Here is a 49572-nt window from a genome sequence, read left to right as displayed (position 1 = left end):
GGGTAGGCGGGGGTGGAGAAGCGGGGCTATCCGGGTTTCTTCCCACGCGCGAGGGGCGCGTGGATTGGGAGGTGTTTGCGATTCTGTGTGCGGAAACTGAACAGTTGCTGTGGGAGGCTTTGCCGCATGCCGTCGGATGACACGCAGATATCGTTGTGCGGTACCGCCTATGCTGCGTCCGAAGGCTCGGCGCGCTGATGCGCCGAGACGGACGTTCGCTCTTCATGCTTCTCGGGAGCGGCAGTTACCGAACTGAAGCGGACGCCGAAAGCCTCGCCATATCGACGACAGCTATCAAAGGTACAACCGCCATCCGTCCTGAGAGGCGGCTGACACCTTCGCGACCTGAGGCAGCCACTCGGCATCCAAAATATCAAGAGAAAGTCGGCGGTCGCACTGTCGCGTTGTCCATCAGGTGAGTACGCAGATGATAGCTACGCCATAAGCTCTTGCGCTCGCGCAACAAGCAGTTCTACACGAGCATTGATAAACTCATCGTAGCTCTTATTCTCCGTATCAGCGGGACAGTACGCGCTCGCAAGATACTCCGACTTTTTCTCCGGATCGAGCCGTGCCAAATACTCCGACGGGGCTTTCGCACGAATTGTATTGTTGTCGGCGCGCGTAAGGAAGCAAATGTTGGCCAAAACATTTATGCTTCGCTCGTCAGCACCCAATGTCTGCAAATATTTTTGCGGGAAAATATGGTGGAATTCGTGTTTGCTGGCTTTTTTTAAGACCTTATCTGGATCAACTTTAGCACCACTCAGAAACGAATACGCATTATCAGAACTCAACAGCAGAATTAAAACGCGCGAGTTTGCGTTGGCCGTCGAAAAAGTATCCTTGGCAAAATCTATTTTAAGCTCAGTTCGCGGCAATTTGAATCTGTGATCCTCGTCATCCGCAAGTTTTTTCATTTCCACAATATCCAGCGCCTGGCGTTCATTGACGTCAGCAGAAAAGCGCCGACTGAAAAGAGATCGCCAAAACCATCGAAGTAGCATATGCTTCTGCTTTTCCGTATAATTAAGACCTTCAACCTTTTCGGTCGCAAAGAAAACGCTTAACGGAACTAAGATGCCGGGAAACGGGAGCATCTTATAATGCTTCACGTTTGCCTCTCTACTCAAAAAATCCAGCGCGCCCAAAATCCCTCGCTCGATGATCGGAAACTTTGCTCGGATCTCTTCGCCGTTCAGTTCCAGAATTCGCTTTGGAGTGGTCTCTCCGCTGATGACTCCGGCACAGATTCTGAGCTGTAGATCACGGTCATCGCCGAGGTCATCAAATCCGTGGTCCGCAATAGCATCTTGAAGAGTGGAGAATTTTTCTACAAGATCGAATTCTTCAGACCAACTCCATGCAGAAAGTAGTTCGAAAACGTTAAGATCAGTTCCCGCGCGATTGATTCGTTCGAAAACGATCGCAACCTTGTTTCGATCGTCTGATTCGAATACTTCGTTTGGAACCAAATACTCTTTAAATCGCGCCTGCAAATCATCCAGACGTTCAAGCTTTTCATCTGAAAACGTACTTGTAGCCTTCCGGTATGCTACGGTGTCAAACAATGTCTTGACAGGAAAATGTCGATTGGCATCGACCTCTGCCGTTTCAAGCGCAACGAACAGTGATTCTTGCACTGTCTCTTGTGCAAGCATATCGAAATAAACGTCAACCCATTCGTCACTTTCTGGCTCTAAATCAGTCTGGAAAACGCTAAAAAGACTCGTTAATCGTTGCTGGCCATCAAGAACGTAGTTGACCGGATAATCTTTCTGCGGCTCGGGTAACGTGAAGTAACCCATGCGTTTTTCGGCCTTCAGGCGCGTATCTGTTTTCCACAAAATAATGGTGCCAATTGGAAATCCCTTATAAATGCTATCCAACAAGAAAGCAACTTGATCCGGCTCCCACACAAAATTTCTTTGGAATGCAGGTATGCGAATATCGCCAGACGAAATTCGATCTATCAGCTTTCTAATTGTGAGTGCATCACTCATAAGGTTCACCTTTCCCGAAAATTCGACGAATTATGCGTTATGTCCGGCGTCCGCGGCCCAGCGCGACAAGCTGGGGCACTGAATTCGCTACATCATAAACGCTTGTAAGCTTTTCCGTAAATCTTTCCGCTTCCACTTCCGTTTCCGCTTCCGCTTCCGGTTCGGCGGCGGCAATTCTTGCGTCGTTGGCAACAACCCTACAGGAAGGACCGGTTATCAATGATGGTCCAGGACCGACCTACATGGTCAGCTTGCGAAAGTCCGCTGTGTAGGCCAAGGCGACATTTGACCGTCCGCGTGAGAGCAGACGGCCGTAGATGGCGGATAGCTGCCGTCGACATTCTGATGAACAATCAAGATCGGCGACGGAGACCAATACCTGCCTTTCCACTTCCTTTCCGTCGTTCTCGGAAACCGAAGAAACCGAACGCCGGCGCGTCCCGCGCCACCGCTTTCTCCTCAGGAAAACCCTGACCGACTCCGGCCAGCCGCCGATTTCAGCCAATTTTCCCGCTGCAGAAAGCAACCGCGTCGCACCCCAGCCCACGCAATATCCCGCACCCGCCCGACCACGCTCCAGCAACCCTCCCAGCCCGCATATCTAGCTAAATCAGGTATGGTGCGACGCAATATTCCCCATCATGATCCAGATTTCCATACCCACCAGGTATCAAAAATCCCGACCAAAAGTATTGGACGCTCCATTTCCCCGCCGCGTATAAATCCCTCCCATGAACTCCCCCCACGCAGCGCACCCCATGTCCTCCGCCACCATCGAACGCATCGAAACCCGCCTCGTCGACCTGCCGACGATCCGCCCGCACAAGCTGTCGGTGGCCACCATGCACGGCCAGACGCTGATGCTCGTGAAGGTGTTCTGCAGCGACGGCGTGGCCGGTATCGGCGAAGGGACGACGATCGCCGGGATGGCCTACGGCCCGGAAAGCCCGGAAGCGATGAAGCTCGCGATCGACGCGTACCTCGCACCCGCGATCGTCGGCAAGGATGCGACGCGCGTCCAGACGCTCATGGCGTTCGTCGGCAAGCTCGCGAAGGTCAACCACTTCGCGAAGAGCGCGCTCGAAACCGCGCTGCTCGACGCGCACGGCAAGCGGCTCGGTGTGCCCGTCAGTGAACTGCTCGGCGGGCGCCGCCGGGATCGCCTGCCGGTTGCATGGACGCTCGCGTCGGGCGATACGTCCAGCGACATCGCGGAAGCCGAGCGGATGCTCGACCTGCGCCGCCACAACGTATTCAAGCTGAAGATCGGCGCGAAGGCGCCGAAAACGGATATCCGCCACGTGGCCGAGATCAAGAAGGCGCTCGGCGATCGCGCGTCGGTGCGCGTCGACGTGAACATGGCGTGGAGCGAAACGCAGGCCGCCCGCGCGATTCCGGCGCTGGCCGATGCGGGCTGCGAGCTGGTCGAGCAGCCGGTGGCTTCCGCCGCGGCGCTGGCGCGCCTGATGCGCCGCTTCCCCGTCGCGCTGATGGCCGATGAAATCCTGCAGGGCCCCGACAGCGCATTCGACATCGCGAAGCATCACGGCGCGGACGTGTTCGCGATCAAGATCGAACAGAGCGGCGGACTCTTCGCCGCGCAGCGCGTGGCCGCGATCGCGGACGCGGCCGGCATCGAACTGTACGGCGGCACGATGCTCGAAGGTGCGTTCAGCACGGTGGCGTCCGCGCACCTGTTCGCGAGTGTCGCGAACCTGCAGTGGGGCACCGAGCTGTTCGGGCCACTGCTGATCACCGAGGAAATCCTGACGCAGCCGCTGGATTACAGCGACTTCGAACTGACCGTGCCGGACGGCCCCGGTCTCGGCATCGCGCTCGACGAGGACAAGGTCAGGCGCTTCACCCGCGACGGGCTGACGAAAGTCGTGCGGTAATCGAGTCAGGCAAAGACCGTCATTCCCCCAAATACACGTGGAGACAGCATCATGAGCGTCAAAGTTTTCGATACCAAGGAAGTGCAGGACCTGCTGAAGGCCGCGTCGAACGCGGGCGCGAACGGCACGAAGGGCGACGCACGTACGCAGCAGATCGTGCTGCGCCTGCTCGGCGACCTGTTCAAGGCGATCGACGATCTCGACATCACGCCCGACGAAGTGTGGGCCGGCGTGAACTACCTGAACAAGCTTGGTCAGGATGGCGAAGCGGCGCTGCTCGCCGCCGGCCTCGGTCTCGAGAAATATCTCGACATCCGGATGGACGCCGAGGACGAAGCGATCGGCCTGAACGGCGGCACGCCGCGCACGATCGAAGGGCCGCTGTACGTGGCCGGCGCACCGGTGCGCGAAGGCGTCGCGAAGATCGACCTCGACGCGGACGACGGCGCGGGCCCGCTCGTGATCCACGGCACGGTCACGGGCCTCGACGGCAAGCCGGTGGCCGGCGCGCTGGTCGAGTGCTGGCACGCGAACTCGCACGGTTTCTACTCGCACTTCGACCCGACCGGCGCGCAGAGCGATTTCAATCTGCGCGGCGCGGTGAGGACGGGCGCGGACGGCAAATACGAATTCCGCACGCTGATGCCGGTCGGCTACGGCTGCCCGCCGCAGGGCGCGACGCAGCAACTGCTGAACCGCCTCGGCCGTCACGGCAACCGTCCCGCGCACGTGCACTTCTTCGTCGACGGTCCCGATCACCGCAAGCTGACGACGCAGTTCAACATCGACGGCGATCCGCTGATCTGGGACGACTTCGCGTATGCGACGCGCGAGGAGCTGATTCCACCCGTGGTCGCCAGGACCGGTGGCACGGCGCTCGGCATGAAGGCCGACGCGTACCAGGACATCGAGTTCAACGTCGTGCTGACGCCGCTGGTGCAAGGCCAGGACAACCAGATCGTCGAACGCCCGCGGGCTACCGCCGCGGCATAACCGCCGGCGGCACGGCGACGCGCCTGCGCCGCCGCTGCCGGCCGGTCCCCCGAGATTCAACCGATACCGATGCGAGCGTGCTTGCAGGACGCGGCACGCGCATGGGAGGAGCCATCATGTCCGCCACGATCGACCACACCGACACACTGGATCACCTGCTCGACACCGCCGTGCAGGATGACAAGGAGGCCGGCATCTTCCGCTGCCGCCGCGACATCTTCACGAACGCGGAACTGTACGAGCTCGAGATGAAGCACATCTTCGAGGGCAACTGGGTGTACCTGGCGCACGAAAGCCAGATTCCGGACAACAACGATTACTACACGACGTGGATCGGCCGCCAGCCGATCGTCATCACGCGCGACAAGACCGGCGAGCTGCATGCGGTCATCAACGCATGTGCGCACAAGGGCGCGATGCTGTGCCGCCGCAAGCACGGCAACAAGGGCAGCTTCACGTGCCCGTTCCACGGCTGGACCTTCTCGAACACCGGCAAGCTGCTGAAGGTGAAGGACGAGAAGACGACCGAGTACCCGGTGCAGTTCAACACGCACGGCTCGCACGACCTGAAGCAGGTCGCGCGCTTCGCGAACTATCGCGGCTTCCTGTTCGGTAGCCTCAACGCCGACGTGCTGCCGCTCGAGGACTACCTCGGCGAAGCGCGCGTGATCATCGACCAGATCGTCGACCAGGCGCCGAACGGGCTCGAAGTGCTGCGCGGCAACTCGTCCTACATCTACGAAGGCAACTGGAAGATGCAGATGGAGAATGGCTGCGACGGCTATCACGTCAGCACGGTGCACTGGAACTATGCGGCGACGATGGGCCGCCGCAAGGAAGACGGCACCAAGGCGGTCGACGCGAACAGCTGGAGCAAGTCGGTCGCGGGCGTGTACGGCTTCGATCACGGCCACATCCTGCTGTGGACCCGCACGATGAATCCGGAAGTGCGGCCCGTGTACCAGCACCGCGACGAAATCCGTGCGCGCGTCGGCGACGTGCAGGCCGACTTCATCGTGAACCAGACGCGCAATCTGTGCGTGTACCCGAACGTGTTCCTGATGGACCAGTTCAGCACGCAGATTCGCGTGGTGCGGCCGCTCGGCGTCGACAGGACCGAGGTCACGATCTTCTGTTTCGCGCCGAAGGGCGAGAGTGAAGCGGATCGCACGACACGGATTCGCCAGTACGAGGATTTCTTCAACGTGACCGGCATGGGCACGGCCGACGATCTCGAGGAGTTCCGCGCGTGCCAGGCCGGCTATGCGGGCATCACGGCGATGTGGAACGACCTGTCGCGCGGCGCGCCGCTGTGGATCGACGGGCCGGACGAGAACGCGAGAAAGATGGGGCTGAATCCGCGTATTTCGGGTGAGCGCAGCGAGGACGAAGGGCTGTTCGTGTGCCAGCACGAACACTGGGTGCACGTGATGCGCGATGCGCTGAAGAAGGAACGCGGGGAGGTGGCGGCATGAGCTTCGATTACCGGACGATTTGCGCGACGCTGTATCGCGAAGCGCGCCTGCTCGACGATCGCGAGTGGGACGAATGGCTGACCTGCTACACCGAGGACGTCACGTACTGGATGCCCGCGTGGGACGACGACGACCGTCCGACCGACGACCCGGCCAGCCAGATCTCGCTGATGTACTACGCGGATCGCGGCGGCCTCGAGGATCGCGTGTTCCGGATCAAGACCGAGCGCAGCGGCGCGTCGACGCCCGAGCCGCGCACCTGCCACAACGTGACGAACGTCGAGGTGCTGGCCGAACGCGACGGCGAGGTGGACGTGCGCTACAACTTTCACACGCTGAACCACCGTTACCGCGTGACCGATCACTTCTTCGGCACGATGTTCGTCACGTTGCGCAAGGTGAACGACGCGCTGCTGATCTCGCACAAGAAGATCGTGCTGAAGAACGATTACATCCGGCAGGTGCTCGACGTGTATCACGTCTGACGCCGATTGTTTCGACAGGAAGGAAAGGGAGGCGACGCCATGTCCACCTACAACATTGCACTGAATTTCGATGACGGGGTGACCCGCTTCATCGATTGCAAGGCCGGCGAGAAGGTGCTCGACGCGGCCTTTCGCGCGAAGATCAACCTTCCGATGGATTGTTCCGACGGCGTGTGCGGCACCTGCAAGTGCCGCGCCGAAAGCGGCCGCTACGACCTCGGCGACGATTACATCGGCGACGCGCTCACCGAGGACGAAAAGGCGGGCGGCCTCGTACTGACGTGCCAGATGGTGCCGCAAAGCGATTGCGTGATCGCGGTGCCGACGTCGTCGGTCGCCTGCAAGACCGGGCAGAGCAGCTTTGCCGCGACGGTCACGAAGGTCCAGCAGCACAACGATGCGGCCGTCGTGCTCGAACTCGACGTCGGCGCGGGTGCGCCGGTGTTCCTGCCGGGCCAGTACGTGAACATCGACGTGCCGGGCAGCGGTCAGCACCGCTCGTATTCGTTCTCGTCCGCGCCGGGCGACGCGAAGGTCGGCTTCCTGATCAAGAAGATTCCCGGCGGCGTGATGAGCACGTGGCTCGAATCGGCGCGGCCGGGCGACACGCTCGACCTGCACGGGCCGCTCGGCAGCTTCTACCTGCGCGACGTCGCGCGGCCGCTGCTGTTCCTCGCTGGCGGCACGGGTCTCGCGCCGTTCCTGTCGATGCTCGACGTGCTCGCGCGCAGCGGGTCGCGGCAGAAGGTGCACCTGGTATACGGCGTCACGCGCGATCTCGATCTCGTGCTGGTCGACGCGATCGAAGCGCTTGCGGCGAAACTGCCGAACTTCAGCTTCGCGACGGTCGTCGCGGACGCCGCGTCGAGCCATCCGCGCAAGGGCTGGGTCACGCAGCACATCCCGGCCGACGCGCTGAACGATGGCGACGTCGACGTGTATCTGTGCGGGCCGCCGCCGATGGTCGATGCGGTGCGCCAGTACTTCGACGACGCAGGCGTGAAGCCGAACAGCTTCCACTACGAGAAGTTCACCCCCAACGTCACGGCAAAGGCGGCATGACCATGCAACGATTCTCCGGCAAGGTCGTCGTCGTCACCGGCGCGGCGCAGGGCATCGGCCGCGGTGTCGCGCTGCGCGCGGCGGCCGAGGGCGGCAAGGTGCTGTTCGTCGATCGCGCGGAGTTCGTGGCCGAGGTGGCCGCGCAAGCGCCGGGCGGCGACACGGCGGGCTTCGTCGCTGATCTCGAGACGTACGACGGCGCGCATGCGGCGATCGCGTGCGCGGTGCAGGCCTTCGGCGGCATCGACATCCTGATCAACGGCGTCGGCGGCGCGATCCGCATGCGGCCGTTCGCCGAGTTCGAGCCGGCGCAGATCGACGCGGAAATCCGCCGCTCGCTGATGCCGACGCTCTATACGTGTCATGCCGTGCTGCCGCACCTGATCGCACGCGGCGGCGGCACGATCGTCAACATCTCGTCGAACGCGACGCGCGGCATTCGCCGCGTGCCGTACTCCGCGGCGAAGGGCGGCGTGAACGCGTTGACGTCGGCGCTCGCGATGGAATACGCGGAACACAACATCCGCGTCGTCGCCACCGCGCCGGGGGGCACCAGCGCGCCGCCGCGCCGCGTGCCGCGCAATGCGGCCGGCGATACCGAGCAGGAGCAGGCGTGGATGGGCGAGGCCGTGCGGCAGGTGACCGAATCGACGTACTTCAAGCGCTACGGCAGCCTCGACGAACAGATCGCGCCGATCCTGTTCCTCGCGTCGGACGAGGCGAGCTATATCACCGGTACGGTGCTGCCGGTCGCGGGTGGGGATACGGGTTGACGGGCGCGCCTGCCGATTTGCTTGCTGCACAGGTGCACGCGCCGCGGCCGGGCGCACGGCGACCATCACATAACCGGCCGGCGCGGCAAGCGCGGCCACGGAGACACTCATGAGCAAACGCGAAGCGATCATCCCGGCCGGCATGGAAGTCGTGTACGAAAAAATCGGCTATGCGCCGGCGATCAAGGTCGGCGATACCGTTTACGTGTCCGGCCAGATCGGCCGCGACGCGGCGATGCAGCTGGTCGAGGACCGCGAAGCCCAGATCGTGCAGGCGTTCGAGAACCTCAGGCGCGTGCTGGAGGCCGGCGGCGCGTCGCTCGACGACGTGGTCGACCTCACGACCTTCCATACCGACATGCGCGACCTGCCGTTGTTCATGCAGGTGCGCGACCGCTATTTCCATGCGCATCCGCGGCCGGCGTGGACCGCGATCGGCGCGCACATGCTCGGCGGCTCGCCCGGCTATATCGTGGAGATCAAGGCGGTGGCGGTGCTGCGGGCCTAGTCGCGGCGGCACGACGCCCGCGCCGGGGTAAAACCGGGTCGGCGGCCAGCCCGTATGCATGTATCCGATGAAGGCCGCGTACAACGGCTCGGGGTCGATCAGGGACGCGGCGAACTATTCGTGCAAGTGACGGCCGGGGCGCGCTGCGGCGTGTCGCGATGGCCGGTGCACGTCGATGACGGGCGGCCTCGGCACGGGCCGCTCGCGCCGCATCAAGCGAGCCGGAATTTCTTGCGCAGGCTCGAATCGACGGGCCCGGCCGGCATGAAGCGCCGCAGCTTGCTCAGGAGCGAGGCTTCGCCCCGCGGCGTGCGCCGCATGCGCCACGCGCCGAGCGCGGCTTCGACGATGGTATCGGCCACGCCGCCGGGGGGCGGGGCAGCTTTGACGCTGTCGACGACGGCGCGTGCGGCGAGCGCGCGTTCGCGGCCGTAATCGTCGATTCGTGCGCCGGTCTGCGGCGCATTGACGTCGAGGTTGGTCCGCGTAAACGACGGTTCGACCAGCGTCGCACGAATGCCGAACTGGCGCACCTCGTGATCCAGCGTTTCGGTCAATCCCTCGAGCGCATGCTTGGACGCCGCATAGAGGCCCATGTACGGCGCCGGCAGGAATCCGAGCACCGAGCTGACGTTGACGATGCGTCCGCCGCGTCGTGCGCGCATGTGCGGCAGCACCGCTTGCGCCGTGCGCAGGATGCTGAACACGTTGGTGTCGAACAAAGCGGCCGCTTCGATCACCGACGTTTCCTCCACCGCGCCGATCAGGCTCGTTCCCGCATTGTTGACGAGCACGTCGATCCGTGCGGCGCGATCGATGATCGTTTGGATTCCGGATCGAACGGACGCATCGTCACGCACGTCCATCTCGATCAACTCGACGCCGGCGACGGGTGCGGTGCCGGCAATGCTGCGTACGGTGCCGAACACCCGGCACCCGCGCCGGGCAAACTGCTCCGCGCTCGCGCACCCGATACCCGACGACACGCCGGTCACGACGACGACGGTGGAATTCGACATGGCTGCTTCCTTCGATACGGTGAATGGGGGAGTGTCAATCGCGGGCATCGAGCGCGGGCTGAAGCGCGCGCTCGCCCGGCGATGCCGGTTCATGCCGGCCGTGATGCGAGCCGGCGGCATGGCCCGGCCTGATCCTGAACCAGATCGCGTACATGGCCGGCAGGAACACCAGCGTCAGCACCGTGCCGGCGAACGTGCCGCCGATCAGCGTGTACGCGAGCGTTCCCCAGAACACCGAATGGGTCAGCGGAATGAACGCGAGCACCGCCGCCATGGCCGTCAGGATCACCGGGCGCGCACGCTGCACGGTCGCTTCGACGACCGCATGGAACGGATCCAGTCCCGCCTGTTCGTTCTGGTGAATCTGCCCGATCAGGATCAGCGTGTTGCGCATCAGGATGCCGGACAGTGCAACGAGCCCGACCAACGCGTTGATGCCGAACGGTTGCCGGAACAGAATCAGTGTCGGCACCACGCCGATCAATCCCAACGGGCTCGTCAGAAACACCATCACCATCGCGGAAATCGAGCGCACCTGGAAGATGATGATGATCAGCGTCACCGCCAGCATGATCGGGAACAGCGGCGCCATGGCCGTCGTCGCCTTGGCCGATTCCTCGATCGAGCCCGCCTGTTCGATGCGGTAGCCGCCCGGCAGCGTGTCCATGATCGGCTGAAGCTGCCTGGTGATGGCCGTCGAGACGTCCGGCGGCTGCAAGCCGTCGGCGATGTCGCCCTGTACCGTGATCGTCGGCACGCGGTCGCGCCAGCGCATGATCGGCTCCTCCATCCGCACGTCGACCTTGCCGACCTGCGATAGCGGAACCCGCTGCCCGTTCGCGCCGGCCAGCGTGAAGTCGCCGAGCCGCGCCGGATCGAGCCGCGCATCGCCGCCCGAACGCGCGATCACCTGCACGGTGCGGATATCCTCGCGCACCTCGGTCACGGGTACGCCGGTGAGCAGGAACTGCAGTTGCTGTGCGACGGCGCTCGAGGTCAGCCCCACCGCCTGCAGTCGGTCCTGCTGCAACGTGAAGTGCAGCGTCGGCGCGCGCGTGCCCCAGTCGGCGTTGACCGTGCGCATCATCGGGCTGCGGTTCATCACGCGTTCGATGGCGGCCGCGATGCCGCGCAGCTTGTCCGGATCGGGGCCCGTGATCCGATAGGCCACCGGGAACGGCGAGTACGGGCCGAACACGAGTTGCGTCACGCGCACGCGCGCTTCGGGCGCCAGGCCGTCCGCGATCGCGCGCCGCAGTCGTGCCTTCAGCGCATCGCGTGCGTCCTGGCTGTCCGTGCGAATCACGATCTTCGCGAACGACGGATCGGGCAGCTCGGGCCCCATCGCCAGATAGAAACGCGGCGCGCCTTGCCCGACGTACGCGGTGACGATCTCGGCCTCCTTCTGTTTGGCGAGCCACGCTTCCACCTTTTTCGTCGCGGCGCTCGTTTGCGAGATGGAGGTGCCATACGGCATCTGCACCTCGACGAGCACTTCGGGGCGATCGGAGATCGGAAAGAACTGTTTCTTGACGATCGCCATGCCGAGAATGGCGAGCACGAACAGGCCGACGACCGACCCGGCAACCAGCCATTTACGTGCGATCACGCGCGTCAGCAACCGACGGAAGCGGTTGTAGCGGGGCGTGTCGTAGATCGCGTCGTGCCCGCCTTCGACCTTCCTGAAGTCGGGCAGCATCTTCACGCCGAGATAGGGCGTGAAGACCACCGCGACGACCCACGATGCGATCAGCGCGATCCCGACGATCCAGAACATGTTGCTGGTGTATTCGCCGGCACTGGATCGCGCGAAACCGTTGGGCATGAAACCGACCGCGGTCACCAGCGTGCCGGCCAGCATCGGCGCGGCCGTATGGCTCCACGCATAGGCCGACGCCGCCACGCGGCCGTAGCCTTCCTCCATCTTCACGACCATCATTTCGATCGCGATGATCGCGTCGTCGACCAGCAGCCCGAGCGCGAGGATCAGCGAGCCGAGCGTGATGCGGTCGAAGTTCTTGCCCGTGGCGGCCATGACCACGAACACGATGGCCAGCGTCAGCGGCACGGCCGCGGCGACGACGAGGCCGACGCGCCAGCCCATGCTGACGAAGCTCACCAGCATCACCACCAGCAGCGCGGCGAAGAACTTGATCATGAATTCGTCGACCGCGGAGCTGATGTTGACCGCCTGATCGGTGACCTTGGTCAGACTCATGCCGAGCGGCAGCTCGCGATTGATCGCGCCGACTTCGCCGTCCAGTGCCCGACCGAGGTCGAGCCCGTTCCAGCCGTCGCGCATCACGACGCCGAGCAGCAGCGCCGGTTCGCCGTTGTTGCGGATCATGAAGGTCGCCGGATCTTCATAGCCGCGCTCGACGGTGGCGATGTCGGACAGCTTCAGCGTGCGGCCCTGCACGACGATCGGCGTGTCGCGAATCGTCTGCAGCTTGTCGAACGCGCCGTCCAGGCGGATGAAGATCTCCGGCCCGCGGGTCTCGACGGAGCCGGCCGGCGTCAGCGCGTTCTGGCCGTTGAGTGCCGCGAATACTTCCTGCGGGCTCACGCCGAGCGTCGCGAGCCGGTCGTGCGACAGCTGCACGTAGATGCGCTCGGCCTGCTCGCCGATGATGTTGATCTTCTTCACGCCCGCCACGTGCAGCAGCCGCTGGCGCAGCGTTTCGGCATCGCGCACCAGCAGCCGCTGCGGTTCGCCCTTGGCCTTCAACGCGAAGAGCGCGAAGGTGACGTCCGCGTATTCGTCGTTGACCATCGGCCCGATCACGCCCGACGGAAGATTGTTCGCCTCGTCGCCGATCTTTTTCCGTGCCTGATAGAACTGCTCCTGCACTTCCGACGGCGGGGTGCCGTCGAGCAGCGTCAACGTCGTGAACGCGAGGCCGGGCCGCGTATAGGTTTCGCTCCGGTCGTACCAGCGCAGCTCCTGCAGGCGCTTTTCGATCTTTTCGGCGACCTGGTCGTGCACTTCCTGCGCGGTGGCGCCCGGCCATGCGGTGACGATGGTCATCACCTTGACCGTGAATGCCGGGTCTTCCGCGCGGCCCAGCTTGAAGAACGACACGAGCCCGGCCAGCGAGATCAGGCAGATCAGGAACAGCGTGATCGCGCGCTCGCGCACGGCGAGCGCCGACAGATTGAATCGGCCTTCGCTCACGATCGTGCTCCTTCGCTCGCGATCTTGGCGGCCTGCGCCGATACACGGACCGGCTGGCCGTCGTGCAGCAATTGCGCGCCCAGCGCGACGACGCGCTCGCCCGGCTTCAGTGTGCCGGACACGCGCGCGCTGTCGTCGTCGAGATGCTCGACCTTGACGGGCCGCCACGCCACCTTGGCCGGTTCGCCGGCGACGACCCAGACACCGGGCCCGTTGCCCGCGTCCAGCAGCGCGCCGATCGGCACCTGCATGCCGCCTTGCGGCGCCGCGTGCGCGTCGTCCAGTATGCGGATCGTGACGGTCGCGCCCAGCGGGGCATCGGCCAGCGCGCCCTGCAGCACGTAGCGCGCTTCGAAGGTCCGCGTCCTGGCGTCGGCGGTGTCGGAAAGCTGGCGCAGCGTCGCGGGGACGCTGACGTCCGGCTTGCCGAACAGCCCGGCCTGCGCGACCGAGCCGAGCGTCGGGCGCAGGGTTTCGGGCAACGCGATCACGGCCTCGCGGCTGCCGGCGTGCGCGAGCCGCACCACGGGCTGGCCCGCGCTGACGACCTGACCGGGCTCCGCGAGCGTTTCCATCACCACGCCGTCGCCGTCCGCGACGAGTTGCGCATAGCCGGTCGCATTGCGCGCGACGTCGGCGTCGGCTTCGGCGGCGCTGAGCTGGGCTTTCGCGGCATCGGCGGCCGCCTTGACCTGGTCGTAGGCGGATGCCGATATCGCGCCGCTGCCGCGCAGGTCGCGGTAGCGGGCTTCGTCCTCGGCGGTCTGTCGCGCCCGGGCCCGTGCGGCGGCGACTGCCTCGTCGCGCGCGCGCGCCGCGAGCTTCAGGTCGATCGGGTCGAGCCGCATCAGCGGTTGGCCGCGCCGGACCGTTTGCCCGGTATCGACGAGCCGCTCCAGCACCTTGCCGGATACCCGGAACCCGAGATCGCTCTGCACGCGCGCGGCGACGGTTCCGGTGAACGAGCGCGACGCGGGAGCGGCCGTCTGCACGAGGGCGGTACGCACGAGCGGCGCCTCCGTGCGCGGATCCGAAGGCGTTTTTCCGCTGCAGGCGGCTAACGCGAGGGGCAGTGCGCAAGTGACTGCGAAGAAAGCGAGGCGATGCCGAACCATGAAAGACCCAGTGACGAAGTGATCGGGGCTTTCATTGTGTATCTAGTGACCAATATAGTCAATAGTCACAAACGGTGACGCATCACGGCGCGAGGCTGCGGAGGACGAGGCTGGACAGTTGGGCGGGCGCGGCGTCGGTCGTGTCGAGGTTGTATTGCAGCAGCAGCGGATTCAGGTACGGCCGCATCACGAGATAGATGGCCGTCGCGGTTTCGTCCAGCGGCGTCTTGCGCTCGAACTCGCCGCTTTGCCGGCCTTCCTGCAGCACCTCCTGCAGCAGCTTCTGCACGCGTGCCTCGTAGGCCTGCACCGACCGCCAGTTTTCGGTGGCGGCCGACGCCGCGATGTCGTACAGCTTGCGGTCGCGGAAGAAGAGCCGCAGGCTCGCTTCGGTAAAGACCCTGAACATCCGCCGCAGCTTTTCGGTGGGCAGTTCGGCCTCGGCGACGGCCGCGCGGACGTCCGTTTCGATCTCGTGCAGGCAGTTCGCGCAGATCATTTCGCCGATCGCCTGTTTCGACTCGAAGAACTTGTAGATATAGGCCTTCGAGAAGCCGATCGCCTTCGCGAGGTCCGACACGGTCGTCTTTTCATAGCCGTACCGGCTGAAGTGCTCGGTGGCGGCGGCCACGATCTGATCCCGGACGTCGTGGTCGGCCGGGCCGCGTGCGGGTGCTGCGGAAGGGAGGGTTTTTTTCATGGGCGACAGCGGACAGGAATGGACAACGAGTGACTATTTGGTATTATAGTCACTATCGGATTCTTGCTAAAGCCCTCATGCTACCCAAACCCATCATTGCCGCGGCGCTGGCCGCCACCTTGTCGGCGGGATGTGCCGTCGGTCCCGACTATGTGCGGCCGGACGTGGCGATGCCGCGGCAGTTCGAGGGCCAGCATGCCGTGGACCAGCGCCACGCGGCGGCCGCCGCCGAACTCGCGACGTGGTGGACGGGCTTCGGCGATCCGCAACTGACGCGATTCGTCACGCTGGCGCTCGCGCAGAATCTCGATCTTGCGCAGGCCGCGGCGCGCGTCGCGCAAGCGCGCGCAGGCCTCGGTGCGGCGAATGCGGCGCTGCTGCCGTCCGGCAATGTGACCGGTCAGGCGGCGCGCGTCTACCAGTCGGTCGAAACGCCGCTGGGGCGCGTGTTGAATTCGACGCCGGGTTTCGATCGACATGGCAGCGACTACGAGGCCGATTTCAACGCGAGCTGGGAGCTGGACGTATTCGGCGGATTGCGCCGCGGCCGCGAAGCGGCGCTCGCCGACTATCAGGCATCCGAAGCGGCGGCGGTCGCGACGCGGCTCGCCGTCGCCGCGCAAACCGCGGATACCTACATCACAATTCGCGGGTTGCAGGGCCGGCTCGACGTCGCTCGGCGCCAGGTGCGGACCGAGCAGGATTTGCTGTCGACCCTCAACCTGCTCTATGGAAAGGGCCTCGCGGCGGAGCTTCAGGTGAGGCAGGCCGAAGGCGCGCTCGCGCAGGTGCGCGCCACGGTGCCGGTGCTCGAAGCGGCGCTGGACGCGGCGATGAATGCGCTCGACGTGATGCTCGGCTCGCAGCCCGGCACGCACCGCGCGGAATTGCTCGCCGGCGGCGAGGTTCCGGCGGCGCCGCGGATCGCGGCGACGGGCACGCCCGGCGAACTGCTCCGGCGCCGGCCCGACCTGATCGTCGCCGAGCGGCGCGTGGCGGCGTCGAACGCGCGCATCGGCATGGCCATCGCCGAGTATTACCCGAAGTTCTCGTTGAGCGGGCTGATCGGCAGCGCGACGACGATGGGCGCGGGCAACCTGTTTGCCGGCGGCGCGAACCAGGCTGCGGGCGTGCTCGGCCTGCGCTGGCGCCTGTTCGACTTCGGCCGGATCAATGCGCAGATCGCGCAGGCCAAAGGGCAGGATGCCGAAATGCTGGCCGCGTATCGGCTCGCGGCGCTGCACGCCACCGAGGACGTCGAAAACGCGTTCTCGGCGCTCGTCAAGCGTGACGAGCAGGCGGCCATTCTGGGCGACGGCGTGAATTCGCTCGGCCGCGCGCGCGCGGCATCGTTCGCGGCCTACCAGAAAGGGGTGGTCAGCCTGATCGAGGTGTTGCAGGCCGACGAAAGCCTGTTGCGCGCATCGGATGAACGCGTGCAGGCACGAACCGAATCGGCGCGCGCGGCAGTGGCTGCGTTCAAGGCGCTTGGCGGTGGCTGGCAGGCGCCGCAAGCGCAGGCCGTCGCGAGCCGGTAGCGGTATCGTCGAAACCTGATCGGTCGGGCCGGACAAGCGCCGACCGATCGCGGTTCCGGGGGCCGTGAGCCGGGCGCGTTCACGGTGCCTACGGATCTGACGCACAACGCGTCCGCGGAAAGACGATCGTCGTGGTGTTGTGTGGCGGCGACGAGTCGACGCAGAACGGCCTGCATCGTCCGGGAAGCCCCGCGCGCAGCACGCCGCTACCGATGTATCGCCGCCCGCAACCGCCTCACGTCCTGCTCCGACACCGGCGCGGCCCGATTCCCCCACGCGCCGCGCACGTAGCTGACCACCGCGGCGATCTCGGCGCTCGTCAGCGCGCCGCGCATCGCCGGCATCCGCTGCACCGGCCCTGGCGTCCCGGGCGCGGGCCGCGCGCCTTCGACCACGATCCGGATCGCGCTGGTCGGATCGGCCGCCACGACGATCGAACTGCCCGCGAGCGGCGGCCCGTGGTCGCGCACGCCCGTCCCGTCCGCGCCGTGGCAACGCGCGCAGAACCCCGCGAACACGCCGGCTCCCGGCGCCTGCTGGCCGCCTTCCGGGCGAGGGCCGGCGGCCGTCAGCCGCGGGACGCCGACCCCCAGCGGATTCGTCGCGGCGGTCGGTTGCGCCGGCAACGACTTCAGGTACACGGCGATCGCATGGCGGTCGGCGTCCGTCAGCAACGCGGTGCTTTCGCCGACGACCGGCGCCATCGCGCCGAACACCGCGCCGCGCGCCGCATGGCCGCTGCGCAGGAACGTCGCGATGTCGTCGGCCGACCAGCGGCCGAGGCCGTCCGGGTCCGCGCCGGTCAGGTTCGGCGCGAACCAGTGATCGTTGATGCCGCCGGTGAGGAACGCAGGGCTGCGCTCGTTGTAACCGCGTTCGTTGTAGGCCGGCCCGCGCGGCGTATGACATGCGCCGCAATGGCCGAGCCCCTGCACGAGATATGCGCCGCGATTCCAGTCCGCCGATTGCGACGGCTGCGGCGTGAACCGGTCGCGGTTCGCGAATGCGAGGCTCCACAGCCCGAGCGCCCAGCGCTGGTTGAACGGAAACGGCAATTGCGTGAGCTTCGCCGCGTTCGGGGAAGGCGCGACGCCGCGCATGAAATACGCATACAACGCGCGCACGTCGTCGTCGCTCAGGTGCGCGAGCGACGGGTACGGCATGGCCGGATACAACCGGCTGCCGTCCGCGCGCACGCCGCGCCGCAATGCATCGTCGAACTGGTGCAGCGTGTAATGGCCGATCCCGTGCGTCGGGTCCGGTGTGATGTTCGGCGCATAGATCGGCCCGAATGGCGAATTCACCGGCTGGCCGCCCGCGTACGGCGTATGGTCGGCCGCGTCGTGGCACGCGGCGCAATCGCCCGCGAGCGCGAGGTAGCGGCCGCGCGCGAGCGTCGCGGCGTCGGCGCTCGCGGCCGCCGCGGCGATCACCGGGCGCCGGGCGGTCGACGCGGAAGCCGCATGGGGCGGCGGGGCGGCCGCGCTCGATGCGCCGGAATCCGCTGCGCTCGCATCCCGCGATCGGGAAAGCCGCGGATCGTCTCTCGCGCGAGCGGACATCGACGCGCCGGCATCGGCCGCCGACGTGCGGATCCGCACGAACCGCCAGCCCGACGCGGGCTCGGGCGCTTGCGCCGCCGATGCGGCGCCGGCCGTGTCGCTGGCGGCGGCCGCGTCGTCGTCGCGCTGCATGTCGCACGCGCAGAGCGCGGTGCATACCGCGAGCGCGATACCCGCGCGGCGGCCCGGTACGAAGCACGAAGCGAACGAGATCAGCGCCATGGGCTGCAAGGCCCCACGAAAGCGGTGACGATCCCCGTAAACACCAGACCGATCACGAAGCCGAGCGCGGCGAGCATGCCGCAGCGCGCGAGAAAGCGCGTACTGTCGTCGCGCGTCGCGGCCGGCGCATCGGCATCGTGCCGGTGTCGCCACGCACGCGCGAGCCACGTCGCGCAGGCCGCGGCCAGCGCGAACGCGCCCGCGGCGATCAGCGCGAGCCACACGCCGACGTGCGCCCAGCGCGGCGCGGCCTGCGCGACACCGAGCGGATAGCACGCGGTGGACGCGAGCGTCTCCGACACGAGCATCTGCGCGAACCACAGCGCGGGCGCGCCGACGAGGCCGGCCGCGATCGCGAGCAGCGGGGTCCACGCGCGGCGGGCGTCGTTCATCCGGTACTCCTCAGCCAGAATGGCGATACGTACAGCGCGGTGAAGATGAACAGCCACACGATGTCGACGAAGTGCCAGTAGAGCCCGCCGACGGTCAGCGCGACGCGTCGCTCGCGGCCGAAGAACCCGGCGGCCGTCCACCCGGCGAGCAGCGCGAGGATCGCGAGGCCGGCCACGACGTGCGCGAGGTGGAACCCGGTGATCGTGAAGTAGAGGCTGCCGTACAGATGCGCGGTCGGGCCGTACGGATGGTCGCGCCATTCGTGCAGCTGGACCAGCGCGAACGCGGTGCCGAGCACCAGCGCGACGACGAGCATCGCGACCGCGCGCGCCTGCCTGCCGGCGCGTACCGCGCGTTCCGCGAGCCACACGAACACGCTGCTCGACAGCAGCACGACCGTGTTGGCGGCCGCGAGCCCGATCTTCGGCATCCCTTCGGGCGGCCACGGGGCGGACCACTGCGACTGCAGGTAGAAGTAGCAGAACAGCAGGTAGCCGAACAGCCCGGCCTCGGTCACGATCAGCGTGAGCACGCCCCACCAGCCGCCCGCGCGCTCGCCGCAACTGCCAACCGGCAGCGGCTCGATGCACGCGGCCGGCGCGCCGGCCGGGGCCGTCGCCGACGGCGGCTCGTCCGGATGCGGCCCGGCCGCCGCGGCGGGCGCCTGCGTGTCGGCGCGGGCCGGCAGGCGCGCGCGCTGCCCGAGCGTGCGGCGCGGCCACAGCCAAGCGGCGGTGGCGATCGCGCAACCGGCGAGCGCCACGCAGACGAGGGTCGGCGAGCGCGCGAGCATCGCCGCGAACACGGCGGTCGCCAGCAGCGCGAGCACGAACGGCACGCAACTGTCTTCGGGCATCTTCAGGATCGCGCTGGGTGTCGCGGCGAGCGGCGTGACCGCGAGCGCCTCGCGCCCGTCCGCGAGCCGGTAGCCGACCCGCAGGCTGGTGCGCTTCGGATCGTCGCGCGTTTCCCACAGCGGATGCCGCGACGCGACGAGCGGCAGCACCGCGAAGTTGTACACGGGCGTCGGCGACGCGACCGACCATTCGAGGCCGGCCCCGCCCCACGGGTTGTCGCCGGCGCGCGCGCCGCGCCGCGCGCTCAGCAGCGCGTTGACGACGAACATCACGATGCCGATCCCGAACACGAACGAGCCGATCGTCGTCAGCAGGTTCGACGTGTCCCAGCCCATCCCGGACGGATAGGTATAGATGCGGCGCGGCATCCCGAGCAGCCCGGAGACGTGCATCGGGAAGAAGCCGAGATTGAAGCCCACCAGCACGACCCAGAAGGTCCAGCGGCCGAACCGCTCGTTCATCATCCGCCCGGTGAACTTCGGGAACCAGTACGTGACGCCGCCGAGCACCGGAAACACGTTGATGCCGAGCAGCACGTAATGCAGGTGCGCGACGACGAAGTACGTATCGGTGAGCTGCCAGTCGAGCGGCACGGCCGCGGTCATCACGCCCGACACGCCGCCGATCACGAACATCAGCACGAAGCCCGCGAAATACAGGAACGGCGTGCGGAACACGGGGCGGCCGGTCCAGATCGTCGCGATCCACGCGAACACCGCGACCGCGCTCGGGATCGAAATCAGCATGCTCGCGGCGCCGAAGAACGCCAGCGCGAGCGGCGCGATGCCCGTCGCGAACATGTGGTGGACCCACACCTCGAAGCCGATCAGCATCGTCGCCACGGTCGACACCGCGACGGCCTCGTATGCGACGAGCGGCCGCCGGCAGAAGGTCGGCAGCGCGTCGGACACGATCCCCATTGCCGGCAGCACGACCACGTACACCCACGGATGCGCGAACATCCAGAACAGGTGCTGCCACAACAGCGGCCGGCCGCCGTGCGCGACGTCGAAGAAATGCGTGCCGGCATTGCGGTCGAGCCACAGCAGCAGGAACGCGAGGCTCACCGACGGCACCGCGACCAGGTTCGCGACCGACGCGGTCAGCGTGCCCCACACGATGATCGGCAGCCGGTCGATCGACATGCCGTGCGCGCGCATCCGCAGCAGCGTGACGACGAAGTTCGCGGCGCCGCCCGTCGTCGAGATGCCGAGCAGGATCATCCCGAGCGCATAGATGTCGATGTTCGCGCCGGCGCTGTAGTCGAGCGACGTCAGCGGCACGTAGTTGAACCAGCCGCCGTCCGGCACCGCGCCGAGCGGAAAGCTCGCGTACAGGAACAGCCCGGCGAACAGGAACGCCCAGTACGAGAACGCGTTCAGCCGCGGGAACGCCATGTCGCGCGAGCCGAGCATCAGCGGCCACAGGTAGTTCGCGAAGCCGGACAGCACCGGCAGCGCGTAGAGGAAGATCATCGTGACGCCGTGCATCGTGAACAGCGAATCGTATTGCGCGGGCGTGAGCAGCGTCGCGTTCGGCCGCGCGAGCTGGATGCGCATCACGAGCGCCTCGACGCCGCCGAGCAGCAGGAACACGAACGCGGTGACGATGTAGCGCAGCCCGATGCGCTTGTGATCGACGGTGCCGAGCCAGCCGCGCCAGCCGGGTTCCGATTCCCACTGCTCGGCCAGCGCGCGCTCGTGCGCGGAACCGGGCGGCGCTTCGCCGAGGTCGGGTACGCGGCTGAGCGGGGTGGGCGTGTCGTGGGCAATGGCCATCGGCATCCTCGGTTCAGTGCAGCGTCGCGAGATACGCGGCGAGATCGTCGGCGTCGCGCGGCGCGAGCGCGATCGACGGCATCAGCGATTGCGGCTTGATCTGCTGCGCATGCGCGATCCACCGGCGCAGGTTGTCGGGCGTGTTGTCGAGCGTGCCGGCCGCGAGCAGCCGGCGCGTGCCGACGTGCGTGAGATCGGGGCCCGCGTCGCCCGTCGCGTCGGTGCCGCGCACCGCGTGGCAGCCCGCGCAGCGCGCGGCGAACACGCGCTGGCCGCGGCGCTCGACCCCGGCGCCCGCCGTGGGCGCCGGGGCCGGCTGGCGTTGCGCGGCGAGCCATGCACGGAACGCGGCCGGCGGCTCGGCCACGACTTCGAACGCCATGTGGGCATGCTGCGCGCCGCAGTATTGCGAGCACTGCCCGCGATAGATGCCCGGCCGGTCGGCCTGCAGCCATTGGCGATTGGTCTGGCCGGGAATCGTCTGGGTCTTGCCGGCGAGTTGCGGCACCCAGAACGCATGGATCACGTCGGCGCTCTTCAGTTCGATCGCGATCGGTTCGCCCACCGGAATATGGATTTCGTTCGCGGTGACGAAGGCCGGCCCGCCGGCATCGTCCGGATAACGAACGGCCCACCACCAGTCTTGCGCGGTCACCGTGATCGTCAGCGCGGGCGGGCGCGGCGGCGCCGCGATCGCGCCCAGCACGCGCAGCATGTAGACGAGCGCGCCGAACAGCAGCAGGATCGAGATCGCGGAGCCCACGGTCACGATCGTCAGCCCGCTGCCGTGGCCGCCGCCCGCCTGCGCGCGACGGCGAAACAGCGCGATCAGCAACAGCACGGCGATCGCGACGCAGACGAACGTGCACAGCGCGAGCAGCGCCCAGCCGAGCACGAGGACCGGCTGTGCCGCGGGGCCGGCTGCGTGCATGACGTAGGCGAGCGGCAGCGGTGCGGCCGGATTGCCGGGCTCCGCAGGCTCGGCGGCCGCGCGCGCGACCAGCGGCGCGACCGCCCACGCGAACGGTGCGATGCATGCGATATGACGCGTTTTCCTGGACAGCGGAACGAGCAACGCGACTCCTTGCCGAATGCGGCGGCATGACGAAAGCCGTTCGCGGCCGAGCAAGTTTCGTGCGCACGCGGCTCGCTCGTAGGCCGCCGTGGGGACGCGGGATTGCGCGCGCAACGGCCGGTGCGTTACAGCCGCTTTGTAAATTGGGTGACCGTTCACGGCACGCATCGGGGCAATACGGCCTCCGAGGGCCGGCGTGGCCGGCGCGGCATGTCGTTTGCTGCGCCGATCCCGTTCCGGCATGCTGCGGCGCGAAAGCCTCGTAGGCGTGCCGGCCCTCATCGGACAACGGGAGGAACCGACCGTGAAGACCGTCGCGATCACCGGCGCAAGCGCCGGCGTCGGCCGCGCGACCGCCCACGCATTCGCGCGGCGCGGCGCGAACGTCGCGCTGCTCGCGCGCGATCCGGGCGCACTGGATGACACCGCGTGCGAGGTGCGTGCGTACGGCGTCCGGGCGTTGCCGATCGCCGTCGACGTCAGCGATGCGGCCGCGCTCGACGCGGCAGCCGAGCGGATCGAACACGAGCTCGGGCCGCTCGACGTGTGGGTCAACAACGCGATGGTCACCGTGTTCGCGCCGTTCGACGCGATCTCGCCGGAAGACTATGCGCGCGTGACGGCCGTCACCTACCTCGGCTGCGTATACGGCACGCGGGCCGCGCTCGCACGGATGGCGCCGCGCAACCGCGGCACGATCGTGCAGGTCGGCTCCGCGCTCGCGTACCGGTCGATTCCGCTGCAAGCGCCGTACTGCGGCGCGAAACACGCGATCCGCGGCTTCACCGACGCGCTGCGCTGCGAGCTGCTGCATGCGCACAGCCGTGTGCGCGTGACGATGGTGCAATTGCCCGCGATCGACACGCCGCAGTTCGACTGGGCCGAATCCGTGCTGCCGCACGCACCGCGGCCGGTCGCGCCGGTCTATGCGCCGGAGGTGGCGGCCGACGCGATCGTGCACGCCGCGCGGTATCCGTGCCGCGAGCGCTGGGTCGGCTGGTCGTCGCTCGCGGCGATCGTTGCGAACGGTATCGCGCCCGGCTGCTTCGACCGCTATCTCGCACGCACGGCGGTGCGCGGCCAGCAGCGCGCCGAGCCGGCCGGCCCGCGCCCGTCGAACCTGTGGACGACCGTGCCCGGCGGGCATGCGACGCGCGGCGCGTTCACCGACGAAGCGCACCGCACGGGCGCCGAGGCCGGGCTCGGCGCGTCGCGTGCGCTCGCATTCGGCGCGGCGGTCGCCGTGCTCGCGACCGCGTTTGCCGTCACGCGCAAATGGAACCGGTGAGCGCGATGCGGATCGAGGATTACGCGCTCGTCGGCGACGGTCGCAGTGCGGCGCTCGTCGCCCGCGACGGCAGCATCGACTGGCTGTGCTGGCCGGATTTCGATTCGCCGCCGTGCTTTGCCGCACTCGTCGGTACGCCGGACAACGGCCGGTTCCGGATTGCGCCGAGCGAGCCGGATGCGCGCGTGACGCGGCGCTATCTGCCCGGCACCGCGATACTCGAAACGACGTTCGAAACACCGTCCGGCTGCGTCGTGATCACCGACTGGATGAGCTGGAACTCGGCCGATCCGTGTCTGATGCGCAGCGTGTGCGGCGAGCGCGGGACGGTCGACGTCGACGTCGATCTCGGCGTGCGCTTCGACTATGGCAGCGCGCTGCCGTGGTGCCGGCGTTTCGGCCGGCGCTGGCGGATGATGACGGGCGGCGATGCGATGTGGCTCGACACGGATGCCCGGCTCGACGTGCAGAGCGACCGGCTCGTCGGCACGCTCCGGATCTCGGCCGGCGAGCGGACGGATTTCTGCATCAGTTATGCGCGTTCGTTCGACGCGGCGCCGGCGGTGCCCGATGCGTATGCGTCGCTGCGCGACACGCAGGCATTCTGGCGCGCCTGGTCCGATTGCAACGCGGCCGACGGCCCGTATCGCGACGCGATCGAACGCGCGCTGATCACGATCAAACTGCTGTCGAGCCTGCGCACCGGCGGCATCGTCGCGGCACCGACCAGTTCGTTGCCCGAGCGCCTGGGCGGCGCGCGCAACTGGGACTACCGGTTCTGCTGGCTGCGCGATGCGAGCTTCACGCTGCGCGCGCTGGTGCGCTGCGGCTATCGCGACGAAGCCGCCCGCTGGCGCGACTGGCTCGTGCGCGCGATCGCCGATCACCCGTCGCAATTGCAGGTGCTGTATGCGGCCGACGGCGGCCGGCGCGCGGCCGAGTGGGAGGCCACGCATCTGGCCGGCTATGAAGGCGCGCGGCCGGTGCGTTTCGGCAACGCGGCGGCCGACCAGTTGCAGCTCGACGTGTACGGCGAGGTGCTCGGTGCGCTGTACCAGGCACGCCGGCATGGGCTGCCGCCCGACGACGACGCGTGGACGCTCGAGCGGCGCCTGCTCGAACATCTCGCGACGATCTGGCGCGAGCCGGACGAAGGTATCTGGGAGGTGCGCAGCGGGCGGCACCCATTCACGTCGTCGAAGGTGATGGTATGGGCCGCGGTCGAAAGCGCGTACCGGTCCGCACGCGCATTCGGCCATCACGCGCCGCTCGCCGTGTGGCGGCGCTGGGCCGACGCGGTGCGTGCGGAAGTGCTCGAGCACGGCTATCACGCGCGGCTCGGCCGCTTCGTCGATCGTTTCGACGGCGACGGCATCGACGTCAGCCTGCTGCTGATTCCGCTCACGGGGATGCTCGACGCGTCCGATCCGCGCGTCGTCGCGACGGTCGCCGCGATCGAGCGTGAGCTGGTCGACGACGGCCTGCCGTTCCGCTATCGGCCGCCGCGTTTCGGGGACGGCTGCGAAGGCGACGAAGGCGCGTTTCTCGCGGCCGGCTTCTGGCTCGTGCAGGTGTACCGGATGCAGCGGCGCGACGACGACGCGCACGCGCTGTTCGAGCGGCTGCTCGGCTTGCGCAACGACGTCGGGCTGCTGTCCGAGGAATACGACGTGAACGCGCGGCGCATGTGCGGGAATTTTCCGTTCACGCTCGCGCAGGTCGGGCTCGTGAATGCGGCGCTCGCGCTGCAGGGCGACGGGCGGGACGACGTCGACATCGACTAGGCGACTACGCTAACCAGGTGCCACGCCGTTCCGCGCCTGCCTTGCTTACGATTCGCCTTTCCCTCCCTTGTCGTCCTTGCCGCGCTTGTCGCCGTGCTCGCCGTTGCCGGGCAGCACGGCCGACAGCACCTGCCGCGCGGTCTCGACGATCACGTTGGCTTCGCGCGCGTCGCCTTTCACCAGCGTTTCGGCGAAATGCTTCGCCTGCTGCAGCGTCACGTGCGGCGGCAGCGGCGGCACCTCGGGGTCACTCTTCACCTCGAGCACGACCGGCCGGTCGGACGCGAGCGCCTCTTCCCACGCGGCGCCGAGCTGCTCCGGATCGTCGACGTAGATGCCCTTGAGGCCGAGCAGCGTCGCGAAGCGGTAGTAGGGCACGTTCGGGATCTGCTGCGACGCGTCGAACTTCGGGTCGCCTTCCATCACGCGCTGCTCCCACGTGACCTGGTTCAGGTCCTCGTTGTTCAGCACCATGCAGATCCAGCGCGGGTCGGGCCACTGGCGCCAGTATTTGGCGACCGTGATCAGCTCGGCCATGTTGTTCATCTGCATCGCGCCGTCGCCGACCATCGCGATCACCGGGCGCACCGGATACGCGAATTTCGCGGCGATCGCATAGGGCACCGCGGCGCCCATCGACGCGAGCCCGCCGGACAGCGAGCCCATCATCCCGCGCCGCATCATCAGGTCGCGCGCATACCAGTTCGCGCAGGAGCCCGAATCGCTCGTCAAGATCACGTCGTCGGGCAGGCGCGGCGACAGCTCGGTAAACGCGCGCTGCGGATTCACGCCGCGGCCCGGGCTGGCCTTCGCGGCCGCGCGGGCCGCGAGCGTGTCGTGCCAGTCGTGGTTCCATTTGGCGATCCGGTCGCGCCACGCGGTATCGCGCCGCTCGTTCAGCAGCGGCAGCAGCGCGCGCAGCGTCTCGGCGCTGTCGCCGACCAGATTGACTTCCATCGGGTAGCGCAGGCTCAGCATGTCGGCCTTCAGGTCGATCTGCACGCCGCGCGCCTGGCCTTCCTTCGGCAGGAATTCCGAATACGGAAAACCGGAGCCGACGACCAGCAGCGTGTCGCATTCGGTCATCAGCTCGTAGCTCGGCTTGGTGCCGAGCAGCCCGATCGAGCCGGTGACCCACGGCAGGTCGTCCGGCAGTGCGGCCTTGCCGAGCAGCGCTTTCGCGGCGCCCGCGCCGAGCCGGTCGGCCACCGCGATGACCTCGTCGGTCGCGCGCAGCGCGCCAGCGCCGACCAGCAGCGCGACTTTCGACCCCGCGTTGAGCACGTCGGCCGCGCGGCGCAGGTCGTCCGCATACGGCACGACTTTCGGCGCCGTATAGCCGACCCCCGAATGCACGGTGCCGTGCGCGCGTTTCGGCGGCGCGTAGTCGAGCTCCTGCAGGTCGTTCGGCAGCACGAGCGCGGTCACCGTGCGCGCGCCGAGCGCGGTGCGCACCGCGCGGTCGACCAGATGACGCACCTGGCCCGGCACCGTCGCAAGCTGGACGAATGCGCCCGCAACGTCCTTGTAAAGCGCCGGAAGATCCACTTCCTGCTGATAGTGGCCGCCGAGCGCGGCGCGCGCCTGCTGACCGACGATCGCGAGCACCGGCATGTGGTCGAGTCGCGCGTCGTACAGGCCGGTCACGAGGTGGGCGGCGCCGGGGCCCGACGTCGCGACGCATACGCCGAGCTCGCCTGTAAATTTTGCATGCGCGGACGCCATGAAGGCCGCCATCTCCTCGTGGCGCGCCTGGATGAATTCGATCTTGCCGTCCGCGCGGTTCAGCGCGCCGAAAAAGCCGTTGATGCCGTCGCCCGGGTAGCCGTAGATGCGGCGCACGCCCCACGCGTACAGCCGCTCGACGATGAAATCCGCCACTGTCGCCATGCCGTTTCTCCTTGGTTCGGAATGAGCCGATGCGAGGCTGCCGCGCAAGGCACGTGCCGCGCCGCGTGCGTCGGGCACAGCGGTTGCACGCGCTGTCCGCAAGCAAAAAGCAAGCTGACCGGAGCGTAACGATGGCGCTTTCCGCCGCACCGGCGATCGACGACGTGCGTGCTCGCGCGTATCGCGTGCCGACCGACCGACCCGAAGCCGACGGCACCTATGCATGGACCGCGACGACGGTCGTCGTCGTCGAGATCGACGCGGGGCCTGTGACGGGGCTCGGCTATACGTATACGGATGCGAGCGCCGTGCCGCTCGTGACGTCGCTGCTGGCCGGCGTGGTGCGCAACCGGCCGGTGGTGGACATCCCGGCCGCTGTCGATGCGTTGTGGCGCGCGGTGCGCAACCTCGGCCGCAGCGGGATCGCGGCCACCGCGATTTCGGCGCTCGATGCCGCGCTGTGGGACGCGAAGGCGAAACTCGCCGACGTGCCGCTCGCATTGCTGCTGGGCCGCCTGCGCGAACGCGTGCCGGTGTACGGCAGCGGCGGGTTCACGACTTACGATGCGCCGACGCTCGCCGCGCAACTCGAAGGATGGCGCGCCGAGCACGTGCACGCGTGCAAGATCAAGATCGGCGTGCAGGATGCGCGCGATCCGTCGCGCGTGCAGGCGGCGCGCGATGCGCTCGGGCCGGGCGTCGACCTGTTCGTCGATGCGAACGGCGCGTACGCGCCGCGCACCGCGCTCGCGTTCGCGCAGGCGGCCGCCGATTGCGACATTCGCTGGTTCGAGGAGCCCGTCAGCAGCGACGACGTCGCCGGGCTGCGCTTCGTGCGCGAGCAGGTCGGCGCGCGAGTCGACGTCGCGGCCGGCGAGTACGCGTATACGCCCGACGATTTCCGGCGATTGCTGGAAGGCCGGGCGGTCGACGTGCTGCAGGCCGACGCGACGCGCTGCGGCGGCGTCAGCGGCTTTCTCGCGGCCGCCGCGCTTGCCGATGCGCACCACGTCGACCTGTCCGCGCATTGCGCGCCCGCGCTGCACCGGCACATCGGATGCGCGGCGCCGCGCCTGCGCCACGTCGAATGGTTTCACGATCACGTCCGCATCGAGCGGATGCTGTTCGACGGCGCGCCGATGCTCGTCGACGGCGCACTGGAAATCGACGCGGCGCGCCCCGGGTTCGGCCTTGAATTGCGCACCGCCGACCTGCTGGATTTCGCGCTCTGACTGCCGAGGAGGAGGAACGATGCGACACCACCGACATCGCGCGGCCGAGCGCGACAGGTTGCTGGCCGACGCCGCGCGACTGCTGAACCGCAGCGCGTTGCTGCTGGCCGGCTCGGTGCTCGCCGACAGCGGCGTCGAACACTATCGCGGCACCTTTCACAATCGCGCGATGCTCACGCCGCTCGCGATGTCGACGCTGTCGGTGATCGCGAGCGTGCACGGCCACGCGGACGACACGCCCGCGCGCCACCGGCTGCGCGACGCGGTGCACGTCGCATCGGCCGCGGTCGGCGTCGCCGGTTCCGCGTTCCACCTGTACAACGTGACGAAGCGGCCGGGTGGTTTCAGCTGGCACAACCTGTTCTATGGCGCACCGCTCGGCGCGCCGTTCGCGCTGCTGCTGTCGGGCGCGCTGGGCGCGGCGGGCGAGCGGTTGCGCGAGAGTCCGGCCGATGCGCCGCGGCTCGCCGGACTGCCGGCCGGGCGCGCGCTGGCTGGCCTCGTCGCGGCGGGGCTCGTCGGCACGCTCGGCGAAGTCGGGTTGCTGCATTTTCGCGGCGCCTTCCAGCATCGCGCGATGTTCGCGCCGCTCGTCGTGCCGCCGCTTGCCGCGCTGGCGACTGCCCAGCTCGCGCTGTCGCGCCCGCGCGCCGACCGGCGGTTCTGCCGCGGGTGGCTGCGCGCGACGGCCGTGCTCGGGTTCGTCGGCGTCGCGTTCCATGCGCGCGGCGTCGCGCGGCAGATGGGCGGCTGGCGCAACTGGTCGCAGAACCTGCTGTCGGGGCCGCCGCTGCCGGCGCCACCGAGCTTCACCGCGCTCGCGATCGCCGGGTTGGCCGCGACCGCGCTCGCCGAACAGGAGGCGTCATGAGCGACGCGAACCGCAAACCGGTCGCGCTGCCGCGCTACCCCGGCTACGACGTGCTCGCCAAGCGCGATACGCCGTCGTGGAACGATGCGACGCGGCGTGCGATCGATGCGCGCCTGCGCGTGGCGGCGAATGCGCCGCGTCATCTGGATTCCGAACGATACGCGACGCTCGGCGCATTGTGCGCGCGCATCGTGCCGCAGCAGCCGGGCGGCGCCGGTGCGATTCCGACCGCCGCGCTGGTCGATGCGCGGCTCGCGGCCGACGACGGCGACGGCTATCGCGATGCGCGTCTTCCGCCGCTGCGTGCAGCCTGGCAGACGGGCCTCGCCGCGCTCGACGCGATGGCGCGGCACGCGCACGGCTGCGCGTTCGCGGCACTCGGTGCGCGCGACGCCGACGCGTTGCTGCACGCGGTGCAGAAAGGTGACGTCGACCGGAAGGTGGAACCGGCCTGGGACGGCATGGACCCGCGCACGTTCTTCGCGAAGCGCGTGCTGATGGATATCTGCGGCGCGTATTACGGCCATCCGTTCGCATGGAACGAGATCGGCTTCGGCGGCCCCGCGAGCCCGCGCGGCTACGTGCGGATGGACTTCAACCGCCGCGACCCGTGGGAAGCGGAACTGCGCGTGGAGGAGGGCGATCGCGATGGCCGCCGATGAACCGCTGTCCGCCCCCTCGCCGCGCGGCCGCGACGGCCGTGCGCCCGATCCGTTGCGGGTCGGCGGTTGGTCGCCGATGCGGATGTTCCGCGACGACGAGGCGGTCGACTTCGTGATCGTCGGCACCGGCGCCGGCGGCGGCACGCTCGCGTGCAAGCTCGCCGAATACGGCTTCTCGGTCGTCGCGCTCGACGCGGGCGCATGGTGGCGGCCGCTCGAGGAATTCGCGTCGGACGAGACGCATCAGCACAAGCTGTTCTGGACCGACGAGCGGATCTGCGACGGCGCCGATCCGCTCACGCTCGGCACCAACAACAGCGGTCGCGCGATCGGCGGCAGCACCGTGCACTTCGCGATGGTGTCGCTGCGGTTCCGGCCCGAGTGGTTTCGCTCGCGTACCGCGCTCGGCTACGGCGTCGACTGGCCGCTCGACTGGCGCGAGATGTGGCGCTACTACCGCGAGGTCGAGCTGGCGCTGAGGATCAGCGGGCCGGTGAACTACCCGTGGGGGCCGCCGCGCCCGCGCTATCCGTATCGCGCCCACGAACTGAACGCGGCCGCGCTCGTGCTTGCGCGCGGTGCCGAGGCCATGGGCATCGACTGGACGCCGACGCCGCTCGCGACGCTGTCCGCGCCGCGCGGCCGCGCGCATCCGTGCGTGTATCGCGGCTTCTGCATCGCCGGCTGCGCGACCAACGCGAAACAGAGCGCGCTCGTCACGTGGATTCCGCGCGCCGTCGCGGCCGGCGCCGAAGTCCGCGATCTCGCGATGGCGCTGCGCATCGAGGCCGACGGCGATCGCGTGACCGGCGTGCACTACGCGCGCGACGGCCACACGCGGTTCCAGCGCGCGCGCAACGTCGTCGTTGCCGGTTATGCGATCGAGACGCCGCGCCTGCTGCTGCTGTCCGCGAACGGGCGGCATCCGCAGGGGCTCGCGAACCGTTCTGGCCTCGTCGGCCGCTACCTGATGGCGCAGCTCAACCAGGCGTCGTGGGGGACGCTGGACGACGAAGTGCGCTGGTACAAGGGGCCGCCGTCGCTGTCGATCACCGAGCACTGGAACTACGCGGACGAAGGCAAGGATTTCTTCGGCGGCTACTGCTGGATGAGCCAGGGGCCGCTGCCGATCGAATGGGCGCGCAAGGTCGCCGCGCGCGGGTTGTGGGGCGACGCGCTGAAGCGCGAGATGGCGCGCTACAACTTCCAGGCCGGCCTGAAGATCGTCGGCGAGACGCTGCCGCGCGCGGACAACCGCGTGACGCTCGCCGACGAACGCGACGCGTTCGGGCTGCCGATCGCGCGCGTCACCTATTCGTACGACGACAACGACCGCCGGATGATCCGCCACGCGTTCGCGCAGATGGGGCGTTCGCTGGAGGCGGCCGGCGCGCGCGACATCTGGCACGAGGAGGACGACACATGCCATCTCGCCGGCACCGTGCGGATGGGCGACGACCCGGCGACGAGCGTCGTCGATGCCGACTGCCGCAGTTGGGACATCCCGAACCTGTGGGTGTGCGACGGCTCGGTGTTCCCGACCGTCGGCGGCGTGAATCCGTCGCTGACGATCCAGGCGATCGCGTGTCGCACCGCCGATCGCATTCGCGCACTGGTCGCGCGCGGCGACGCGCATGCGCGTGCGCGATGGCGGTGAATTCGCGGCGCGGCCCCAGCGGCAGCCGATACGACAGGTGCTTGCACGCGAGGATGCCGTAAGCGAAACCCGTTCACTTTCTTGTCGAGGAATCGTCTCATGCGTACATTCAACCGTTCATCCCTGCGCCGTTGCGCCGCCTGCGCACTGCTGACGGCGTGCGCGTCGGCGCTGCCCGCGGCCGGACAGTTGCGCCCGCCCAATCCGGTCAGCGCACCCGATACGTCCACCCAGGCGTTCAAGCGCGCCGACCGAAAAATGATGGAGGCGATGGAGAGCGCGCCGTACACGGGCGACGCCGACCGCGATTTCGTCGCGCACATGGCGCCGCATCACCAGGGTGCGATCGACATGGCGCAGGTCGAGCTCAAGTACGGCAAGGACCCGACGCTGCGGCAGCTCGCGAGCCGGATCGTCGCGGCGCAGCGCGACGAAATCGCGCTGATGGAGCGCTGGCAGAAGGAGCACGGCAAGACGCCGTGAACCGCGATGCGATACGGCGATACGCAGCGGGCCCTACCGGTAGCGCCGCATCCGGCAAGCGACGATATCGGACACGTGCCGATGCAATCGCCGCGAATATGGGCAGGCGAGACAGGAGGCGCGATGCATGGACGATGAACGCGACGCGGCAAGCCGCTCGATCGACAGCGTGGCCGACTACATGGCCGTGATCGGTGCGCAGCGCCGGACGATGGCGCTGCGGCTCTTTCGCGGCCAGTGCAACGCCGGCTGGCCGCTCGTGCCGGGCATCGCGCGGCAGTGCGCGTCGCCCGACGTCGAAGCGCGGATGCTCGACGAATTCACGCGGCGCGCGCTGCCGCATCTCGAACCCGGGCAGAACCTCGATGCGTGCGACTGGCTCGCGCTCGCGCAGCAGCACGGGATGCGCACGCGCCTGCTCGACTGGTCCGGCAACGCGCTGGCCGCGCTGTGGTTCGCGGTCAGGCGCGCGGGCGAATCGGGTGGAGACGGCGTGGTGTGGTGCCTGTCGCACGACGCCGACGACATCGCCACCGCCGCCGAACGGCGCGCCCCGCTGCAGGTCGCGCGCACCAAAGTGTTCCGGCCGCGCCACGTGATGCCGAGGATCACCGCGCAGGACGGCTGGTTCACGATTCACTGTTACGACGCCGGCGCCGAGCGTTTCGTGCCGCTCGACGAGGATGCGGACCTCGCCGGCCGTCTCATGCGCATCGTCGTGCCGGGCGCCCGGTTCGCGACGATCCGGCAGGAGCTGGCCGGGGTTGGCGTGAGCGTCGCGACGATCTTTCCGGATCTCGACGGCATCGCCCAGTTGACCGACACGCGCTATTTCCCGGACGACGAGGACACGCACGCGCCGCGGTGAGGCCGCGCTGCACGGGCGTGGGGGCCGGGCACGCACGATGCTCCCCTCGACGGCGCGCAGATGGGACCGAACCCCAGCGGCCAGCTTGCGTCCGGTTCGCGGCGGGTGGCGACGCGGTTCATGCGCATTCCAACAAACCATCGAATCCGGAGGCTTTCATGCGCGAACCCAACGAACCACCGAACGAGCGTCGCGACACGGCGTGCGAGCCCGGCGCCGGCTCCCGCCCGGCCGGGCACGGCGTCACCCGCGCATTCGAACGTTTTGCGTCGAGCGTGACCACCTGGGCCGGCTCGCCGGTGGCGTTCGGCAGCGCGGTCGCCATCACCGTGCTGTGGCTCGTGAGCGGGCCGGTGTTTCATTACTCCGACGCGTGGCAGCTCGTCATCAATACCGGCACCACGATCATCACGTTCCTGATGGTGTTCCTGCTGCAACGTAACCAGAACCGCGACAGCGTGGCGTTGCACCTGAAGCTCGACGAACTGCTCGCGGTCACGCGCGCGGCGAGCGACCGGCTGATCGGGATCGAGGATGCGTCGGAGGAAGAATTGCGCGCGCTGGCGCAGACCTACGTCGAAATGGCGCAGCGCGCGGCCGAACGCGGCGAGGACGAACCGGGCGCCAGGCGCGCGGAAACGGCCGACACGCCCGAAGCCTGATCCTCCTGTCTGCCGATCTTCCGGTCGAGCGATGCGCGGCCCGATGATTTTTCAAACGCTTGTCGTTTCCGGCGCCGCATTACCGCGCGACGGCTTGCGCGCGACGCTCGCACCGGGGAACGGCACGTGCTGCATACCGAAACGAAGCCCGGCTGTCCCGGGTATTGCCTACGGTGCCTCCATGAACTCCAGAACCCCTTCGAATCCGTTGCTGAATCTTGCGGTGGCCATTGCCTGCGGGGCGGCCGCGATGTACTTCCTCGATCCTTCGTCCGGCCGGCGGCGACGCGCTTATCTGCGCGACAAGGCGGTTGCGGGCCGGCACGGCGTCGCCGATTATGCGAATACGCAGGCGAAGCGGGCGGCCGACCATGCGCGTGGCGCGATCGCCGGCTTGCGGGCGGACTGGCTCGCGGGCGATGCGAGCGACGTGCAGGTCGCCGAACGCGTCCGTGCGGCGCTCGGCCGGCTCGTCGCTCGCCCGCGCGACATCGACGTGAGCGTCGAGCGCGGCGACGTGTGCCTGACCGGACAGGTCGAGGAGGCCGAACGGCAGGCATTGATCGACGGCGTCGCCGCCCTGCATGGCGTGCATCACGTCGAGGACGCGATGGGCGCGCGCAGCGAATACAAGGCGCCGCCCGGCGGTCGTTCTCACTGACGCGGCCGCGGTTGCCCGCCCCGGCGGGGGGCGGTGAACGAGTACGACACGCATTCGGCGCACGCACCGCTGCCGGCCGACGGCAGCCTGGCGCCCCAACCGGAGCAAGCCCATGACCGAACGCCAGTCCCCCGACACGACACCTCCGCATCCGGAGCCCGGCGCACACGACGCGCTCGAACACCTGCTGGGCAGTCTGCATCGGCACGGCTTCCTGCGCTTCGCGAACGAGGTGGTCAGCGCGAACGCGCGGCTGGCCGACACGTTCGTCGATGCGCTCGACAAGCCCGGCATGCAGAGCGGCATGCAGAATCTCGCGATGCTGGTGACGGCGCTGTCGCGCATTCCGCCGGAACAGTTCGGCCGCGCCGCGTTCGCGGCGGCCGACGCGCTGCATCACGTAGGCGCATGGCAGCCGGCGCAGCACGAGCACGTCGCGCCCGGCGTGCGCGGCGTCTACCGGCTGCTGCACGACGAGGCGTTGTGGGATGCGCTGACGCCGTTGCTGGAAGGACTGAAGGTTTTCGCGCAAGGGCTCGCGCGCGATCCGCAGCCGCCGATTGCCGGCCTCAACGAGACGACGAAAGACGCGTGACCGGCGCCGGCTGCAGGCCGCACGCGGCGCTCAGGTCCGCGAACTGGCGAATGATGCGCTGTGTCGGCGCGCTCGCCGGCCAGTGCGGCACCGCGTCGATTCGAACCCAGCGGCACAGCGCGATCTCCCGGCCCGGGCACGCGTGGGCGCCGCGCGGCAGGCTCGCGACGAATACGTGATGGCGTTTCACGCTGCCGTCCACGTAGAAGAAATACGCGAGGTCGAGATCGGCGAGCCCCGTTTCCTCCCGAAGTTCGCGATGCGCGGCGTCGAGCGCCGATTCCCCCCGGCGAATCACGCCGCCCGGTAGCGTCCAGCGCGACGACGGTCCGCGGGCGACGAGCAGCACGCGCTGGTTGCGATGGCAGACGATCGTTGCGCGTTCCTTCGCCAGCGGCGCCAGCGGCACCGCGCGCACAGGGAAATCGGACGGGTCGGGTAGCGTCATGAAGGGCAGGCGACGGGTGATTGAAAGATCCATGCCCCCGTGCCGCAACTTGCGTTCCTGCATCGCCACCGCGCCGGGCTTCGCGCGAGCGTTTCGGAGCCGCCTGCCGGTCGTCGTCCGCGATTTTTCAACGGCTTGTCATTTCTGCCGCCGCCTGTCGCGGCCAAGCGAGCGGCGATTCCGTGCGACGCGCGGCGCTCACGCGTCGCCGTGTTCCCCGGATGGCGTGCGATGCGGCGGTGTCCCGCCGTCCGGCTCGGCCGGCTTGCCTTCGGCCGGATCGTGGGCGCTGCGCGGCGGCGGCGTGGCCGTGCCGCGGCGCTTGCCTTCGGGGCCGGGCGTGCTGTCGCCGCGATCTTCGCCGCGTGTGTCGGTGTCGAGTGAGGTCGAGCGTGTCATGGTTCGCGAGTCCTGTCGGGGCCGTCCAAGCCTGCCTGTCGCGCATCGGGCGTACCGGGTGCGGGCGAAGCACGTCGCCGGGTCCGCTGTTTGCTTGATCGCGCGCTTGAGGTCGGCGCGGGCAATGACGCGCGCCGCCACCGTCTGGAGCCTCGTTTCATGCCCGATGCGATTCTGTGCCCGTTATCCGTTCGTGAGCGATTCGGCGTCGCGCTCCGGCGCGCGTCGACGGTCGGACGGTACGGCGCCGGCGCGCCGGACGCGTTCGCGCCGGCGAGGGCCGATGTCGTACCGTCGACGCCGCTGCACGCCCGCTGGCCGACCGCCGTCGCGCGTGCGGGCGACAGCCAGTCCGGCGGCGGCGGCTCGGGCGCCGCGCCGGACCGCGGCGGCGAGCGCCCGACCGACGCGCCGGGCGGCGGTGGCGGCGACCACCATCCGCACGACGATCGCGGCGGCCGCACCGGCGGCGACGGAGAGGGCGGCAACGGCAACGGCGACGGAGAACGCAAGCGGCCCGGCAAAAAGCCGCTGATCATCCTCGGTGCGGTGGTGTTCGTGCTGCTCGTCGCCGGGCTCGTCTGGTGGTTCGCGACGCGCAACCAGGAAAGCACCGACGATGCGTACACCGACGGCAACGCGGTCGCGGTCGCGCCGCACGTGTCCGGCTACGTGACGCGGCTGGCGGTCGACGACAACACGTTCGTGCGGCGCGGCGACGTGCTCGTCGAGATCGATCCGCGCGACTACCGTGCGCAGGTCGATGCGGCGCAGGCGCAGCTCGGTCTCGCGCAGGCGCAGCTCGACGCGGCGCGCGTGCAGCTCGATATCGCGCGCGTGCAGTATCCGGCCCAGTACCGGCAAGCGCGCGCGCAGATCGAATCCGCGGAAGCCGCGTACCGGCAGGCGCTCGCCGCGCAGACGCGGCAGCGCGCGGTCGATGCGCGCGCAACGTCGCAGCAGGCGATCGACGCGGCCGACGCGCAGCGCGCGACCGCCGATGCGAACGTCGCGATGGCCCAGGCGCAGGCGCGCACCGCGAGCCTCGTGCCGCAGCAGATCCGGCAGGCCGAGACGGCCGTCGAGGAACGCCGCCAGCAGGTGCTGCAGGCGCGCGCGCAGCTCGAGACGGCCAACCTGAACCTGTCGTACTGCGAGATGCGTGCGCCGTCCGACGGCTGGGTCACGCGACGCAACGTGCAACTGGGCTCGTTCCTGCAGCCGGGCACGTCGATCTTCTCGATCGTCACGCCGCGCGTGTGGATCACCGCGAATTTCAAGGAGTCGCAGCTCGAGCGGATGCGCATCGGCAACCGCGTCGACGTGTCGGTCGACGCGTATCCCGATCTCGACCTGCACGGCCACGTCGACAGCATCCAGCTCGGCAGCGGGTCGCGCTTCTCCGCGTTCCCGACCGAGAACGCGACCGGCAACTTCGTGAAAATCGTGCAGCGCGTGCCGGTGAAGATCGTGCTCGACGGCCCGCTGCCGACCCGTCCGCCGCTCGGTCTCGGCCTGTCGGTCGAGCCGACCGTCCACCTGAAATGACCGGCCGCCGTGCCGCGGCCGGTTTCGACCGGAGCGATCCGATGCCCGATACCCGCATGCCGTCCCTGCCTCACGAGGCCCGCCGATGAACCGGCCGCCCGACCGCGGCGGCGCGTCCGGCGGCACGTGGCGTCCCGCCGCGAACCCGTGGCTCGTCGCGATCGTCGTCACGCTCGCCGCGTTCATGGAAGTGCTCGACACGACGATCGTCAACGTCGCGCTGCCGCACATCGCCGGCACGATGTCGGCGAGCTACGACGAGGCGACCTGGACGCTCACGTCGTACCTCGTCGCGAACGGCATCGTGCTGCCGATCTCGGGGTTCCTCGGGCGCCTGCTTGGCCGCAAGCGCTACTTCATGCTGTGCATCGCCGCGTTTACCGTGTGCTCGTTCCTGTGCGGCGTCGCGACCAACCTCGGCGAACTGATCGTGTTCCGCGTGCTGCAGGGGCTATTCGGCGGCGGCCTGCAGCCGAACCAGCAGTCGATCATCCTCGATACGTTTCCGCCCGAGCAGCGCAACCGCGCGTTCTCGATCTCGGCCATCGCGATCGTCGTCGCGCCGGTGCTCGGACCGACGCTCGGCGGCTGGATCACCGACCATTTCTCGTGGCGCTGGGTGTTCCTGCTCAACGTGCCGATCGGCGCGCTGACCGTGCTCGCGGTGATGCAGCTCGTCGAGGATCCGCCGTGGCGGCGCGGCGCCGAACGCGGGATCTCCATCGACTACATCGGCATCGGTCTGATCGCGATCGGGCTCGGTTGCCTGCAGGTGATGCTCGATCGCGGCGAGGACGAGGACTGGTTCGGCTCGAACTTCATCCGCGTCTTTGCCGTGCTGTCCGCGCTCGGGCTGATCGGCGCGACGCTGTGGCTGCTGCGCACGAAGAAACCGGTGGTCGACCTGTCGTGCCTGCGCGATCGCAATTTCGCGCTGGGCTGCGTGACGATCGCGACGTTCGCGGCCGTGCTGTACGGCAGCGCGGTGATCGTGCCGCAGCTCGCGCAGCAGCACCTGGGCTACACGGCGACGCTCGCGGGGCTCGTGCTGTCGCCCGGCGCGCTGCTGATCACGCTCGAGATTCCGCTCGTGAGCCGGCTGATGCCGCACGTGCAGACGCGCTATCTCGTCGGGTTCGGTTTCGTGCTGTTGTGCGGCTCGCTGATCTATTCGCGCACGCTGGTGCCCGACATCGACTACAAGCACCTCGTGATGATCCGGTGTGCGCAGTCGCTCGCGATCGGCTTCATGTTCGTGCCGATCACGACGCTCGCGTATCTGACCGTGCCGCGGCGGCTCAACGACGACGCGTCCGCGCTGTTCACGATGTTCCGCAACGTCGCGGGCTCGATCGGCATCTCGGTGTCGACCGCATTGATCCGCGAGCGCACGCAGGCGCGCATGGCCCATCTGTCCACGCACATGTCGACGCTGTCGCAGAACTTCCAGGACGCGCTGCAGGAGAACGCACGCGCGATCGGCGCGCTGACGGGCGCGCCGCCGTCGGCCGCGCTGCAGACGGCGAGCGGGCGGCTGTACGAGACATTCATCGCGCAGGCGACGATCCTCGCGTATATCGACGTGTTCGCGATCCTCGCGGTGTTCTGCGCGTTCAGCATTCCGCTGACGTTCCTGTTCACGCCGGCGAAGGCCGCGGGCGGCGCGGGAGGGCATTGACATGCGCATGCATCGGGACAACCGCAACCGCCGCCCGGTTCGCACCATCGCGTGTCGCGCGGCGACGATATTCACGGGATGCGCCATTGTCGCGAGCTGCACCGTCGGGCCCGACTACCAGCCGCCGCACGCGGACGTTCCGGACACCTGGCACGCGATGCAGGCGCAAGGCCAGGCGGCAGCCCCTGCATCCGGCGTGGCCGCACGCTCTTCGCCGACGATCGATGCCGACCCCGATCCGCGCTGGTGGCGCGCGTTCGGCGATCCGCTGCTCGATCAGCTCGTCGAGCGCGCCGCGCACGACAACCTCGACGTGCAGGCCGCCGTGCTGCGCATCGCCCAGGCACGCGCGCAGGTTCGCGCCGCCGCCGCGCAGGGTTTGCCGGACGTGCGTGCGACCGCGAGCTACCAGCGCGAACAGCTCGGCCTGAAAGGCATCGTCGAGGAGCAGGGCATCGACCAGCGCGTCGATCGTCTCGGCGCGCCGGGCTCGCCGCTCGACCGGTTCGGGCCGGGAACCGGCGCGCGCGTGCAGCAAGGCGCGCGCGGCGCGCTCGATGCCCTCGAAGCGCCGGTCAACCTGTGGCAGGCCGGGTTCGACGCATCGTGGGAACTGGACCTGTTCGGGCGCGTGCGCCGCTCGGTCGAAGCGGCCGGCGCCGAGACGAGCGCGGCGGTCGCGAGCCGCGACGACGCGCTGCTGTCGCTCGAGGCCGAAGTCGCGCAGACCTATCTGCAATTGCGCGGCGCACAAGCACAGCGCGCGCTGGCCGACGACCTGCAACGCGCGCAGCGCGACCTGCTCGACCTGACGCGCGAGCAGGCCGCGCATGGTCTCGCGAGCGATCTCGACGTGCGCAGCGCCGACGCGCGGCTCGCGCAGATCCGCGCGCAACTGCCGCAGTTCGACCAGCAGATCGTCCTGCTGCGCAACGGCCTCGCGTATCTGGTCGGCGGCGCGCCGGGCGCGCTCGACGACTGGCTTGACGCCCCGCGCGCGCTGCCGGACGTGCCGCCGACCGTACCCGTCGGCCTGCCGTCGACGCTCGCGCGCCGGCGCCCCGACATCCGCCGCGCGGAGGCCGAGCTGCATGCGGCCACCGCCGACGTGGGCGTCGCGGTCGCGCAGTTCTATCCGGACATTTCGCTGACGGGGCAGGTCGGCCTGCGCGCGTCGCACGTGCGCGAGCTCGCGCACTGGTCGCATCTGTTCTATGCGTTCGGGCCGGCCGTGTCGCTGCCGATCTTTTCCGGCGGCGCGCTCGTGTCGAACCTGCGGCTGTCGCAGGCGCGCCAGGCCGAAGCGGCGCTCGCCTACCGGCAAGCCGTGCTCGTCGCGCTGCGCGACGTCGACAATGCGCTGGCCGTGTACCGCACCGACCAGGCGCGCGCGGCCGCGCTCGACGATGCGGTGAAGGCCGAACAGGGCGCGCTGGACCTCGCGCGCGATCGCTACCGGAAGGGGTTGTCGCCGTTCCTCGACGTGCTGGACGCCGAGCGGCAATGGTCGGAAGGCCGGCAGCAGGCCGAGCAGGGTGCGTTGCAGAAGACGACCGATCTCGTCGCGCTTTACAAGGCGCTCGGCGGCGGATGGCAGGCCGGCGCGAGCACGAATACGAGCACGAATACGAGCACGAATACGAATACGAATACGAATACGGATACCGGTACGGCTCGCCCGCAATAGCCGCGAGCGCGCGCCGCACCTCGCGGGCCGCGCGCGCGCACTGCCGCCCGTCGGCCCACGCGCGGCCTCATTCCCATCCGTGCTTGCTGAACTGATAGCCCTTGGAGCGGATGGTCTTGATCCGTTTCGGTTCGTTCGCATCGTCGCGCAGCTTGCGGCGCAGCTTCGAGATGCGGCCGTCGATCGAGCGATCGAGGCCGTCGAACGCGATGCCGCGCAGCAGCAGCGTCAGGTCTTCGCGGCTGACCACCTCGCCCGCGCGGCACACGAGGGCCCACAGCAGGTCGAATTCGGTCGACGTCAAACGCGGCATGCTGCCGTCGGGAAGATGCACGCGGCGATCGGCCCGGTCGATCGAGAACTTGCCGAACACGTATCGCTGCGGCGAATCCGGCACGGGGTCGCCCGCCGGCACGCGCGTGCGCCGCAACTGCGCCTTGATCCGCGCGAGCAGCAGGCGCGGATCGATCGGCTTGCGGAGAAAGTCGTCCGCACCGAGTTCCAGGCCGAGCAATTCGTCGAACGGCTCGTCGCGGCCCGTCACCATGATCACGATGCCGTCGTACTGCATGCGGGCCTCGCGGCAGATCTCGAAGCCGTCCTTGCCCGGCAGGTTGACGTCGAGCAGCACCAGATCGGGTCGGTTCGCGACGATCGCCGGCACCGCGCCGGCGCCGTCGAACAGCGTGTCCACCTGGTAATGATGCTTGCGCAGATACTCGGCGATCAGCGCGGACAGCGGGACGTCGTCTTCGACGAGCAGGATTCGGATGGGCATCGGTAAACGAAGAGGCAAAACGGGAAGGTGGCGAGCGGTCAGGCCCAGTCCGAACGCGTCGTAGCCGAAGCGACGTGGATGATACTGCGCAACATTCCGGCGGAATGTGACGAAATCTGGATCGTTCGGTGAACTGAGCGATGGGCAAATCGCTGCCGGAAGTAGAAAGCGCGGGCCGGGCGGCGCCGGGCCGTGTGTGACGTTGAAACGGGCCGATGCGAGCGCCGGCGCGGCGCTCGCGACGATGCGCGAGCAGGCATCCTTCAGACGAAAACGTTTGCGTCAACCGGGCGTCGCGAACCTCGCCACCACCGGCCGAACCCACGCCAGGCAAGGTTAGTCGACATATCATTACAAAATATTACCGACGTGGGCACGTTCCGCTCCCTACAATTCCCGGACCTGACTCACGCGCGTCGGATACTGCGGTGGCGTTCTGTTTCCCGGTCGCCTCGACTGCGTGCTTCTACGACACGTCGAGTCGTGCTGCGCGCGTGCGGAACCGGATGCGCGGGGTCGGCTCGACGCCGCGACGGCTGCCGACGGGCCGGCAAGCGGACAGTACGAATCATTCACGGGGAGGCGAAATGACGCCGTTGCAAGTCGTTCTGAGTCTCGAGTCGCTCACGCATGCGATCGAAGCAGCGGTGGCGCGTGCCGACTGGAGCGAGGCCGTCCGGGCTGCCGAGAGGCGTTCGGCGTTCATCGTTGCGCTCGCACCCGATCAACCGGACGAGGTCGTCTCGGCGCTGATGAAACTGCAGGAGATCGATGTCCGGATCTCCACCGCGGCGCGCGACACGCTGGAGGCGCTCATCGCGGAGGGCTGGACGGCGTTGCAGGCAACCCGCGCGGCAACGAACGCGCAGAGGGCGCGGCAGCGGTCGCTCGACACCGGTGCCGCGGCAACGCGACACTGAGATTCGTTTCCTTCGGTGGTGGTATGAAATTCAGAAAACGCGCCGGTCAGGTCGATGCGACACGATGGTTCGCCGACGGCGACCATGAACGGGTAGAGCGCCGTCACGGCAGGTGGGCCGTCGCGACGCCGGAAGGCTGGCGGCCGGTGAAGCCGGGCGACTGGATCCTGCGCGATGAATCCGGCAACTGCTGGCCGATGGACGACGGCCTCTTCATGCATTGCTACGAACCAGTCGCCGACTGACGCGGCCGCCGGTTCGCCGCACCTAGCGACACTTGCGCGAAAACATCAACGAATCGGCGTCGTTCAAGCGGATGCGCAGCGGCTCGCCGTAACCGGCTTTCTCCGCGACCCGAATCGACGCGACATTGGTCGGCGCGATCAGGCACACGCTGCGTTCGAAGCGCTGCTGCGCGTCGAGCCAGGCGAGCGCGGCCGCGAGCGCCTCGGTCGCATAGCCGTTGCCTTGCGCCCAGGTCGCCAGCGCCCAGCCGGCTTCCGGCACGCCGCGAATCGACGGCTCGATGTTTCGATGGAAATCGGCGAAGCCGAGATCGCCGACATAGCGGCCCGACGCCTTTTCGCGGATCGCCCAGTAGCCATGGCCGAGCAGCGGCCACAGCCCGCGATACGCGAGCATGCGCATCCACGAGTCGCGCGGCGTGGACGGCTCGCCGTTGAAGATATGGGCGACGACGCCGGGTTCCGCCCACATCGCGGCGAGTGCGTCGAAGTCGCCGAGCGGATGGCCTTCGAGAATCAGGCGCGGCGTATCGAGAACGGGCGGGGACGAGACGGAGGGCATCGCGGTATCCGGATGGGAATCGGGCGGCTAGACCGTCAGCACGTCGATGCCGCGCTGGCGCAGGTCGTCGACCACGGCCGCGTCGGCGCCCGTATCGGTGATCAGCATGTCGAGCTGCTCGACGCTCGCGATCACGGACAGGTTGCGTTTCATCAGCTTCGACGAATCGGCGACCGCGATCACCTGGCGCGAGATCTTCAGCATCTGCGCGTTGAGCTGCGCTTCGAGCAGGTGCGGCGTCATCAGGCCGATCTCGGGATCGAGGCTGTCGACGCCGAGGAACAGCCGGTCCGCGTACAGCCCCTGCAGCGCGACGACGGCCTGTGGCCCGGACAGCGAATAGGAGTTCGGCCGAAGCTGCCCGCCCGGCATGATCAGGTTGATGTGCGGCGCGGCCGCGAGCAGCACCGCCACGTTCAGCGCATTGGTGATGACGTTCAGCGATTGCAGCTTCATCGCGAGGATCTGCTTCGCGATTTCCTCGGTCGTGCTGCCGGAGTCGAGCAGGATCGTTTCGCCGTCGCCGATCAGCGCGGCGGCCGCCGCCGCGATCCGCACCTTCTCCGCGTGACGGAGCTTCTGCTTGACCGCGATCGGCACCTCGTCGCTCTCGCGCAGCACCAGCGCGCCGCCGTGGGTACGCAGCACCGCGCCGGCCGCCGCGAGCGCGTTCAGGTCGCTGCGCACCGTGACGAGCGAAATGCCGAACCGCTCGGCCAGCTCCTCGACGGTCACCTTCTCCCGTTCGCGCACCAGCTCGCAGATCAGGCGGCGACGTTCTTCGACAAGCAGCGGCGCGTGATCGACGGCGGGCGGCGGAGGCACTCGGTGAGCGGGCATGTCCATTTCGGCAAGACAGGGAGCCGAAATGATATCAAAACCCCTGCCCGGGCTGGAGCGCATGCAAGGCCGGCGTGTCGAGCGGCATGCCCGCCAGCCGGGCCGCGTGGACGGCCGCGCCGACGTGCGGCCCGAGCCGCGGCGCGGTGAGCACCGCATGCGGTACACGGCGCGCGAGCGCGTCGCGCAGCGGATCGAGCACGAGCGCACCGGCGTTGAACACGCCGCCGGAATACGACACCGGCAGCGGCTCGCCGGGCGGCCAGCCGAGGGCGCGCGCGACGCCCGCCGCGAGTTGCGCGAGTTCGTCCGTCGCGCGGTCGATCAGCGCGTGCGCTTCGCGGTCGCCCGCGTGCGCCGCATCGATCACGAGCCGCGACAATTGCGCGAAGCGGCTGCGCACCGCGCCGGAATTCACGGCCGCGCACACGTCGAGATCGTGTTCCAGCGCGAAGTGCGCGCGCACGATGTCGAACAGCGGCCCGCGTGCGGCGCGGCCGTCCGCCATCCGCGAAAACGCGGCTAGCCCTTCGCGCGCGAGCCAGTAGGCCGAGCCCTCGTCGCCGAAGATCTCGCCCCAGCCGCCGCAGCGCGCGGCGCGGCCTTCGAGCTGGCCGTACGCGATCGATCCCGTGCCGGCGACGATGCTGATGCCGTCGCCGCCCGCCAGCGTGCCGGCCCAGCTGCACACCATGTCGTTGCCGATCCGGTAGCGCTCGCGCGCGAACAGCGGCGCGAGCAGGCCGTCGAGTTCGGGCAGCAGGCGGCTGTCCTCGCCGTACGCGGGCAGGCCGGCGAACGCGAACGCGACGTCGTCGCGCGCGACGTTCGCCGCGGCCAGCACCGCGCGCACGCCGTCGGCGAGCAGCGTGCGCAGCGCGTCCATGCCGATCTCGAGGTAGTAGCTGGTGGTCGTTTCATGGCGTGCCCGCACGCGGCCTTGCCGGTCGATCACCATGAACGCGGTTTTCGTGCCGCCGCCGTCGATGCCGAGAAAAAGTGGAGTCATGTGGGCTGCCCCGCATACGGATGAATGGTGACGCCGGCCACGACGCGATTGACGGTGCCGGACGCGCTCGGGTTGTCGGGCGTCAGTCCGAGCCGCAGCGAGGCGAGCAGCGCGAAACACTGCGCGAGGATCAGCGCGACGGGCGCGAGCGCGAGATCGGGCAGGCCGGGCGGCAGCGGCACCGTCAGGTCGTCGTCGGACGGCGGCAACGTGCGGGCGTCGCCCGCGCCATCGGCCGGCGCGACGCCGATCGACAGTATGCCGGCCGCGCGGTTTTCGCGCCGCAGTTCGTGCAGCAGGTCGAGGTCGTAGCGATGCGTATGCGGATCGCCGGACAGCAGCACGACGACGAGCGTCCGTTCGTCGAGAAACGTTTTCGGGCCGTGCCGGAAACCGAGCGGCGATTCGGCCATCGCGACGATCTGCCCGTCGGTGAGTTCCAGCAGCTTCAGCGCGGCTTCGCGCGCGAGCCCGAGCAGCGTGCCGCTGCCGAGATACACGACGCGCTCGGGCAATTGCCGCACGTGCGCGGCGAGCCGCGACGCCTGTTCGCGCAGCATCGTGCGCGCGGCGTCGGCCAGCGGCCCGACCGGCATGCCGGCTACGCCGAACGCCCAGGCCGCGCCGAGCAGCATGCCGCTGAAACTGGACGTCATCGCGAACGCCTGATCGTGCGTGGCCTCGGGCAACAGCACGACGTGCGCGCGCGGATGGGCGCCGAGGCGGCGGTTCAGCATGCCGTCGGCCGCGCACGTGAACGCGAGGTGGTGGCAGCCGTCGACGAGGCGATCCGCCAGCTCGACGGCCGCGACGCTTTCGGGGCTGTTGCCGGAGCGCGCGAACGAGACCAGCAGCGTCGGCATGCCCGGCTCTAGCGTATCGGCGGGGTTCGCGACGATGTCGGTGGTGGCCACCGCTTCGACGCGGCCGCCGAAGCGGTGCCGCAGCGCGGGCACGAGGCACTGTCCGATGAACGCCGAGCTGCCGGCGCCGGTCAGGACGATGCGCAGCCGGGGATCGGCGAGCAGCGGCGCGAGAAACGCGTCGAGCGCCGTGCGCTGCGCGTCGACGACGGCATGCACGTCGGGCCAGACGTCGGGTTGCTGGGCGATTTCGCGTGCCGTGTGAGCGGCGTGGCGGCGGGTGAGGTCGGCGGGATCGAGGTCGAGAAATTCCATGAGCGGATCTGAGGAGAGTCGGTCACGCGGCACACGCGTGGAGATACGGACGGACGGCCGCGGCCGTACCGTCTTGCAACAGGGCGCCGGCGCGCAGCGCGAGCCGTCCTTCGCGGATGGCCTCGTACTGGCGCGGCAGATGCTGGCTGACCAGCGTGAGCGGCGGCGGCGACGCATCGAGGCGCGCGAGCAGGTCGGCGCACGCGCGCTGCACGGCGGGATGCGTCCAGTAATAGCGGATGCGGTCGCTCAGGCTGTACGCGAGGTCGAGTTCGAGTTGCGCGCCGCCCGGGTAGTAATCGCGCCAGTGCGCCGGTTCGCTGCGCATCACGCCGAGCACGGTCGCGATGAAACCGTCGTCGCCGCCGAGCCATTCGCGCTCGATCGCCGCGAGCGCCCACAGCGTTTCGCGCATCGCGAAGGTCACGCCGGGGCCAACCTTCAGGATCGCGAAGTGATCGCGTACGAGCTGCGCGAGGTTGTCGGGCGTCTGGTAATCGGTCGAATGCGCTTCGAACACGAGCGCGGGTTCCTTGGCGATGAATGCGCTCAGTTCACGCGCGTTGCCGGCGTCGTAGTCGATCACCTTGTGATGATCGAACTCGACACCCGGCTGCACGACCATCGCGATCACGCGCGCCCACGCATCGTCCAGGCCGGCGCGCGCGAACGCGTCGCGGTGCAGCGCGAGTGTCGAACCGGCTGCTTCGGGCGCGGTGACCGCCAGCGCGTCGAGCGTCTCGTGCGCACCGCCGGGCACCGGGACCTCGGTGCCGATTACATAGACGGGCGCGTCGCCGCGCGGCGAACCGGCCGCCCACGCGGCCTCGGCGGCGCGGCACAGGCGCACCGCACGCGCGGCGATCTCGGCTTCGGGCAACGGCGACGGATCGTCCGCGCACGACATCGAGCAGTCGAGATGCAGCTTGCGGAAGCCGGCCGCCACGTACTGCGCGACCATCGTCTCGGCCTTGTCCATCGCATGCGCGGCCGGCAGCCGGCGCCAGGCGTTCGGGCCGAGGTGGTCGCCGCCGAGCAGAATCGCATCGGGGCTCACCTGTTCGCGCGCGGCGATGTCGAATACGTGGCGGCGAAAGTCGTGCGGCGTCATGCCCGTGTAGCCGCCGTCCTGGTTGACCTGGTTGCAGGTCGCTTCGATCAGCGCGGGGCGTTCGCGCGCCGCGCATTCGCGCAGCGCGGCGGCGATCGCGACCGGATGCGCGGAGCACACGGACGGGATGCCGATCGCGGGCGTGCCGGGCGGCGCGTGACGAGACGACTGCTTGTGACGTCGGACGAGATCGAGCAGGTGGTTCATGCCGATTCCCCCGCCGCGTCGGTCGCCCCGGCGCCTTCCGGCTGCAGCGCGAGCAGCAGCGCGGCCAGCAGCGCCAGCGCGATGCCCGTCAGCTTGCTGCCGGTCGGCGTCGTACCGGTGACGGCCATCGAGATCACCGACGTCAGCAGCGGCGCGCCCGCGTTGACGAGCGGCGACACGACGATCGCCTTGCCGAAGCGGAACGCATAGACGAGCGTCAGCGCGCCGATCGCATTCAGCACCTGGATCACGGCGGCGAGGCCCGGGCCGTTGATCCCGTAGTTGATCGTGCGGCCGAAGTCGGTCATCCACAGCGCGAACGGCACGCAGAGCAGGCCCGTGAGCGCCATGTAGAAGAAGATCGATTCCGCGTCCATCGTCGCGTTCGCGATCTTGATGAAATACGCCTGCAGCCCCCATGCCACGAGCACCAGCAGCGCGAGCGCGAACCACAGCCCGAACCGCGCGGGCCCCTGGCCCGACTGGAAATCGAACAGCGGCAGCGAGCACAGCGCGAGCACGATGCCGGCCACGCCGAGCTTGCCCGTCCGTTCGCGCAGCAGCAGGAACGACAGCGCGATCGTCAGTGCCGGCGACAGCGACACGATCGGGAACACGAGATACGGCGGCCCCGATTCGACCGCGCGGAACAGCAGCATCTGACCGCCCGCGCCGAGCAGCCCGATGGCGAGCCCGAGCGCCAGCGAACGGCCGTCGTGCCGCACGCGCCAGCCGGCGCGTCCGAGCGCGACCAGCGCCGGCGGAATCATCGTGAACGCCCAGACCACGTAGATCAGCGTATCGGGGAAGCCATGCTCGGCGGGCAAGCCGGTGAATGCGCCCCACACGCCCCATAGCAGGGTGGTGACGAGCGCGTGAACGAGCCAGTTGTTTTGCATCGGTCGCGTCTTTCCAAGTGAGTTCTGATCCGTCGAATACTTTCGTTTGATGCCGTGCAAGGCGGAATCGGTCGCATTCGGCGGGCGGGCCCGACGACGTTTCATCGGAAAACGCCAGAATCATCCGTCGGGAGCCGCCAATCTACGGCCTTTCGTTTTCTTTCGTTATTAGTGTAAACCACAAACGAAAGAAAACGAAAGATCGACTAGATTGCCGATCTGCGCAAGGCGGATGTGTCGGCGCACGGCCCTTCTTCACGAGGAATTCGGTATGAACGCTTGCTTTTCCTTTCGATTTCCACTGCCTGTCCGGCTCGTCGGCAGGCCGGCGCGCCGCGTGCCGCTGCGTCGCGAGGTGCGCCCATGACCACCCGGCGCGCGTTCGTGCAGTGGCTGGCCGCCGGTGCGGCGAGCCCGATTCTGGTCGGTGTCGGCGTGCGCGATGCGCGCGGCGGCGAGCCGCAGCGCGTCGCGCTGCGTGACGACCGGCTCGTGATCGAGTTCGATCCGGCGATGCGCAGCCGGCTGGCCGTGCGTCGCGGCGGCGGCACGCGTGCGCTGACCCGCTTCGATGCGAGCGAGACGCTCGAACAGCTGGTCGGCCCGGCGCCGGCGCCGACCCCGGACGGCCCCGCGCCCGACACGCGGCCGGTGCGCACGATCGACCGCTTCGCGCTCGTCGACGCCGCGCATGCCGACGTCTCCACCGTATTCGGCGCGGGGCGGCAACTGCGGCTGGTGGGCCGGTCGGCGAACGGCTTCGAGAAGACGGTGCGCGTCAC

At 68.5% G+C, this 49572-nt stretch carries 44 protein-coding genes (1 of these 44 only partly in view); 25 read left to right on the top strand and 19 right to left on the bottom strand.

Annotated features, from left to right (window positions below; genetic code table 11):
• Positions 1-434: 434 nt before the first annotated feature.
• Positions 435-2003 carry a DUF262 domain-containing protein gene (locus tag C4B30_RS25775; protein ID WP_080681401.1) on the bottom strand — a complete coding sequence of 523 codons (1569 nt, stop codon included), beginning with the start codon at positions 2001-2003 and terminating at the stop codon, positions 435-437.
• Positions 2004-2761: 758 nt separating this feature from the next.
• Here C4B30_RS25775 and C4B30_RS25770 point away from each other — a divergent pair.
• From C4B30_RS25770 to C4B30_RS25740, 7 genes are all read left to right on the top strand, one after another.
• Positions 2762-3898 (top strand): muconate/chloromuconate family cycloisomerase, encoded by a 1137-nt coding sequence (locus tag C4B30_RS25770; RefSeq protein WP_027785972.1) that lies wholly within the window; start codon positions 2762-2764, stop codon positions 3896-3898.
• A gap of 51 nt (positions 3899-3949) precedes the next feature.
• The gene (gene catA, locus C4B30_RS25765) at positions 3950-4891 is read left to right on the top strand and encodes a catechol 1,2-dioxygenase (RefSeq protein WP_027785971.1); all 942 of its coding nucleotides are present in this window, start codon (positions 3950-3952) and stop codon (positions 4889-4891) included.
• Positions 4892-5007: 116 nt separating this feature from the next.
• Positions 5008-6366, top strand: coding sequence for a Rieske 2Fe-2S domain-containing protein (locus C4B30_RS25760; RefSeq protein ID WP_027785970.1), 1359 nt, complete (start codon positions 5008-5010; stop codon positions 6364-6366).
• The gene (gene benB / locus C4B30_RS25755; RefSeq protein ID WP_027785969.1) at positions 6363-6851 is read left to right on the top strand and encodes a benzoate 1,2-dioxygenase small subunit; all 489 of its coding nucleotides are present in this window, start codon (positions 6363-6365) and stop codon (positions 6849-6851) included. Before C4B30_RS25760 ends, benB begins: the two co-directional genes overlap by 4 nt.
• 39 nt (positions 6852-6890) lie before the next feature.
• Positions 6891-7913 carry a benzoate 1,2-dioxygenase electron transfer component BenC gene (gene benC / locus C4B30_RS25750; RefSeq protein WP_027785968.1) on the top strand — a complete coding sequence of 341 codons (1023 nt, stop codon included), beginning with the start codon at positions 6891-6893 and terminating at the stop codon, positions 7911-7913.
• Positions 7910-8686: a 1,6-dihydroxycyclohexa-2,4-diene-1-carboxylate dehydrogenase gene (locus C4B30_RS25745; protein WP_027785967.1), complete on the top strand. Its 777-nt coding sequence runs from the start codon at positions 7910-7912 to the stop codon at positions 8684-8686. Before benC ends, C4B30_RS25745 begins: the two co-directional genes overlap by 4 nt.
• Positions 8687-8795: 109 nt before the next feature.
• Entirely contained in the window at positions 8796-9194 is a 399-nt protein-coding gene (locus tag C4B30_RS25740) for a RidA family protein (protein ID WP_027785966.1), read from the top strand.
• A 212-nt stretch (positions 9195-9406) separates the two neighbouring features.
• Here C4B30_RS25740 and C4B30_RS25735 read toward each other — a convergent pair whose 3' ends face one another.
• From C4B30_RS25735 to C4B30_RS25720, 4 genes are all read right to left on the bottom strand, one after another.
• The gene (locus tag C4B30_RS25735; RefSeq protein ID WP_027785965.1) at positions 9407-10213 is read right to left on the bottom strand and encodes an oxidoreductase; all 807 of its coding nucleotides are present in this window, start codon (positions 10211-10213) and stop codon (positions 9407-9409) included.
• A gap of 34 nt (positions 10214-10247) precedes the next feature.
• Positions 10248-13388, bottom strand: a complete 3141-nt coding sequence (locus tag C4B30_RS25730) for an efflux RND transporter permease subunit (RefSeq protein ID WP_027785964.1) — start codon at positions 13386-13388, stop codon at positions 10248-10250.
• Entirely contained in the window at positions 13385-14503 is a 1119-nt protein-coding gene (locus C4B30_RS25725) for an efflux RND transporter periplasmic adaptor subunit (RefSeq protein WP_027785963.1), read from the bottom strand. The genes C4B30_RS25730 and C4B30_RS25725 overlap by 4 nt, the downstream gene beginning before the upstream one ends.
• 82 nt (positions 14504-14585) lie before the next feature.
• On the bottom strand, positions 14586-15203 hold the full coding sequence (locus C4B30_RS25720) for a TetR/AcrR family transcriptional regulator (protein WP_027785962.1): 618 nt from the start codon (positions 15201-15203) through the stop codon (positions 14586-14588).
• A gap of 77 nt (positions 15204-15280) precedes the next feature.
• On the opposite strand from C4B30_RS25720, the gene C4B30_RS25715 reads away from it, so the two are divergent.
• A complete protein-coding gene (locus C4B30_RS25715) occupies positions 15281-16741 on the top strand; it encodes an efflux transporter outer membrane subunit (RefSeq protein WP_027785961.1) in 1461 nt (486 codons plus the stop codon).
• 206 nt (positions 16742-16947) lie between these two features.
• On the opposite strand, the gene C4B30_RS25710 is transcribed toward C4B30_RS25715, so the two are convergent.
• The 4 genes from C4B30_RS25710 to coxB are packed head-to-tail and all read right to left on the bottom strand — an operon-like array spanning position 16948 to position 22628.
• Entirely contained in the window at positions 16948-18525 is a 1578-nt protein-coding gene (locus C4B30_RS25710; RefSeq protein WP_027785960.1) for a cytochrome c, read from the bottom strand.
• Positions 18516-18917, bottom strand: coding sequence for a hypothetical protein (locus tag C4B30_RS25705; RefSeq protein WP_027785959.1), 402 nt, complete (start codon positions 18915-18917; stop codon positions 18516-18518). The genes C4B30_RS25710 and C4B30_RS25705 overlap by 10 nt, the downstream gene beginning before the upstream one ends.
• A complete protein-coding gene (gene ctaD / locus C4B30_RS25700) occupies positions 18914-21553 on the bottom strand; it encodes a cytochrome c oxidase subunit I (protein ID WP_027785958.1) in 2640 nt (879 codons plus the stop codon). Before ctaD ends, C4B30_RS25705 begins: the two co-directional genes overlap by 4 nt.
• 13 nt (positions 21554-21566) lie before the next feature.
• The gene (coxB, locus tag C4B30_RS25695) at positions 21567-22628 is read right to left on the bottom strand and encodes a cytochrome c oxidase subunit II (RefSeq protein WP_027785957.1); all 1062 of its coding nucleotides are present in this window, start codon (positions 22626-22628) and stop codon (positions 21567-21569) included.
• A gap of 304 nt (positions 22629-22932) precedes the next feature.
• Here coxB and C4B30_RS25690 point away from each other — a divergent pair, with 304 nt between their 5' ends.
• Both C4B30_RS25690 and C4B30_RS25685 read left to right on the top strand, forming a co-directional pair.
• Positions 22933-23916, top strand: a complete 984-nt coding sequence (locus C4B30_RS25690) for an SDR family oxidoreductase (RefSeq protein WP_027785956.1) — start codon at positions 22933-22935, stop codon at positions 23914-23916.
• Positions 23917-23921: 5 nt separating this feature from the next.
• Positions 23922-25700: a glycoside hydrolase family 15 protein gene (locus tag C4B30_RS25685; protein ID WP_034185542.1), complete on the top strand. Its 1779-nt coding sequence runs from the start codon at positions 23922-23924 to the stop codon at positions 25698-25700.
• A 45-nt stretch (positions 25701-25745) separates the two neighbouring features.
• Here C4B30_RS25685 and C4B30_RS25680 read toward each other — a convergent pair whose 3' ends face one another.
• The gene (locus tag C4B30_RS25680; protein WP_027785954.1) at positions 25746-27590 is read right to left on the bottom strand and encodes a thiamine pyrophosphate-requiring protein; all 1845 of its coding nucleotides are present in this window, start codon (positions 27588-27590) and stop codon (positions 25746-25748) included.
• 131 nt (positions 27591-27721) lie between these two features.
• On the opposite strand from C4B30_RS25680, the gene C4B30_RS25675 reads away from it, so the two are divergent.
• The 9 genes from C4B30_RS25675 to C4B30_RS25635 all read left to right on the top strand — a co-directional run bounded on the left by C4B30_RS25675 (position 27722) and on the right by C4B30_RS25635 (position 35281).
• Positions 27722-28822: an enolase C-terminal domain-like protein gene (locus C4B30_RS25675; RefSeq protein WP_027785953.1), complete on the top strand. Its 1101-nt coding sequence runs from the start codon at positions 27722-27724 to the stop codon at positions 28820-28822.
• A 19-nt stretch (positions 28823-28841) separates the two neighbouring features.
• Positions 28842-29693, top strand: a complete 852-nt coding sequence (locus C4B30_RS25670; RefSeq protein ID WP_027785952.1) for a hypothetical protein — start codon at positions 28842-28844, stop codon at positions 29691-29693.
• Positions 29690-30355 carry a gluconate 2-dehydrogenase subunit 3 family protein gene (locus C4B30_RS25665; protein WP_027785951.1) on the top strand — a complete coding sequence of 222 codons (666 nt, stop codon included), beginning with the start codon at positions 29690-29692 and terminating at the stop codon, positions 30353-30355. Before C4B30_RS25670 ends, C4B30_RS25665 begins: the two co-directional genes overlap by 4 nt.
• Positions 30342-32012 (top strand): GMC family oxidoreductase, encoded by a 1671-nt coding sequence (locus tag C4B30_RS25660; protein WP_027785950.1) that lies wholly within the window; start codon positions 30342-30344, stop codon positions 32010-32012. The genes C4B30_RS25665 and C4B30_RS25660 overlap by 14 nt, the downstream gene beginning before the upstream one ends.
• Before the next feature lie 99 nt (positions 32013-32111).
• Positions 32112-32495 (top strand): CopM family metallochaperone, encoded by a 384-nt coding sequence (gene copM / locus C4B30_RS25655; protein WP_034185502.1) that lies wholly within the window; start codon positions 32112-32114, stop codon positions 32493-32495.
• Positions 32496-32622: 127 nt separating this feature from the next.
• Positions 32623-33363: an FRG domain-containing protein gene (locus tag C4B30_RS25650; protein ID WP_027785948.1), complete on the top strand. Its 741-nt coding sequence runs from the start codon at positions 32623-32625 to the stop codon at positions 33361-33363.
• A 158-nt stretch (positions 33364-33521) separates the two neighbouring features.
• A complete protein-coding gene (locus tag C4B30_RS25645; RefSeq protein ID WP_027785947.1) occupies positions 33522-34025 on the top strand; it encodes a low affinity iron permease family protein in 504 nt (167 codons plus the stop codon).
• 181 nt (positions 34026-34206) lie between these two features.
• Positions 34207-34686, top strand: coding sequence for a BON domain-containing protein (locus C4B30_RS25640; RefSeq protein WP_027785946.1), 480 nt, complete (start codon positions 34207-34209; stop codon positions 34684-34686).
• 112 nt (positions 34687-34798) lie between these two features.
• Positions 34799-35281, top strand: coding sequence for a hypothetical protein (locus tag C4B30_RS25635; RefSeq protein WP_027785945.1), 483 nt, complete (start codon positions 34799-34801; stop codon positions 35279-35281).
• Here the strand turns inward: C4B30_RS25635 and C4B30_RS25630 are convergent.
• Both C4B30_RS25630 and C4B30_RS25625 read right to left on the bottom strand, forming a co-directional pair.
• Entirely contained in the window at positions 35256-35762 is a 507-nt protein-coding gene (locus tag C4B30_RS25630) for an NUDIX hydrolase (RefSeq protein WP_034185501.1), read from the bottom strand. The genes C4B30_RS25635 and C4B30_RS25630 overlap by 26 nt on opposite strands.
• A 165-nt stretch (positions 35763-35927) precedes the next feature.
• Positions 35928-36128, bottom strand: coding sequence for a hypothetical protein (locus C4B30_RS25625; protein ID WP_027785943.1), 201 nt, complete (start codon positions 36126-36128; stop codon positions 35928-35930).
• A gap of 159 nt (positions 36129-36287) precedes the next feature.
• On the opposite strand from C4B30_RS25625, the gene C4B30_RS25620 reads away from it, so the two are divergent.
• The 3 genes from C4B30_RS25620 (at position 36288) to C4B30_RS25610 (ending at position 41041) form a co-directional block, all read left to right on the top strand.
• Positions 36288-37676 (top strand): HlyD family secretion protein, encoded by a 1389-nt coding sequence (locus C4B30_RS25620; protein ID WP_027785942.1) that lies wholly within the window; start codon positions 36288-36290, stop codon positions 37674-37676.
• 85 nt (positions 37677-37761) lie between these two features.
• Entirely contained in the window at positions 37762-39354 is a 1593-nt protein-coding gene (locus tag C4B30_RS25615) for a DHA2 family efflux MFS transporter permease subunit (RefSeq protein WP_027785941.1), read from the top strand.
• Position 39355: 1 nt separating this feature from the next.
• Positions 39356-41041, top strand: a complete 1686-nt coding sequence (locus tag C4B30_RS25610) for an efflux transporter outer membrane subunit (RefSeq protein ID WP_234015460.1) — start codon at positions 39356-39358, stop codon at positions 41039-41041.
• 67 nt (positions 41042-41108) lie between these two features.
• Here C4B30_RS25610 and C4B30_RS25605 read toward each other — a convergent pair whose 3' ends face one another.
• Positions 41109-41819: a response regulator gene (locus C4B30_RS25605; RefSeq protein WP_027785940.1), complete on the bottom strand. Its 711-nt coding sequence runs from the start codon at positions 41817-41819 to the stop codon at positions 41109-41111.
• 587 nt (positions 41820-42406) lie between these two features.
• Here C4B30_RS25605 and C4B30_RS25600 point away from each other — a divergent pair.
• Both C4B30_RS25600 and C4B30_RS25595 read left to right on the top strand, forming a co-directional pair.
• The gene (locus tag C4B30_RS25600; RefSeq protein ID WP_027785939.1) at positions 42407-42739 is read left to right on the top strand and encodes a hypothetical protein; all 333 of its coding nucleotides are present in this window, start codon (positions 42407-42409) and stop codon (positions 42737-42739) included.
• Positions 42740-42762: 23 nt separating this feature from the next.
• Positions 42763-42984 carry a hypothetical protein gene (locus C4B30_RS25595; RefSeq protein ID WP_027785938.1) on the top strand — a complete coding sequence of 74 codons (222 nt, stop codon included), beginning with the start codon at positions 42763-42765 and terminating at the stop codon, positions 42982-42984.
• Positions 42985-43006: 22 nt separating this feature from the next.
• Here C4B30_RS25595 and C4B30_RS25590 read toward each other — a convergent pair whose 3' ends face one another.
• The 6 genes from C4B30_RS25590 to C4B30_RS25565 are packed head-to-tail and all read right to left on the bottom strand — an operon-like array spanning position 43007 to position 48790.
• Positions 43007-43546 (bottom strand): GNAT family N-acetyltransferase, encoded by a 540-nt coding sequence (locus C4B30_RS25590; protein WP_027785937.1) that lies wholly within the window; start codon positions 43544-43546, stop codon positions 43007-43009.
• Positions 43547-43573: 27 nt separating this feature from the next.
• Positions 43574-44386 (bottom strand): DeoR/GlpR family DNA-binding transcription regulator, encoded by an 813-nt coding sequence (locus tag C4B30_RS25585; RefSeq protein WP_227789678.1) that lies wholly within the window; start codon positions 44384-44386, stop codon positions 43574-43576.
• Positions 44387-44420: 34 nt separating this feature from the next.
• Positions 44421-45395 carry an N-acetylglucosamine kinase gene (locus C4B30_RS25580; RefSeq protein ID WP_027785935.1) on the bottom strand — a complete coding sequence of 325 codons (975 nt, stop codon included), beginning with the start codon at positions 45393-45395 and terminating at the stop codon, positions 44421-44423.
• On the bottom strand, positions 45392-46573 hold the full coding sequence (locus C4B30_RS25575) for an SIS domain-containing protein (RefSeq protein WP_027785934.1): 1182 nt from the start codon (positions 46571-46573) through the stop codon (positions 45392-45394). Before C4B30_RS25575 ends, C4B30_RS25580 begins: the two co-directional genes overlap by 4 nt.
• A 22-nt stretch (positions 46574-46595) precedes the next feature.
• Positions 46596-47891, bottom strand: coding sequence for a D-tagatose-bisphosphate aldolase, class II, non-catalytic subunit (locus C4B30_RS25570; RefSeq protein WP_027785933.1), 1296 nt, complete (start codon positions 47889-47891; stop codon positions 46596-46598).
• Positions 47888-48790 carry a DMT family transporter gene (locus C4B30_RS25565; RefSeq protein ID WP_027785932.1) on the bottom strand — a complete coding sequence of 301 codons (903 nt, stop codon included), beginning with the start codon at positions 48788-48790 and terminating at the stop codon, positions 47888-47890. The genes C4B30_RS25570 and C4B30_RS25565 overlap by 4 nt, the downstream gene beginning before the upstream one ends.
• A gap of 363 nt (positions 48791-49153) precedes the next feature.
• Here C4B30_RS25565 and C4B30_RS25560 point away from each other — a divergent pair, with 363 nt between their 5' ends.
• A protein-coding gene (locus tag C4B30_RS25560) for a glycoside hydrolase family 36 protein (protein ID WP_027785931.1) crosses the window boundary here: on the top strand, positions 49154-49572 show its 5' portion. The gene runs 1717 nt beyond the window's last position; 419 of the gene's 2136 nt are visible here — the first part of the coding sequence; it begins with the start codon at positions 49154-49156; its stop codon lies beyond the right edge, outside the window.

The sequence above is a fragment of the Burkholderia sp. BE12 genome, assembly GCF_002959955.1.
GTDB lineage: Bacteria > Pseudomonadota > Gammaproteobacteria > Burkholderiales > Burkholderiaceae > Burkholderia.
Note: the sequence above shows the minus strand (reverse complement) of the source record. Positions and strands in the feature narration are given on the sequence as shown.

Bases quoted from the DNA above. Each gene is read 5' to 3' on its own strand.
- C4B30_RS25775 (WP_080681401.1), bottom strand. From the start codon at position 2,003: ATGAGTGATGCACTCACAATTAGAAAGCTGATAGATCGAATTTCGTCT.
- C4B30_RS25770 (WP_027785972.1), top strand. From the start codon at position 2,762: ATGTCCTCCGCCACCATCGAACGCATCGAAACCCGCCTCGTCGACCTG.
- catA (WP_027785971.1), top strand. From the start codon at position 3,950: ATGAGCGTCAAAGTTTTCGATACCAAGGAAGTGCAGGACCTGCTGAAG.
- C4B30_RS25760 (WP_027785970.1), top strand. From the start codon at position 5,008: ATGTCCGCCACGATCGACCACACCGACACACTGGATCACCTGCTCGAC.
- benB (WP_027785969.1), top strand. From the start codon at position 6,363: ATGAGCTTCGATTACCGGACGATTTGCGCGACGCTGTATCGCGAAGCG.
- benC (WP_027785968.1), top strand. From the start codon at position 6,891: ATGTCCACCTACAACATTGCACTGAATTTCGATGACGGGGTGACCCGC.
- C4B30_RS25745 (WP_027785967.1), top strand. From the start codon at position 7,910: ATGACCATGCAACGATTCTCCGGCAAGGTCGTCGTCGTCACCGGCGCG.
- C4B30_RS25740 (WP_027785966.1), top strand. From the start codon at position 8,796: ATGAGCAAACGCGAAGCGATCATCCCGGCCGGCATGGAAGTCGTGTAC.
- C4B30_RS25735 (WP_027785965.1), bottom strand. From the start codon at position 10,213: ATGTCGAATTCCACCGTCGTCGTCGTGACCGGCGTGTCGTCGGGTATC.
- C4B30_RS25725 (WP_027785963.1), bottom strand. From the start codon at position 14,503: ATGGTTCGGCATCGCCTCGCTTTCTTCGCAGTCACTTGCGCACTGCCC.
- C4B30_RS25720 (WP_027785962.1), bottom strand. From the start codon at position 15,203: ATGAAAAAAACCCTCCCTTCCGCAGCACCCGCACGCGGCCCGGCCGAC.
- C4B30_RS25715 (WP_027785961.1), top strand. From the start codon at position 15,281: ATGCTACCCAAACCCATCATTGCCGCGGCGCTGGCCGCCACCTTGTCG.
- C4B30_RS25710 (WP_027785960.1), bottom strand. From the start codon at position 18,525: ATGGCGCTGATCTCGTTCGCTTCGTGCTTCGTACCGGGCCGCCGCGCG.
- C4B30_RS25705 (WP_027785959.1), bottom strand. From the start codon at position 18,917: ATGAACGACGCCCGCCGCGCGTGGACCCCGCTGCTCGCGATCGCGGCC.
- ctaD (WP_027785958.1), bottom strand. From the start codon at position 21,553: ATGGCCATTGCCCACGACACGCCCACCCCGCTCAGCCGCGTACCCGAC.
- C4B30_RS25685 (WP_034185542.1), top strand. From the start codon at position 23,922: ATGCGGATCGAGGATTACGCGCTCGTCGGCGACGGTCGCAGTGCGGCG.
- C4B30_RS25680 (WP_027785954.1), bottom strand. From the start codon at position 27,590: ATGGCGACAGTGGCGGATTTCATCGTCGAGCGGCTGTACGCGTGGGGC.
- C4B30_RS25675 (WP_027785953.1), top strand. From the start codon at position 27,722: ATGGCGCTTTCCGCCGCACCGGCGATCGACGACGTGCGTGCTCGCGCG.
- C4B30_RS25670 (WP_027785952.1), top strand. From the start codon at position 28,842: ATGCGACACCACCGACATCGCGCGGCCGAGCGCGACAGGTTGCTGGCC.
- C4B30_RS25665 (WP_027785951.1), top strand. From the start codon at position 29,690: ATGAGCGACGCGAACCGCAAACCGGTCGCGCTGCCGCGCTACCCCGGC.
- C4B30_RS25660 (WP_027785950.1), top strand. From the start codon at position 30,342: ATGGCCGCCGATGAACCGCTGTCCGCCCCCTCGCCGCGCGGCCGCGAC.
- copM (WP_034185502.1), top strand. From the start codon at position 32,112: ATGCGTACATTCAACCGTTCATCCCTGCGCCGTTGCGCCGCCTGCGCA.
- C4B30_RS25650 (WP_027785948.1), top strand. From the start codon at position 32,623: ATGGACGATGAACGCGACGCGGCAAGCCGCTCGATCGACAGCGTGGCC.
- C4B30_RS25645 (WP_027785947.1), top strand. From the start codon at position 33,522: ATGCGCGAACCCAACGAACCACCGAACGAGCGTCGCGACACGGCGTGC.
- C4B30_RS25640 (WP_027785946.1), top strand. From the start codon at position 34,207: ATGAACTCCAGAACCCCTTCGAATCCGTTGCTGAATCTTGCGGTGGCC.
- C4B30_RS25635 (WP_027785945.1), top strand. From the start codon at position 34,799: ATGACCGAACGCCAGTCCCCCGACACGACACCTCCGCATCCGGAGCCC.
- C4B30_RS25630 (WP_034185501.1), bottom strand. From the start codon at position 35,762: ATGGATCTTTCAATCACCCGTCGCCTGCCCTTCATGACGCTACCCGAC.
- C4B30_RS25625 (WP_027785943.1), bottom strand. From the start codon at position 36,128: ATGACACGCTCGACCTCACTCGACACCGACACACGCGGCGAAGATCGC.
- C4B30_RS25620 (WP_027785942.1), top strand. From the start codon at position 36,288: ATGCCCGATGCGATTCTGTGCCCGTTATCCGTTCGTGAGCGATTCGGC.
- C4B30_RS25615 (WP_027785941.1), top strand. From the start codon at position 37,762: ATGAACCGGCCGCCCGACCGCGGCGGCGCGTCCGGCGGCACGTGGCGT.
- C4B30_RS25610 (WP_234015460.1), top strand. From the start codon at position 39,356: ATGCGCATGCATCGGGACAACCGCAACCGCCGCCCGGTTCGCACCATC.
- C4B30_RS25605 (WP_027785940.1), bottom strand. From the start codon at position 41,819: ATGCCCATCCGAATCCTGCTCGTCGAAGACGACGTCCCGCTGTCCGCG.
- C4B30_RS25600 (WP_027785939.1), top strand. From the start codon at position 42,407: ATGACGCCGTTGCAAGTCGTTCTGAGTCTCGAGTCGCTCACGCATGCG.
- C4B30_RS25595 (WP_027785938.1), top strand. From the start codon at position 42,763: ATGAAATTCAGAAAACGCGCCGGTCAGGTCGATGCGACACGATGGTTC.
- C4B30_RS25590 (WP_027785937.1), bottom strand. From the start codon at position 43,546: ATGCCCTCCGTCTCGTCCCCGCCCGTTCTCGATACGCCGCGCCTGATT.
- C4B30_RS25585 (WP_227789678.1), bottom strand. From the start codon at position 44,386: ATGCCCGCTCACCGAGTGCCTCCGCCGCCCGCCGTCGATCACGCGCCG.
- C4B30_RS25580 (WP_027785935.1), bottom strand. From the start codon at position 45,395: ATGACTCCACTTTTTCTCGGCATCGACGGCGGCGGCACGAAAACCGCG.
- C4B30_RS25575 (WP_027785934.1), bottom strand. From the start codon at position 46,573: ATGGAATTTCTCGACCTCGATCCCGCCGACCTCACCCGCCGCCACGCC.
- C4B30_RS25570 (WP_027785933.1), bottom strand. From the start codon at position 47,891: ATGAACCACCTGCTCGATCTCGTCCGACGTCACAAGCAGTCGTCTCGT.
- C4B30_RS25565 (WP_027785932.1), bottom strand. From the start codon at position 48,790: ATGCAAAACAACTGGCTCGTTCACGCGCTCGTCACCACCCTGCTATGG.